The following is a 50,697-nucleotide window of genomic DNA, read 5'->3' as shown; positions in this document are numbered from 1 at the left end:
AGCCGACCAAGATCAGCTTGGTGGCCAAACAGAAGCGCTGTCTCATGAATCCCAGTTTCTTAGAAAAGGTTTTAGCCGCAGGCATACCGGCGATGGTTGAAAAATAAACACTCATGCGCTCGCCCTGTGTCATTCGTTAGTGTCACGGAGGACATATGAACGATTCGGAATTGTTAGAACAAGCCTTACATAGTGGGGCAATCATTCATCAACCTCATGCGTTGAAAGCATTTTTATCAGCAAATTTCCTTGCTAAACGTTTTGGTGAAAATGACAAACTTTTTTCTCATACGTCTATTTTAATGGCTAATGATTCAGTTTTGGTACAGCCTACATATGAGGAATCTGTTCAAGCACCAGCATTACAAGATTTTCGTATTCAAAGAATACTGAATCGTGGTATTTATCCCGCAGCTTATCAAGCTACTTTTCAGTGGTATCAAAACAAAGGTTTTGATGAGGTTTTTCGCCACTTTGCCACCAAAGCAGCATCTGATAATGAATACTTATCCCACCATGTGACGATATTGCTTGCAATGAATAGTGTCTATAGGCAATTGAATGAACATCAGATCCCAGCCTTTCTTAATCGTTTTACAGAGTTCGTTACGTCTACGTTTTCAAATATAGATAGCGTTAACTCGAAACCAGTGCCAGTAAAGGCCAGTCTCTCAGATGTATTATCATCTTGTATTGAGCAGTTTGGTTTCTTTGGACACAACTTGATCACTTTGGCTTGGCTATTACGTTGCAAAGATCAGTTATCAACATCACTGTATGAAGCAATGCTGTCAAACTTATATGTTCAGGCCAATAGTCCTTTGGAAGACCCCGAAGATGAAATCGATCAAGTCATATGGGGGCAATGCAAGGCTGAGCCGGGTATAGAATCGTTTGAATCACGTATAAATTGCTTAATCTTTGATTACACGTCAAATTTGCATCAAATAACATTTGCTGATGCTCTATGCTTGTTACAATCTGAGTTTCCGCAATATACGGAAGATTTAAATAAAATAGCGAAATATCAATGCCTTGTTCTTGAAAAATGAAACTAAAAAACGCTTAAATACGGATTCGCAACGCGTAGCATTTGTGGTTTGCGGCAGATTTAGTAATTTAGGTGGTATGCGGTAACATCGGTATTGCGTTGCACACCACGTAAGCGGGCATTTTCTATGTCAGGGAAGATCGAGAAATTAAATGAAAATTAAGCATTTGTCTGTTAATTCATGCCGACCGAAGCGTAGCTCGGAGATTTTAGCTGAGCTGACAAATGGTGAGGCTAAAGCATTTCCTTCAAAGACGATGACTGGTGCATGGATGTGTGTTTGGAGCGAGAGTGATAACGAACTAATAGAGCTCATTCCAGTGCAGTATAAATTGACGTTCGGCGACTTAGCTGCAATTTATGAAGATCAAGGTAAAAAGCAAAATTTTCATGCTTCTCACTTTATGCTCGAAGCAAACAAAACGGTAGATGAGTTAGTTGCGATAGCAGAGAAATATCAATTAACTCATCGATTTAGAAAACACTTTGGTGGTCCTTTGTATGAGGTTTGGCTAGAAGATGGCCTGCTAGTTGAATTTTGCTCTGCCGAAATTTCAAAACTTTAAGTGTCGCGTAGCCGGCACTTTTGACTAAGTATGGAGTATAAAGCGATGGATAGCATTGATAAATCTTGGCTTGCGCGTTTGGGCGTGAATCAGATTGAGAGCAATTATATTTTCACTGGTTGTGAATACTATAAACGAGGCGGCGAAGAGGATTTAGCGTTTCTGTATGCGTCTGATAACCTGACACTGGTCAGCTGCAATGAAGACGTTCGCACACATCTAGAAAAATCTAAGCTGCGATCGCTGTATGACTATATCGACGATGTGAACTCTCAAGCGTTTGAGGTCTATATCGATGATATTGACTATTATCTATCAGGTCATATTTGTGACGCTAAATCAAAGGTAGAGGTTGTTCAGCTCACGCTGGACGCCCATCGGGAGCACATCGAACAATTTATTACAGGGTTTGATGAGGAAGAATTATTTAAAGCGGATTTAAGTCTGGACTCAGACTATTTCTATATGGCATATCTGGAAGGTCAGCCTGTTGGGATCATTGCATCATATTGTGGTGTCGAGCCCTTTGAATCGCTGTCTATCTTAGTGACACCAAACTGTCGTCAGCGCGGTGTCGGCAAGGCACTGATTTCAAGGTGGGTCAAAGAGGTTGAAAAGAGGGGACGTGTCGCCCGATATCGTGCCAACCGGGAAAATATTGCCTCTCGACGCCTTTGCGAGTCGTTAGGCTTTGTTGCTCACAGCCATATTCAAATACTGGCAGAACTATGAGTAGCGGCAACGACCCAATACGCATTGGTGGAGTTATCGCAATATGATAAGTGGGAGAGTCGTTTGTACCTTATGTGCGGAAAATGCCGTCAGGCGAGGTAGGCACAAGAATGTGGCGAGAGCTATGGATTGTCGAAGGCTGTGATGACACCTATCCGATAAAACTTCGCTTTCAGGAGGCGGGAGCTGGCGCCGCGAATTGGATAATTGAATAAACAAGGACACTCATGAATACAGAACAACAGGCATTTTTAAACACCTACCTTGCCACTTTAACTGACGCAGAACGTCAGGCCGTGCCTGAAACGATTGCCGAGTACTTTTGCGCGGATGAATACAATGCTAACGAATGCGCCCGTTTGATTGATCAAGGCATAAAACGCGCATCGTGTAGCTTAAAAGCATGCTACGAGATAGAAAACGAACCTTACCCGCAAGTCGGGCGTTTAACCGTGGTGCTTAACTGGGCGCAGCAGCCGGTTTGTATTATTAAAGTGACTGAAGTGAGCGAGTGCCCGTTTGATCAAGTGACTGCTGAGTTCGCCGCAGCGGAAGGAGAGGGCGATAAGAGTTATGCGTGGTGGCGGCAGGCACATCTTGCGTTTTTTGAGGAAGAGGGGCAAGCACTTGGCGTGCCGTTTACAACCCAATCCCCTTTGGTGTTAGAGCGCTTTGAGAAAGTCTATCCGCTTGATCACCATGAAAATGAGCAGGTGAGCGCATGATAAAACAAGTCGGTCAAACGCCCATCCAACCCGAACACTTGGCTCGCTGTCATTGCGGGACAGTTGTGCTCAGCGAATAGCGACTAGACATGTTCTTTAAGTTGTACATGTCTAGTTTGTTGCTCTATACTTCGATGGTGTAAGAATAGGAGTGATCCGATGAAAATCATTTCGTTTACTGAAGCGAGAAATGGCCTCAAAACGGTATTAGATGGGGTGGTTGACGACGCTGATACCGCTATCATCACCCGACGTGATGCAGAGGATGCGGTGGTGATGTCGCTTGACTACTACAACAGCCTTATGGAAACCGTCCACCTGTTGCGCTCGCCCGCAAATGCTGAGCACCTAAATCGCTCTATTACTCAGTACAAGATGGGGAAAGCGATGGAGCACGCGTTAGTCGATGACGATGAGTAGTCGCTTACTTTGCTGGACGGATGATGCGTGGCGTGACTACGTATACTGGCAAAGTCAGGATAGAAAAACACTCAAGCGAATCAACAAGCTCATCATCGATGTAAAACGAACGCCATTCGAGGGGATAGGTAAGCCTGAGTCACTAAAAGAAAATCTGACAGGCTTCTGGTCGCGGCGTATTGATGACACCAATCGGCTGGTTTACGCCGTGGATGATACGTCTATTACGATCCTATCTTGCCGATATCACTATTAGTCACCTAGCGCCTGCGGTGCACAATGGCACAATGAAGGCGCGAGGCGTCATGCTCACCACCCTCAATAAAATCACTCCTTATAACGCCTCTGGATAGTGCGTTTTCAGTAATTCTTCGACCACCGCCAGGTTCTGTCCGAGCTTTCTCAGTGCCAGCAAGCGTGTTTTGCTAAATTTAGCGTCTTTTTGCACCAAGCGCATGATGTAGGCAGCGCGTTTGCCTTGGTAGACATCCTCTGATTTATGGAAAAAAGCGTTACAGAACAGCAGCGCATCACCTGCATCCAACGCAGGCGTCACCTTACCTTTCTCCATATAGTCATACTCTTGCTGAGTGATGTGAAACGGCGGGTGCTCGGGCACCGACGGGTCGGCAATGCGCACCAGTGAGTGCAATTGATTGGCTTCGCGGATCAGCGATAGGCGCACCGCTCCCTCTTCCATCACGATAGATAACTGCCCTGAGCCGGGTTCTTTCACTGGCGTCAGCGGGATCCATACCGTGAGCATATCTTCCGGCCGCTCCATAAAGCCAATCGAGTCAAAATCGGTATGGAAAGGAAAGCCTTGATCCTCGGGCGTTTTCTCCAAATATAAATCGGCCAAAATGCGATAGTCTGGTAGCAGTGCCTCAATGGTGTCGGCGATGTTGAGATCTGGGTCGCGGAATACCATGGGCCCATAGATCGCTTTTTTGTAAATGTCGGCATACCAAGTTTGCCCATTTGGCATGGCGTCGAGTTTGGCAGCGAGAGCCGTTTGTGTCTCTAGGCTCAGTACGCCAGGGACGACTTTGCCGTGATGAGGAGAGAGGTTGTCGAGAAAATCCGGGCGAGCTGGCATAGAAGCTCCTTGAGGGGGATATAAAATCGAGTGTGTTAGATGTAGTTTAGCAAATCACCGTCTTCACTGAATAACGGCGGTGGCGAGATAAATGTACTGACCGAGAATGCCCTACAAGTTTAAGCGTAACTGACGACCCGGTTGCGTCCAGAGAGTTTGGCGTTGTATAAAGCGTCATCGGCATGCTGGTAGAGGTGCTTAGCATCGAGCTGGGCCGCGTCGAGCTCTGCACAGCCAATTGACACGGACACACGGATAGCGGGGGAGTAGTCGAGGATCGAATGTTGGTCGTAAACGGCCTCGCAGAGCTGAGCGGCATAGTGCTGCGCCGCTTTTTGGTCGGTATTCGCCAACAGACAAGCGAACTCTTCCCCGCCAATGCGATAAATGTTGCTGTGCAGAGGAAGATGCGTTTCGAGTAATGACGCGAAGGCTTCGAGGACGTGATCGCCAACGATATGGCCGTAGTTATCGTTGATGCGTTTAAAATGGTCGATATCAATAATAAGCAGGGATAGAGGCTGATGTCGGTACCGGGCTTGTTCACCAAAGCGGGCAAGGTCACTGGCAAATTGACGGCGGTTGTATAGTTGTGTCAGCGGGTCAGTCGCAGCTTGGCGCATTAATGCTTGTTCTTCCGCCTTACGCTGACTGATATCCCACATCACCCCAGCGACCACACCTTGAGGCTTATTTTTCGGATCATTATTGGTGGTGATTTCTACCCACGTATATTCACCATTATCACGTTTAACCTGTAAGTCCATTTTTAGCTCGTTGCCAGCGGGCGATAAAAAATGGCGCACCCGCGAGAAAAACGCTCGACGATACTGAGGATGAATGCGGCGCAGCCAGTGTCGGCTGGTGTAGGTACGGGAGTCACGAATACTGCTGGCAGCACTGTCACCGATGATCTCTGACGAGCACCAACAGATACCGCGTTGAACATCCACTTGCCAGGTGCTGCAGTGGGTATTGTCTTTAATGATTTCGATTTGCCGTTGTTTAGAAAACAGCTCGTTTTTTAGCACTGTACTGGCGATGAGATGTCCCGTGGCGCGCAGCAAGGTCACATCACTTTCTGACCAGCGTTGTTCACGCTCGCAATCATCAAACCCTAGTGTTCCCCACCATTTATTATCGACAATGATGGGGATGGTTAACATCGATAAAATGCGCTGTTGTGTTAAATAGCGTTTGAGCCAGGATGAGGGTAATTGATCAGTAATGACAGATTGATACTCGCCACGTTGTCGGCTTTCTATCAGCTCGCGGTACTCGGGGTGAGCGAGGCTAGAGCTAAAATGATTGAAGTGGGGGAGACGAATTTGCGCATACTTCTTCTCGTTGGCCCATTCAAAAACATAATCTTGCAAAATATCGCTGTCGCTGAGTGCTAATACTTGAAACACCCACACGCGACTCACTTGCGTGACAGCTCCAATTTCAGCGAGCAAGTGATTAATATTGGCAAGCCTGTCGTCACCACTGACCAGCATGTCTGCGCCGCGTAGCACAGCCGACAGCAGGTCGACATTCAGCTCAGAGAGCTGGTGTCTATCAAGTTCAGGTTGGATCCCGGTTAGGATGGTCATGCGATAGTCCGTTATCTACAAAGTCACCACTTTGTTGAGCGTAGCAGGCGCGTGTATAAATAGTTAACACAGAACACATTAAATATTCAGTGTTGTGGGTCACGTTTGCGTTTAGTCGCACTCGCTCTGTTAGTAAAAATAGACATAATCATCGCCGCAGTGGAATGAGTGCTGCGACAGTGTGAGTGGCTAACACACCTTGATATGGAAATAAGTATGAGAAAGTCAGTGGTAATAAAGCAAACCCCAACCCGTTTATGTGTGAATGATGACTGTTACACGATGCACAATATTGTTGATGCCAGCGTTGAAGAACTCACGTGGAAAGATCACCTGCTGAGGATGTTGGGGTTAGGAATACTAAGCGCGAGCTTTTTGTTTTTTATGTTGGTCGGTGAGCTGCCTTACGCGGAGTATTTGCCTGCAGTGGGCTTTGCTGCAGGCGCGTTGTTAGCTTTGCTGACAAGCGCAAAATACGTGCTACGCATTGAATATAACCACCAGGATGACACGGGCGTGCAATGGCTGACCATCGCCAAAAGCGGAAAGAAAACAGATAAATTGCTTTTTGATCAGCACGTCGCGCAATTAAAGCGGTTGTTAATCTCATAGCCATGCCGGTGGCGATGTTTATCGAGCGGATACACGAAGGGCCTGCAATTTAACAGGCCCTTTTTACTTGTTGATCGCGTTATTTATTGATTGCGCGAGGGCGGCCGTTTTCATCAATCGCAACATAATTAAAGGTTGCATGACTAACCTTGTTGCGATCGCCAATCTCATCATGACTGACGGGCTTAACCCAGACCTCAAGCTCAATGGTAATCGAGGTATTGCCGATACGTTGGCACGTGCCGTAGCAGCAAACCACATCGCCGACACTGACGGGCGATTTAAATGTAATGTCGTTGACAGAGACAGTGACAACGCGTCCACCAGAAATCTCTTTGGCGAGAATTGCGCCGGCTAAATCGAGCTGGGACATGATCCAACCACCAAAAATGTCCCCATTGGCGTTGGTATCGGCGGGCATGGCTAATGTACGAAGCAGCAGTTGGCCACGTGGGCAGTTGTTTTTATTGTCAGGCATGGTTCTCTTCACATCTTATCGCAAAGGGGCATGCACCCCCTTTTTTATAGAACAGACAAGAATTGTGACCGCTAACACAGCATTTGGGCAAGTTTTTATTGGTCTGAGTTGCTCTCTTTGGGCATATGGCGATAGATATACACCCCAGTTGCAATCATAAACAGGAAGGTCAGGATTAAAGTGCCGAAGACCTTAAAGTTCACCCAGGTATCAAGCGGCATACTATAAGCAACATAAATGTTCACGCCGGCTAATAGGGAAAAGAACCCAATCCAGGCCCAGTTAATGGTGCGCCACACGCGTTCTGGCAGTGTAATCTCTTTGCTGAGCATATTCTTGATCAAAGGCTTACCCATCGCCTCGGACACCGCCAAGCCAATGGCGAATAAGACATACACAATGGTGACTTTCCACTTGATGAAGTTGTCATCGTGAAAAAATAGCGTCATGCCGCCAAATATGGCGACCAGAACGGCGGTGATGATTTGCATCTTTTCAACGCGTTTATACAACGCCCAAACCAGCACAACTTGCACTAGGGTGGCGATGATCAGTGCACCGGTTGCCATATAAATATCGTAAAATTTGTATAAGGCAAAAAAGATAATTAAAGGGATAAAATCAATCAGTTGTTTCATAACGCCGCCGCGTAACTAGGTGTATTTAAGCTAAGTATGTACGCAGTGTACCCAAATGCGCAGAGAGGGGAAACGACAAGGCGGAGAGAGAAAAGATAACAAGGTAGGCGCCTTGGCAGGGGGGGTTGCCAAGGCGCGTTGAAGATTAAATCCAATCCCAGCCGAACACCAGTAGCATCAGTATCGGGCAGATAACACGAACATAGCCTGGCCAGATTTTCCAAAACCAGGTTTCGCCAAGCTCAGGGCTACCTTGCACCAGCTCTTTCAAGATTTCGTTGCGGTGCCATAGCCAGCCTGCAACCAACGCAAACAGCAGGCCAAGGATAGGCTGTGCGTACTCGGTGGTGACGGTAACCACCAAGCCAAACAGATCGCCAAAGTTGTAAACAATCACCGCCGAGGCAATGGTGATAAGGCCGCCAATCCACCATACCGCTTTCTCTCGTGATTGACGGAATTCCTCAGTAGCACAGGCTACAGGTACTTCAAGCAATGAGATGGCTGAGGTGAGGGCGGCAATGACCATCAGCAAGAAGAAGGCAAAACCGACAAAGATGCCCGCTGTTCCCATGGTGTCGAACATGGCAGGGAGGACACTGAATACTAGTGTGTCACTGCTGAGGAGCGCGCCTGCATCGCTGTAGATAGCCACGCCATTGTGTTGGGCAACAAACATGGCAGGCATGATCAATAGCCCCGCAATAAAGGCGATGCCCGTATCCAGCAGTGCTACTTGTGCAGCAGTTTTAGGAATGTTGGCGGTTTTGGACAAATACGAGCCGTATACCATCATCACGCACACACCCAGAGAGAGTGAGAAAAACGCTTGCCCCATGGCACTCACGACCAGCCCCGGCGAGAGGTGCGACATATCTGGGATCAGGTACATCTTCAGCCCTTCCATCGCGCCAGGCTGAAATAAAATGTAAACCACCATGATCACGAACAGTAAAAAGAGGACGGGCATTAAACGTGACGACCAGCGTTCGATCCCGTTGGCAATACCATTACGGACCACCAAAATCGTCGGCACCATAAAGCACAGCATTAATGCGAGGTTACGGGTCTCGCTAAATGACTCTAACCATGCTGCCGCATCGGTAAAGCCTATTAATGCAAGTAAGGGGGAGACCATATAGCCCACCAACCAACCGGCCACGATGGTGTAAAAGCTTAAAATGCCAGTCGCGCCGAGTAAGCCGACTAATCCAAGTAACCGACCAATCCATTTTTGTCCACCGGATACGGCTGACAGTGAGCGAACGGGGTTTGCATTGCCATAGCGTCCAATAGTGAGTTCTGCTATCAAAAGGGGATACGCTAGGACAAAGACCATCAGCAAATAAATAAACAGAAAAACGGCGCCGCCGTTTGAGGCTGTTTGCGTGGGGAAACCCCAAATGTTGCCGAGCCCAATCGCAGAGCCGGCTGCCGCCAAGATAAACCCTAATCGGGATGAAAATTGTGCGCGTTGTGTGTTTGCCATACCTACTCGATATCGTATTCGATAATTAATTGATTTTTATGGGCGCATACTCAGTTGCTCCCGTCAGGTGCTCGCTCATGGTGTAAACTAATAATTACACTATGAGACGAGTGGTTCCCTCTACAAAGACTCGTAAGTAAACCAGTTTATGCGTAGAATTTGAAGATCACGCCGTACGTAATGCCATCATATCGCCACATTTCCCCATATTCTCTCTCCGTGTGATTACTTAGTGTGCATCGATAAGGTGAATCCGCTGCCTATAGTGAGTATCACAGTGGCTTTCTCTATCGCAATTATTGATTTAACACATTGTTAACATTGCTGCTTTGGGTCACGTTAAAATGCACCTTGAGGTGCACTTAACATTATACTGGTGTGGCATTTATCACGATTTTTACGCCACTTGTCTTTTTCTAAAGACAAATCATGGCTTGCACCGAGTGGCAAGCTAGGCAGAATAGAGAAAGCGAGAGAACACGCTTTCGTCAGTTATTATTAAGGTGTGCAATTAGGCATGGAAAAAGTCTACGAGATCGTAACCTTACTGTTGCTCCTGGTCTATTGGTTAACCATTGCTGGGGTGACAGTCCGAGTGGTATTCAAGCGCCGCGCGCTGGGTGTATCGATCGCTTGGTTAATGATCATTTATATCCTCCCGATCGTGGGGGTGATTGCCTACCTGCTATTTGGCGAGCTTAACCTTGGTAAGACGCGTGCAATGCGAGCAAAAGCGATGTTTGAGCCATATCGTCAATGGCTGCTCAGTTTGCAGGCGTGCCCTGCACATCGTCCTCAGCATATCAATGAACAATCTCACCATGTCAATCGACTCTGCCATGCCCGAATTGGTGTGCCGGAGCTCACCGGCAACCAGCTGGCGTTGCAAACAGAACCGGCCGATATTCTTAAGTCGATCGCGCTTGATATTCGCCAAGCGCAAAAAAGCGTCGATATGGTGTTTTATATTTGGCATCCCGGCGGCCATGCCGATGAAGTTGCGCAGGCGGCCTGCGATACGGCCAAACGTGGGATCCCCGTGCGTATTATGCTGGACTCTGCCGGCAGTAAAGTTTTTTTCCGCAGCAAATGGCCACATGCAATGCGTGAAGCCGGCGTTGAGCTGATTGAAGCTCTTGCCGTGAATCCATTTCGGATGTTCTTCCGTCGCCTTGATATTCGCCAGCACCGCAAGGTGGCGATCATTGATAACCATATTGCCTATACTGGCTCGATGAACATGGTGGATCCTCGCTTTTTCAAGCAGGACGCGGGGGTCGGGCAATGGGTGGATGTAATGGTGCGGGTCTCGGGCCCTACGGTACCCGTTCTAAGTAGCGTGTTTGCGTGGGATTGGGAGGTGGAAACTGGGCTACGCGACTTGCCGTCATCGCCAGAGTGTTTGCTGATTGAAGATCACCAACATGCCAATCACGCGGTGCAAGCTATCCCGTCTGGACCTGGCTTGCCAGAAGGGATGATTCAACAAGTGCTGACTCTGGCTATTCATCAAGCAGAGAAGAGCATTGTGATCACCACCCCGTACTTGGTGCCAAGTGAAGGTCTGATGGTGAGCTTACAAACGGCCGCGCAGCGTGGGGTGTCAGTCACTCTGATTATTCCCGAGAAAAATGACTCCTTGATGGTGGAGTGGGCGAGCCGCTCGTTTTTTGAGGATTTAATGTCAGCAGGGATAGAAATCTACCGCTTCGGTGGTGGGTTATTACATACCAAATCCGTGTTGGTCGATGAGCAGTACTGCCTCGTGGGTACGGTTAACCTTGATATGCGCAGTTTATGGCTGAATTTTGAGCTCACGCTGACCGTCGACGATCCCGAGTTTTGTGCGAATATTCATGCGCTACATCGACACTATTTGGCACAATCGACCCGCATTAGTGCGGACGCTTGGCAACAAAGACCGGTCTATCATAAGCCGATTGAGCAGTTCTTTTACATGTTTAGCCCGCTGTTGTAAGGGGGGCTGAGTCGCTGGGCGAATTCATTTACCGTATGCAGTATTATTGAATAAGTATTTGTTTTTGCATGGGGTGATGCAACAAGAATGTAACCATCTATGATCTTAAGCAATACAAAGCTGGATAGTCCTCCATCCCTTATGGCTAAGCACTATAATAGGGAGTGCCCCAAGTCGAGTGATAGGAGGCTAACATGTCTATCCATTCACGTAGTTATACTTTAAACACCACCCCCGCGCGTCAAGCGCATGTGCGGGTGATCCCCAATGGCAATGTGACGGTGCACATCGCCGACGAGGAAAGCCCTCATCTCGCTGAATTTGATGAAGTGACGTTTCAGCGCAAAGGAAAAATCACCCAGTTATTGGCTGAGCATATTGAGCCTGGCAAACACGATAATTGGGCGTTACCTTTGAACCATCGCGATGCCAACGAGCTCGCGACATTGATCGATCAAGCTCAAGAAGAGTTTGAGATATTAATGCGCGACCTGAGCTAACACCCTGACCCACCAGTGCGTTTACTGGTGGGTCTTTTTTATCTTCATGACGTGCGGTCTGACCGTATTGACTCCCCGTTGTCTCAATTGTGCGAATTATCAATAAACCCGCTTGTTAGCACTGTTCAATATGCATCCTTTTGAAGCACACTAATCGCAAGTCCGCCACACGCGTGGCGAGATGCTAACAGGTGGCTCATTCTGGGCACGCAATACGCTTGGTCAGGGTGTGTCTGGTACGCAACCTAAACCTGTTTTTGTTGAGTGGTAACGGTTGAGCGACAGTTGGTAAACACAACCGTAGAGACGTCAATGGTGAGCGATGAACATACAATCATGCCCAACCTATATAACGGTATTTTGCGCGTCGACGCGCGTACTCATTCCCTTCGTGGTGGTATTTGTCTCTGTGCTCGCATTAGACAGCGCACAAGCTTCACTTCGTCTTCCTGTGTCTCTGACCCTCACGGTGGGCGATGCGGAGCGTATCACGTTTGATCGCCAACAATTAGATAGATTTCCTCACATCGATATCAGTACACACACGCCTTTTACCGCCGGGTTGCAAACCTTTCGAGGAGTCAAACTATCAACATTGCTTGAAGCCGCCAATGTCTCGCACTATCAAGCATTGACGCTTAATGCGATGGACCGCTATCAGGCACGTTTACCGCGGGATGTGGTGACACGCTATCAGCCCATTATTGCGTTTGAGCGCAATGGTAAACCGATGACCATTCGAACATTAGGGCCACTTTGGTTGATTTACCCTTTGGATGATTACCCGCAACTGCAATCCGATCGCTACTACGAGACGATGGTTTGGCAGTTAACAGACATTGAGGTTGAGCCTTGAGGAGGCATGAATGATGAGAAGTAAGCAATTGAAGATCATGCCTGCTAAGCGCGTGATCTTGGTTGGCTGTATCGCCTTAATGGCAGTCGGCGTGGTGTTGACGACGCACAAGATAACCAGCTTATCGGATCGGTTAACCAGCAGCCAAAGCAAACTTGTATGGTACATGCTTAGCTTGTCCAAAGAGTACGATGCACTGATGACGTTGCTGGCACGCTATCAAGGCGGAAAGAGCAGCTTTGATAATGTGGCGGTGCAGCATGAGATCTTGTGGAGCCGCTTTCCTGTCGCGATCAATATGGCTCGCGAACACACCGCATCACAGCCCAACCCTAGGATGTTGCTTAACGCGATATATCGCGATCTTCAGGCGAGCGAAGCTAGCTTCTATGCCTTACGCTTTTCTACACACAATATTGGTGACGTGATGGCGCGCTATCGCCAACAGCGGCAACAGCTGGAAGACTACTTTGCGCAGACACTGTCATTGCCAGGCAACGGTTATCGAGAACACACACGGCTTCTTAATCAACTTGGGCAGCTGACCACCATGATGACATTGGGGATGATGGCGGTTGGTGCGACGGTTCTGCTGCTTATCGCGCATGACGCGAAACGATACTACAAACTCGCCCGAGAGGATCAACTGACTGGCCTGAATAATCGACATTGGCTGTTTGATTCCTTGAACCACCGCTTTGCGACCTCGACAGAAGGGGTGGCGATTTTAGTGATTGATTTGGATGGTTTTAAGGCGATAAACGATACGCATGGGCATGATGTGGGTGATGTGTTTTTGCGCACACTGGCAAAGCGCTTTGCTGATGAACTCCCTAGTCATGCCGTTATCGCGCGATTAGGTGGCGATGAATTTGCGGCGATAATTCCCTATCAAGAGGCAAATATGCCTGGTGAGATAGCGACGACACTGGTCAATATTGCGCAACGACAATCGGTATTGCTTGGCCACCGGTGCAAAGTGTCAGCCAGTATTGGCCTGGCATTCGGGCAAAATAACATCAGTGGTGAAAGGCTACTGAGGTATGCGGATACGGCGATGTATGCGGCAAAACATGGCGGTAAAAACCAATATCGTGTTTACCATGACGCGATGCAAGCATCTGACCACCGACTGCACAGTCGTGGCGCGCGTCGACCAGCGCTGGAGAGCGACGACAGCAATGAAACACAGACTGATCAGGGTGATGCATTTAAGGTTTCGCTCGCGACAATCCGCCAAATCAGTAAACCTAATGCGCGTGAATGACGCTATCGCGAGCGTTAATAGGTGGGTGACGTGAAATGGGCAGGCAATTCTGCCCATTGTGGTAACTGGCGCCGTTTTATTGTTGCGTCGCCGCTTTCATTTCATGGACAAACTGCGTGAGCGTATGGAGCATCTTAGGTACATCATGTTGATGGTGCTCGATGATCTTCACCACCGCCGAGCCAGAAATGGCGCCTGCCGCCCCGGCGCTAATTGCCGCTTTGACTTGCTCAGGGGTCGAGATGCCAAAGCCAAGCAGCGGACGCGGTGCTTCATGATGATGCAAGGTGCCGAGTAAGTGCTCAACAGGCGTTCCCGCCTTGGCCTCGGCCCCAGTTACCCCCGCGCGCGACACCAGATAGGTATAGCCACGACCGAGCTCCGCAACCTGAGCTAAGGTTGCATCGTCTGCGTTAGGCGGGGCAATAAAAATCGGATCAATGCCCTGCGCCAAGGCTTGTTCACGAAATGGCGCAGATTCAGCAATTGGCACATCTGCCACGAGCACCGAATCGACACCCACTTCCGCGCAGCGGGTATAAAAAGCGTCAACACCACGTGCGTAGACGAGGTTAGCGTACATCAGCAGCCCAATCGGCACGTTAGGGTGTTTTTCGCGTATCGCTGCCAACATTTCAAAGCAGGTATCGGGGGTGGTGCCAGCCGATCTTGCTCTAATGGTTGCATCCTGAATGGTCGGCCCATCGGCCAATGGGTCAGAAAACGGCATGCCGAGCTCAAGCGCGTCGGCACCGCCCTCAACCAAGGCATCGACCACGGCGAGTGATTGTTCTGGATTTGGATCCCCCAAGGTGACAAAAGGAACAAAGGCACCTTGCTGTTTGGCATCCAGATTTGCGAACATCGCTTGATATCGAGTTGATGATGCCATCATGACAGCTCTCCTTTGCCTTCTAAAATGTCATATACAGTAAAGATATCTTTATCACCACGTCCGGATAGATTCACCACTAAAAGCTGCTCTTTGTCCGGCTCCGCCGCCATCATCTTTTGTGCATGGGCAATGGCATGGGCCGACTCCAGCGCGGGAATAATGCCTTCGTTGCGCGCAAGTGATTGAAACGCTTCTAAGGCTTCATCGTCGGTGACCGCCGGATATTCGGCGCGACCAATGGCGTTAAGGTGCGCATGCTGAGGCCCCACCGACGGGAAGTCTAACCCTGCAGACACTGAATACGACTCTTCCACTTGACCATATTCATCTTGCATTAATGGGGACTTCATACCGAAGAAAATACCGGGTTTGCCGTGCTTTAAGGGCGCGCCGTGTTGATCGGTATCGAGTCCTTTGCCTGCCGGCTCAACACCAATTAAACGCACGTCTTTGTCATCGATAAAGTCAGCAAACATGCCAATCGCGTTTGAGCCGCCACCCACACAGGCGATCACTGCATCCGGTAAGCGACCTTCTACCTGCTGAATTTGCGTGCGGGTTTCCTCGCCAATAATGCGTTGAAACTCGCGCACAATGGTCGGGAAGGGGTGCGGGCCCGCCGCAGTGCCGAGCAAATAGTGTGCGGTATCATAGTTGGCTGACCAGTCGCGCATCGCTTCGTTACATGCATCTTTTAACGTCGCTGAGCCCGCATGTACTGGGATCACAGTGGCACCCATCAGCTTCATTCGAAACACATTAGGGCTTTGGCGCTCAACGTCTTTGGCCCCCATGTAGATGCGGCATTTCAGCCCCAAGAGCGCACATGCCAATGCGGTCGCCACACCGTGTTGACCGGCTCCGGTTTCGGCAATGATCTCTGATTTGCCCATACGCTGGGCAAGCATCGCTTGGCCCAGTACTTGGTTGGTTTTGTGCGCTCCGCCGTGTAGCAAGTCTTCACGCTTAAGATACAGCTTGGTGTTCGTCCCCTTGGTGAGGTTACGGCAAAGCGTCAACGCGGTGGGTCGTCCGGCATACTCTTGCAGCAGGCGGATAAAATCGTCTTTAAATTTCGGATCGTCTTGGGCATCAATAAACGCCTGTTCGAGCTGATCCAGCGCAGGCACCAGGATTTGGGGCACGTACTGACCACCAAATTCGCCAAAATACGGGTTAAGCTTGCTCATAATTATCCTTTTACGTCTTTAACTGGGGGCCGAGATACGTTGACTGTCTTGGCGACATCTATCCTCTCAGCCAAATCAATCATCTCGGCAAATCAACTATCTCGAAAAATCAATAGCGGCGAAGAGCGCGGAACGCCGCTTGTAACTTGTTGGCATCTTTCACGCCGGGCGCATGCTCGACGCCGGAGTTAAAATCCAGCCCGAGGCAGCCCTGTTCAGCCGCTTTGGCCGCATTCTCGGGGGTGAGCCCGCCGGCAATCATGACTTTGTCTTTGGCGGTTTTAGGAATCAGGTGCCAATCAAAGGTTTTACCCGTGCCGCCAGATTGTTGGCCGACTCGACTATCGATAAGGTGGCGGTCAGCATTCACGCCGTCTAAAGCCGGTGCGACATCAGAGACACCGTGCGCTTTCCAAATTTCACAGTGCACAGGGAGCTTTTCGCGCAATGCTTGTAGATACGCTGCGTCTTCATCACCATGCAGTTGCACCGCGTGAAGGCTTAGCTGTTGGGCATAGTCTGCTACGGTGTCCAGCGCATGATTTTGGAACACGCCCACATAGCGCAGCGGCGCGCCTTGCTGTACGCGCTCGGCCACGGCGGGTGTCACCGCGCGCGGGGAGTGCTCAACAAAAATAAGTCCGCCGTAGACAGCGCCAGCGTTATAGGCGGCGAGGGCATCGTCGGCGGTGGTGAGCCCACAGACTTTATTTTCCCCCAAGATCACTTTACGTAGCGCGAGGGTCAGATCAGGTTCTGCCATTAATGCACTGCCAATTAAAAAGCCATCCGCGTGGTGGGCAAGATCGCGCACATGACGATGGCTATGAATACCACTTTCTGAAATCACGATCGCTTTTTCGCCCACTTGTGGTGCTAAACGTTTGGTCCGCTCGCGATCGATGCTTAAATCACGTAAATTCCGGTTGTTAATGCCAATCACCACTGCCCCTAAGGCATTGGCACGCGCGAGCTCGTCTTCGGTGCTCACTTCAGTAAGCACGCCCAGCTTTAGCGACTCGGCTAAATCGGCCAGCTCGCGGTATTCGGCGTCGTCGAGTACTGACAGCATCAATAAGATCGCATCGGCTTGATAATGACGCGCGAGGTAAACCTGATAAGGGTCGATAATAAAATCTTTGCAAAGCACAGGCGCATCGACTTGTGCGCGCACGATCGGCAAGAAGTCAAAACTGCCCTGAAAGTGGTCCTCGTCCGTCAGGACTGAAATGGCCGCGGCAAAGGGTTGGTAGGCACGGGCGATACTGGCTGGATCGAAGTCTTCTCGAATCAACCCTTTTGAAGGCGAGGCTCTTTTGCACTCCAAGATAAACTGTGAGCCCTGTGCAGACAGCGCAGCACGAAAATCGCGATCACTGAGCGTTAGTTGGTCGATAAAGCTATCCAGCGGCTGAGTGCGCTTGCGCGCAGCCACCCAGCGTTTTTTGTCATCGACAATGCGGCCTAAAATGGTGTCGTTGAGGGCTGAGGTGGTCATACTGCGCTCCTTTGTGCTAACGCTTGCATGATGGTGTAAGGCTTGCCCGACGCCATCACGTCCAAGGCCTGTTGTGTGTTTGCTTTCAAATCTTCTTGTCCGAATAAGCGTAGCAATAGTGCCACATTGACGGCCACCGCGGCTTGCTGGGCGTCTGTGCCTTTACCTTGCAAAATCGCGCTAATTACCGCGCGGTTTTGCTCCGGTGTGCCCCCGGCAATGCTGTCCAGCGGGTGTTGGGATACACCAAAGTCGCTGGGTGTCAGGGTGTAATGTTCAATTTGGGTCGGGGTGATTTCTGCCACCGTTGTGGGGCCGTGGATAGCCACTTCATCCAGACCGTCACCATGAACCACGGCCGCACGGGTCATATTGAGGTTTTGCATGGTTTGTGCAATCGGCGCAACTAAGGCTTGGTTATACACGCCCATCAGCTCGATGCTAGGTTTCGCTGGGTTAATTAACGGCCCAAGCAGATTGAAGATGGTGCGGGTTTTCATCGCTTGGCGCACGGGCATCGCGTGTCGTACGCCGGTGTGGTATTGCGGGGCGAATAAAAAGCAAACGCCCAGATTATCCAAGGCCTCGCGGGCGTGGTCGGCAGGCATCGCCAAATCAATGCCAAAGGCGGCGAGTAAATCCGATGAGCCCGATTTGCTCGACACCCCGCGGTTACCGTGTTTGGCCACTTTAACGCCACAGGCGGCGGCGACAAAGGCGGCCGTGGTTGAAATATTAATGGTGTTCGCGCCATCGCCTCCGGTGCCAACGATATCGGCAAACGGATAACTAGGGCGGGGGAAAGGTTCGGCGTTGTCAGTCAGTGCTTTTGCCGCGCCCGCGATTTCTTCAGGCGTTTCCCCTTTAATCTTCAATGCGGTTAACGCAGCCGCTAATCGTGCTGGCTCGAGCTCGCCCTGAATGATCGCACTAAACAGCTGCTCGCTTTGCGCTTGGCTGAGTGACTGTTGTTGGTAAAGCGTCTCTAGTAGTTGATCCATCACTGTACTTAACCTCGGTATTTGTCTGTTCGAGCTCCGTGCTTATCTGGCACGTGTTGTTGTTAGCGCTGATGTTGTTGTTAGCACTGATAGTAGCCACTCGCCCAATCGATGGTGTGGGTGAGCAGGGCGGCGCCTTGTGCGGTCAAAATGGACTCTGGATGGAATTGATAACCGACCACGTAGTCGGTATTGCTCACCACCGCCATTACTTTCTGATCGTCGCCATCAAACACGGTGGCGATGACATCCAAGCTGGCAGGTACCTCAGTCGCCACCAGTGAGTGGTAACGGGCCACGGTGAGTGGGGATGCCAATGGGCCAAATACCGCATGCTGTTGGTGATGCATGGCCGAAGCCTTGCCGTGCATGATGGTGCCAGCACCGGCGACTGTGCCGCCGTAGGCTTCGACGATCGCTTGCTGACCCAGGCAAATCCCCAGCATCGGCACTTGGCCGCGTAGCCTCTCAATCAACGCGGGCATACAGCCGGCATCGGAAGGCGCACCTGGGCCGGGCGAGAGCACCAGTAGCGGCTGGGGCAGGGAGCGAATATGACGAACAATCGCCTCGGCCTCTAAATGATTGCGAAACACCGTGACTGGGTAACCCAGTGCGCGAAATTGATCCACCAAGTTGTAGGTAAAGGAGTCCATGTTATCGAGCAGGACGATGTCCATTAGCGGGGTACTCATGATTGGCCTCCTTGGTGGGCGGTTTGAATCGCGTGGATCACCGCTTGTGCTTTGCCGCGGGTTTCGTCCGCTTCGGCTTGAGGGTCAGAATCAAACACTACACCCGCGCCGGCTTGCACGGTGGCAACGCCGTTTTCAACGTAGGCAGAGCGGATCACAATACAGGTATCCATCTCACCCGAACCGGTAAAATAGCCCACGGCCCCGCCATAACTGCCGCGACGGCACTGTTCGGTGTCACGGATAAGTTGCATCGCGCGAAGCTTGGGCGCACCGGTGAGCGTGCCCATATTCATACAGGCTTGGTACGCATGCAGCGCGTCTAGATCGGGTTTCAGCTGACCCACCACCCGAGAAACTAAATGCATGACGTGGCTGTAGCGGTCGACTTTGAGCAAGTCGGCGACATGGCGGCTGCCGGGCGTGCTAATTCGCGCCACATCGTTGCGGGCCAAATCGACCAGCATCATGTGCTCGGCATTTTCTTTCTCATCATTGCGCAGCTCAAGCTCAATGCGGCTATCCAAGTCGTGATCAATGTCGCCTTGGGCGGTTTTCCCGCGTCGGCGCGTACCCGCGATGGGATAAATCTCAACCTGATTAGTCGCTTGAGTATATTTGAGGGCGCTTTCCGGCGAGGCGCCAAACAAGCTAAATTGGCTATCACGCAGATAAAACATATACGGGCTAGGGTTGCCGCGCTTCAGCGCCCGATAAGCATTGAGCGGCGAGGGACAGGCGAGGGTAAAGCGGCGCGATGGCACCACTTGAAACACATCTCCGGCAATGACGTGCTTTTTCAGCGCGTCAACTTGCTGACAAAAATCTGAATCGGAGACCGAAACCGCAACGCTGTGATCGGTCACTACGGGCGCTTCTGGAAGCGGCGCAGGCGATAAGCAGGCTTCTTTGATGCTTTGTAAACGACGCGATAAATCCACATAGTGAGCGCGGGCGTTATCACCACCAAATAAGGTGCCTTGTAAGCGCGCTTGGCGGTGCTGGTGGTCAATCACCAGTAAGCTTTCCGCGACATAAAACAGGTAGTCGGGGCAGTGCTCTGTGCCGTCCACCGCCGGTAGCGTTTCAGTGCTGGCCACCAAATCATAGGCAAAAAGGCCACCGACAAAGAGCGCATCGTCAGGTTGGTTATCCAACGCGATACTTTGTTTGATAACACGCAGGGCATCAAACACCGACGCTTGGCGCAGACGGGCGTCTTCATCCAACAGCGCGCCATTGTCGTTGGGATGGCGGAACGTCAACGTCAGGGCGGGAAAGTCTCCATCGTCGGCCTGCGCTACCTCACAGGCAAGGGCTTTCAGCGCTGCGCTCTGGGCGATGCTCTCCAGCAAATGACTGCCATTATGGGTGAGCGCTTGTAAGGTCACGCGCTGTCCGCGGCACTCAACGCGCACGGCGGCATCGACCAGCATCAGGCTTTTAAGGTTGCGTTTGGAGTCAATCTCTGCCGACTCCAACAGCATGCTATAAGGCTTATCTTGGCACACGGCGGCATATAACTCAGTCGGGTCGGCGACATAAGGCACCGAGAGTTGGAGCGTATCGAGCTCGCCATGTTGGGGATCATGAGTGTTCACAGCTTTCTCCCTGCCGCTTGCACAAAGGGGGTGAGTTCTTGCATCAGCTGCGCGAACATATCGCCGGTTAATGCTTGGTGGCCGTCTGACAATGCTTCGCTTGGGTTTAAGTGGCTTTCCACAATGATGCCATTCGCGCCCACGGCCGCCGCGGCGCGTGATAGTGGCGTCACCAGCTCTCGCACGCCGGTCCCGTGGCTTGGGTCGACCAACACAGGCAAATGGCTGCGCTGCTTCATCAAGGCCACGGCATTCAAATCCAAGGTGTTACGTGTGGCGGTTTCGTAAGTGCGAATGCCGCGTTCACATAAAATCACATTGGGGTTACCTGCATCGACAATATATTCCGCCGCCAGCAAACATTCTTCGATAGTGGCGGAAAGCCCACGTTTTAACAAGACAGGTTTGCCCGTTTCGCCTACCGCTTTGAGTAAGCCATAGTTTTGCATGTTACGTGCGCCAATTTGCAAACAATCAATGTACTCGCACACGGCGTCGACTTGACTAATTTCCATCACTTCTGACACGGTTGGCATGCCAGTCAGGTCACTGGCTTGTTTGAGCAGTTTTAATCCTTCAACCCCCATGCCTTGGAAATCATAAGGGCTGGTGCGAGGTTTAAAGGCGCCGCCCCGTAACACACGTGCGCCGTGCGTTTTAACGCGCTCCGCCACGGACAATAGTTGTTGTTCGGATTCCACCGAGCAGGGACCTGCCATAACCACGAAGTGTTGACCGCCCACGGGTACATTGCCGATATGCACCACGCTGTCATGCGGCTGTACATCACGGCTCACACGTTTGTACTTGGTTAAAATCGGTTTGACTTCCTCAACCAGCGGATTAGCCTCAAAATGGCATTGTTGCAGCACACGTTCATCACCCAGCGCGCCCAATACAATGCGTTCCACTCCCGGCATATAAAGCGGTTTTAAACCGCATTGCTCGATTTTATTGAGGAGGGCTTTGGCATCCTGCTCGGTGGCTTGGGGCTTAAGTACAATAATCATCAAATATCCTTTTAAACTATGGTTGCCGGTTACCGTGGCTGAATGCGTGGTGGCACGATAACGCGTGATGGCAAAACTGAGAGACAAAAACGCCCGCATCAGTGGCGGGCGTTGTGAATAAGGTAGCTGTTTATACAGCGCGTCACACCGCCCGTGAGGAGCCGTGCCACCAAATAAGCGCAACAGAGGTCATGGATGTCGCCAATACACTCACGGCCTGTTCGGCAGCTGGTGCAGTGTGAATCGAATGTGATCTAGACGCGGCGTTGAAATACATGCTGCGAGACTCCGTTGTGACTGTTACCCTTAGCGCCATATCGCTCCCCGAGACTGAGAAGTGGTGCGCGTTAACTTGTGTACTAGTAAACTGATATTTTGCTTCTGTGTCAACGGGGAAATCGAAAAGAATGCAGAAAAAGTGCGGACTAAACACACGATAAAAAAGAGCAAAGATATTCACCGTGCTCGCGAGCGCTGGTCAACTTGGCGCATTCACATCGACTGAGCCCGCATGGCGCGTACTCAGCCTCAGGCTGATATGGCGCAAACCGACAGTGCCAAGGCGCGAGCACATTAAGGAAACCCGGTACACCATGATCATTGATTTACATAGCCATACCACTGCCTCCGACGGCCGCTTATCGCCAAAAGACTTGGTGCAGCGCGCGGTCGAGCGTCGCGTGGGCGTGTTGGCGATTACCGACCACGACACCACCGCCGGGCTGGTAGAGGCGCAAGCAGAAATCGACCATCAAAACTTGCCCCTTACACTGGTCAATGGCATTGAAATTTCGACCTTGTGGCAGAACTTTGATATCCACATTGTAGGGTTAAATGTCGACCCCCAGCACCCGGCACTAACGGCATTGATTGCCGAACAAGCTGAGCGACGCCAACAACGGGCTGAGCTGATTGCTGAGCGGTTAGAGCGCTCGCACTACACAGGGGCGCTCGCAGGTGCGCGCGAACTGGCTGGCGATGCGCCGCTGACCCGTGCGCATTTTGCGCGCTGGTTGGTCGAGCACGGTCACGCGAAAACCATGCAGGCTTGTTTTAAGCGCTTTTTAACCCGAGGGAACACCGGCTATGCACCACCGAACTGGTGTTCGATTGCAGATGCGGTTGCGGCGATCCATGAGGCCGGTGGGCAGGCGGTGCTTGCTCATCCTGGCCGATACAAGCTCAAAGCCAAGTGGCTGAAACGATTACTGGCTGCGTTTTCTGACGCTAATGGCGATGCTATCGAAGTCGCTCTTCCTCAGCAGTCGCAACAAGAGCGTCGTTTGCTGGCCGATTACGCGCGAGATTATGGATTGTTGGCCTCGCTGGGATCGGATTTTCATTATCCTTCGCCGTGGACAGAGCTGGGCCGTAATTTATGGCTACCCAAAGATAGTCAGCCGGTTTGGCATGACTGGACGTGTTTAGAGGCGGCTGAACAAAACTGGCAATCAGTAAATCAACTAGATAGCGACAAGCCAGACGCGTTACAATAACGAAATACGTTATATTGATAGCGATAAGGATTATCCGGTGCGCAGACCATTCACGCTGGATTTGCGGTGCGCATCCCCATGGGGTCAAGCTACAGCAGGAGGAACCATGAGTCAGTTTTTTTATGTCCACCCAGAGAACCCGCAAGCGCGGCTGATCAAACAAGCGGTGGAAATTGTCCGAAACGGTGGAGTGATCATTTATCCGACCGATTCGGGCTATGCGCTTGGCTGTCAGCTTGAGAACAAACAAGCGTTAGAGCGTATTTGCCGTATTCGCGACCTCGATAAAGATCATAACTTCACCTTGTTGTGTCGCGATCTGTCTGAGTTATCACTGTACGCACGGGTCGATAACGTTGCATTTCGCTTGATTCGTAACAATACACCTGGTGCGTATACGTTTATTTTCAAAGCGACTAAAGAAGTGCCAAAACGTTTGATGAATCCAAAACGGAAAACCATTGGCATTCGTGTTCCAGATAACCAAATCGCTCTGGATTTGCTCGAGGCGCTGGGTGAGCCGCTAATGTCGACCTCACTGATTTTACCGGGTAACGACTTTACCGAATCCGATCCCGAAGCAATTCGCGATCATTTAGAGCACAGTGTGGATTTAATTATGCACGGTGGCGTATTAGGTGAGCACCCCACCACAGTGGTCGATTTCAGTGAAGGCATGCCTGAGGTTCGCCGTCACGGGAGTGGTGATCCCGCCCCGTTTGATTAATGCCTGACTGCGGGTGAACCAACGCATAGTGTCGCGCGTAATTACCCATGCAATGTTCTTGTTCTGATGTTGCGTCAACCTGTGGTTGACCTTCCATTCCCGCCCAGCCACCTTGCTGGGCGTTTTTTTGTCCAGGTGTTTTGCGATTGACTCAGCCACAACAGCTGATATGCCGTGAACGCGTGAAACTGTTTCTCTATCTCTACGCTTATTGGTATCATTAACGGCTGGCTAACTCATTATCGTTAGCTCTTATGCCAATCGTGACAGTGATGACGCCTGTGAAGGCGACAGTAAGGTAAAAAACATGAGCGAAAAATTACAGAAGGTGCTAGCGCGTGCTGGCGTAGGTTCACGCCGCGAAATGGAAGGATACATTCAAGCCGGCCGGGTGAGTGTTAATGGTGCCGTCGCCAAACTGGGTGACCGCCTTGATGATCCCAGTGCATTGGTGCGTGTTGATGGTCATGCGGTGCAGCTTAATGCGCCTTCTGAGTCTGTGTGTCGCGTTCTTGCATACAACAAGCCAGAGGGTGAACTGTGTACGCGAAGCGACCCAGAGGGGCGTCGTACGGTATTCGATCGCTTGCCCAAATTGAAAGATGCGCGCTGGGTAGCGGTTGGCCGTTTGGATGCCAATACCTCAGGCTTAATGCTGTTCACTACCGACGGTGAACTAGCGAATCGTTTGATGCACCCAAGCCGCCAAGTGCAACGTGAGTACATGGTGCGTGTGTTTGGTGACGTGAACGAAGATATGGTGAAAAACCTTGTTCACGGCGTAGAACTAGACGATGGCGTGGCGCGCTTTGAAGATGTCGTTTATGCGGGCGGCGAGGGGATGAATCACACTTTCTATGTGGTGATTACCGAAGGGCGCAACCGTGAAGTGCGTCGTTTGTGGGAAACCCAAGGTGTGACCGTAAGCCGTTTGAAGCGTGTGCGTTACGGCGATATCTATCTTGAAAAAGATCTGCCGCGTGGTGGTTGGCGTGAGATGGATCTGAAAGAAGTGAATTATCTGCGCGAAATGGTAGAGATGAAGCCAGAGTCGCAAACGGTTATCACGCCAGATGATCAAAAGCGTAAAAAGTCGCGCCAGAAGATCCGTCGTGCAGTACGCCGTTACGAAGAGCGTATCGATAGCAATGATAAGCCGAAGAAAACACGTCAGGCTCGTCGGGGTAACGCACCTGCGGCAGGACCGAAAGGCGGAAGCCCGAAAAAGGGCAATCAGCGCTCGGGCGCGCCGCGTGGTAAAGGCAAACCAAGAACGCGTAAGTAAGTCTGCGTGATGTTCGCTAAAGCCCGGCCATGTGCCGGGCTTTCTATTTCTGTGTGACGCTCTAACTCGTCGCGCTCACTATAAAGTTGCAGCCTTATTATCCGTCGTATCGGTTGGCCTCTTTCACTTCAGTTATGATAATGATTATTGTTTGTGTTATCTTGGAGTTTATTTACAATTTTGTCGATAAAGGATGTGATGACAACGGCATTAGCACCAGAGCAAACCGCACGCTTTGATCGTATCGAGCGGGTTCTAGACTTTATCCACGCAAACCTTGACCAACCGCTTTCTGTCAGTGAGTTGGCCGCTCACAGCTGCTGGTCTCGCTGGCAATTGCAGCGCGTGTTCTCGGAACAAACGGGCGTGAGTGTGGCGCATTATGTGCGTGAACTAAGACTTAGCTATGCCGCCAAACAGTTGCTCTCTCGGCCCGATAGAGTGATTGATATCGCGCTGTCGTTTGGGTTTACCTCAGAGGCGAATTTTTCCCGCGCATTTCGTCAGCAGTTCGGGGTGAGTCCTCGTACGTATCGCCAGCGGGGGGTGATGGATGGTATTCGAACACCACTGCATATTACGACACTGGCGACTCCCAATCCGTCTTGGCTGTCGGTGCACATTCAAACGCGATCATCGATCACCCTGGTGGGGCAGACGTCGCCTATATTAGGCTTGTTTGCACCTGAGCCCGATTTTACTGACGTGGTGCCTAAGCTGTGGCGTGATGCGCACGAGGCTGGGTTGGTTGATGTTGGTCAGCCAAGCATTGGTGCGATTGATGTGGCCAGTGCTGATACACTTCAAACCCCGTTACCCTACCTCGCCGGTCAGCAGCGAGATGGGCTGCCAAGCCCATCTTTAGCCACGTGGACGGTGCCAGAGGCGACCTATGCGGTGATTACGCATTTGGGGCCCGTGAGTGAACTGCCTAAGACCTTGCATACCTTTATCTATCATTGGTTGCCTGCCTCAGGGTACCGATGCACGGATGGTATCGAGCTTGAAGTCTATCCGCCTGGATATCAACCAGAAGCCGATGACGCGGTAATGACGTACTGGATCCCGCTGGATTGTCACCATCATGCACCAAAATGAACAGTATTCACCATGCACACCTTTAAAATGCGAATGATTCCGTTTTACGTTTAATTTGTATTGAGAGGAAAATCATCATGGATATGGGTTGTGCACGCGTGCAGCAGGTTGCCAGATGGCGACTGTCCCCGTTAGCGATGGCGGTTATGGGGAGCTTGATGCTGCCATCAGCTTATGCCGAGTCGCAACACGCCGAGATGGAAACCATACAAGTCTTAGGCGACACCTACCGCAATACGGCCACGAAAACAGCACTGGCACCAGAAGAAACGCCTCAAGCGGTCACTGTCATCGACCGAGAGGCCATCGAACAGCGCCAAACCAGTTCACTAAGCGAAGTGGTGCGCTATACACCGGGTGTAAATACTGAGCTGCGGGGTGGGGCCGTCACGCGACTCGATCTCTTTAATATTCGTGGTTTTATCAACTATCAGAACTTTTTTGATGGTCTCGCGGTACCTTACAACACCTGGAATTTACAGCCACAAATCGATCCGATTGCGATTGAACAAGTGGAAGTGTTCAAAGGGCCGACGTCGGTGTTATACGGGAATATTCCACCGGGTGGGATGGTGAATATGATCGCCAAGACACCGCAACAAGAGGCGGCGCACCGTGTGACGATGAGCACCGACTCTGATGCACTGCGTGAAGTGTCTGTTGACAGTACTGGTGCGATTTCTGACACCCCATTGGCGTACCGGATGGTGGCGCTGGCACGACAAAAAGATGGCCAAGCGGGCGATTCGGAAGAAGAGCGTTATGTCGTCGCCCCATCGCTAGATTGGCGGGTGTCGCCAGATACGTTGGTGAACGTTAATCTTTATTACCAAGCGGATCCGGCGGCGGGCATTTATACCTCATTACCGGCCAACGGCTCGGTATTGCATAGTGACCAAGGCAGCCTTTCTAGCGATAGCTTTTCCGGTGACAACAACTGGAATACTTATGATCGTGAGTTTCTGATGCTGGGTTACAAGGTGCAGCACCAGCTCTCATCAAACTGGTCGTTACTGCACTCGGCACGCTACACAGATGCTGATTTGCTGCAAAAAAATATGTACATCAATACACGGTTAGTGAATAACGACAACTATCGTCAAAATACGTTTGATGGCCGCCACTACCCGCGTAACGCGTACCTGACAGATGAAACGATCGAATCCTGGGTGGTGGATACTCAGCTTTCTGGCGATGTGCGCTGGGGGGCGGCAGACCATTACACCTTGCTAGGGGTTGATTATCAGACTATGTCCTCGGACGTGGGTTACGATGACACTTACGCTCCCGGTTCAGTGCCGGATATTGATATTTTCGATCCCGATAATAACCAGGTTAACCCCGACTCACTCAGTTTTGCTTACCAAGAAGACCATGATATTGAAGTGACACAGACTGGCCTCTATGCCCAAGATCAGATCTTGTGGAACCAATGGGTGTTACTGGCTGGCGCGCGTTACGATGAATATGAGTTAAAAGATGACCAGCAGACACTTTATGCGGGGTCACCGAGTTCCTCTGAGAAAAACATTCGTCACTATAATCTGGCATTCCGTGCCGGTGCGATGTACCAGTTTGACAACGGCATTTCCCCTTATCTGAGTTACTCAGAAAGCTTTGAACCAACCGATATGGATAATCGGGGTAATGTGTTTGACCCTTCCACGGGTAAACAATGGGAAACCGGCCTCAAGTACTTGTCACTAGACGGTAGCACTGGCGTCAACGTGGCGTTGTTCGAGCTTAAAAAGCAAGACGCGCTGGTGAATGATCCCAACGACTCATACGCGAAAATTCAAACCGGTGAAATCCGCTCTCGTGGAATAGAGGTTGAGTTTAATCATGCACTTAGTGTAGAGACGGATGTGGCCTTAACTTATGGCTATATTGATATGGAGATCACGGATGACCCTAACCTAGAGGGCAAGACCCCAGTTTGGGTGCCAGAGCAGACTGCCAGTGCGTGGCTGAATCACCAGGTCAGTGCGGGGACACGCGTGAGTTTAGGCGCACGGTATGTGGGTGAGTCACAGGGTAACGCCACCAATACCTTTACGGTGCCCGACTATACGGTGTTTGATACCGCGATTAGTTACGATCTTTCGCAAGCATCACCGTCGCTATCAGGCGCAAAATTGTCCCTATCTGCGACAAACTTGTTCGATAAAACCACTTACAGCTGTTTTGATGAATTGAACTGTTGGTATGGGGACGAACGCAACATCAAAGCCAAACTCAGCATCGATTTTTAAATCGGTTTGCTAAAACGAGCGCCCCCAGCCATGGGGGCGCTATGCTTAGCGCTTAGGTTGTGCATCAATACACTGTCCGTGCTCGCCAATACCTTCTGGGGCCATCAAATACAGGTAAAGTGGCATAATATCGAGAGGCGTTTTGAGCGTGTCAGGGTCTTCTCCTGGGAAAGCGCTCGCGCGCATACTGGTGCGGGTACCGCCTGGGTTGATGGCGTTGACACGGACCTTGGTATCAGACATTTCATCCGCCAGCACTTGCATCATGCCTTCGGTCGCGAACTTAGAAATCGCATAGCTGCCCCAATAAGCACGCCCTTGGTGGCCGACCGTAGATGTAGTAAACACCACGCGAGCATCGTCAGACTTTTTCAATAATGGCAGCAGGGCTTGCGTCATAAGCATGGTGGCTTTGACATTCACCTGCATTACATCGTCATGAGATTTTTCATCAATCTGATCGAACGGGCTCAGCACACCGAGCAAGCCAGCATTATGCAGTACGCCGTCTAAGCGCCCGAACTGTTGTTCAATGGTGTCTGCCATATCCAAATAATGCTGACGCGTGGCACCCAGCATATCCAGTGGGATAATCGCTGGTTGTGGCGCGTCCAAAGCATCAATTTCATCGTATACTGCTTCAAGTTTTTTCACGGTGCGGCCGAGAAGGATGACGGTAGCGCCTTTCTCTGCATAGCTAAGTGCGGCTTGGCGGCCAATGCCAGCGCCCGCACCGGTCACCAAAATCACACGCCCTTCAAGCGCGTTTGAGCTTACTTGGTAGTCCACGATATAAATCCTTATTTATTGTTAAACGTAGATTATTGTAAGGTTGCGGGTAAGGTGTGACAACCAAGTGCGTGATGTACGGTTAACGGCATTGCCAACATAGCGACAAAAAAGAGGATACAACATTGGATTTCATTGCGGATTATGGGCTTTTTCTGGCAAAAGTCGTCACTTTCTTATTAGCGGCATTTGTATTGGTCGCTTTAGTGCGCGCCGCGAGCGACAAAGGGGGGCAAAAAGGTAGCCTAAAGCTCACTGACTTAACTGAGCGGTTTAAGCATTATCGTCAATCGCTAGAGCAGCACTTGTACAATGAATCGTCGTTAAAAGCGCGAGAGAAAGACGAGAAAAAAGCCAAGAAGAAAGAAGAAAAGGCGCAAAAAGCCGCAGCCAAAAAGCAAAACGAGCCATCGGCTCAACGGGATCCACAATTGTTTGTGATCCACTTTAAAGGCAGCATCGATGCCCGCGAAGTAGAGGCGTTACGAGAAGAAGTCACGGCGATTTTGTCGGTAGCAACCGAACAGGACGAAGTCTTGGTCAACGTCGAGAGTGGCGGCGGTATGGTGCATGGCTACGGCCTAGCGGCGTCTCAGCTGGCACGCTTCCGTCAAGCAGGCGTGCCCTTAACCGTGGCGGTTGATAAAGTGGCCGCAAGCGGCGGGTATATGATGGCATGCGTCGCGGATAAGTTGATTGCAGCGCCGTTTGCGATCATTGGCTCGATTGGGGTGATTGCCCAGCTGCCCAACTTTAACAAGTTGCTTAAGAAGAACGATATTGAATTTGAGCAGCTGACCGCCGGTGAATTTAAGCGCACGCTAACCATGTTTGGTGAAAACACTGACAAAGCGCGCGAGAAGTTCAAAACGGAACTGGAAGAAACCCATGGCCTGTTCAAGGCGTTTATCAGCGAATACCGCCCGTCTCTTAATGTCGATAAGGTTGCCACCGGTGAACACTGGTTTGGTAACCAAGCATTGGATCTGGGATTGATTGATGAGGTCTGTACCAGCGACGAGTATTTGTTCCAGGCGGCGAATAACGAGCGAAAAGTGCTGTCGGTGTCTTACCATCAGCGTAAAAACATTGCTGAAAAGCTTGCTGGCGCATCCGCGGAGGTGGCAGATCGTGTGCTGCTAAAATGGATTAGTCGTGGTCAGCGTCCGTTGGTTTAACTCACTCCCCGAGTGCTGCCTGTTAGCGTTGGGCGATAAACAACGGAAGAAAATAGCGGTAACAGGCGCACGATAATGAGCGAAATAGCCATAATAATGTGAGCCAAGCCAAAGATTACCGCATCCATTTAGCTATTTTGCGTGCGGCAATGGTAATGATTAGCGCGTTTTTGCCGGAAACCGGCATGAAGAACAATCGGGATATTACCATCACAATTGCTTAACAATTGTGGAAGGGACGAGCAATCAGCGTGTTTTGCTGCGAATTTAGTTGATATTCGGCTAGACTCGCTCAATATTGTAAACAGATAGCGGCACTCCGGCATGGAAGTGCAACGCAACGAATTTTCGACAGTTTTAGCGCAAAGGGCGTCAATTAGGTCATTATGGGCAAATCTCTCGTCATCGTGGAGTCCCCAGCAAAGGCGAAAACGATCAATAAATATCTCGGCAAAGACTTCGTGGTGAAGTCGAGTGTCGGACATGTTCGTGACTTGCCAACTGGAGCGACGCAAGGCGGTAAAAAGGCCGCACCTGTGTCCACGAAAGGGCTCAGCGCCGAAGAAAAAGCGCGAATTAAAAAAGAAAAAGAACAGAAGGCGCTCATCAACAAGATGGGCGTTGATCCTTACAATGGCTGGCAAGCGAAATACCAAGTGTTGCCCGGTAAGGAAAAAGTCGTCGCCGAGCTTAAGTCACTGGCTGAGAAAGCCGACAACGTTTATCTCGCAACGGATTTGGACCGCGAAGGGGAGGCCATTGCTTGGCACCTGCGCGAACTCATCGGTGGTGATAACGACCGCTTCAAACGCGTGGTCTTTAATGAGATCACCAAAAATGCGATCACACAGGCGTTTGACGCACCGGGTGACGTCAATATCGACGGTGTCAACGCACAGCAAGCGCGGCGTTTCCTCGACCGTGTGGTGGGCTTTATGGTCTCGCCGTTGCTATGGAAAAAAGTGGCGCGAGGCTTGTCGGCCGGTCGTGTGCAGTCGGTCGCGGTAAAGCTGCTTGTTGAACGTGAGCATCAGATAAAAGCTTTTATCCCCGAAGAGTTTTGGGATGTGCACGCCGACACGCTCACACCGAAAGAGCAGGCGCTGCGACTGCTCGTGGCGCAACAAAATGGCAAAGCCTTTAAGCCGAAAAATAAAGATGAGGCGATGGCGGCGGTGTCAGCTCTCGAGCACGCCAGCTTTGTGGTGCGTGATCGCGAAGATCGCCCCTCAACGAGTAAGCCCTCGGCGCCTTATATCACCTCAACATTGCAGCAGGCGGCAAGCACGCGTCTCGGCTTTGGGGTGAAGAAAACCATGATGTTGGCGCAACGCTTGTATGAAGCCGGCTATATCACTTACATGCGTACCGACTCGACCAACCTCAGCAAAGAAGCGGTCGAAGCGGCTCGTGGCCATATTGCTAGCGAATACGGTGAGAAGTACTTACCAGCGTCGGCGAACGTGTATGGTGCCAAAGCCAATGCCCAAGAAGCGCACGAGGCCATCCGGCCTTCTGATGTGGGTGTCAATGCCAGTGATTTGCAGGGGATGGACTCTGATGCGCATCGTCTGTACGACTTGATTTGGCGCCAGTTTGTGGCCTGTCAAATGGTACCGGCAAAATATGACTCGACGACCTTGACGGTCGATGCGAGCGATTACACCTTGAAAGCAAAAGGACGCACACTGCGCTTTGACGGTTGGACTCGGGTACAGCGTCCTTCTGGTAAAAACGAAGATCAAACCTTGCCAGCGGTTGAGGTGGGTGAATCACTGACACTCGACAAGCTTGATCCGAAACAACACTTTACTAAGCCACCCGCCCGTTATACCGAAGCGGCCTTGGTCAAAGAGTTAGAAAAAGCGGGCATTGGTCGTCCATCGACGTACGCGTCTATTATTTCCACGATACAAGACCGCGGTTATGTGCGAGTTGAAAACCGTCGCTTCTATGCTGAGAAAATGGGCGAGATTGTCACAGACCGCCTCAACCAAAGCTTTGCCGATTTGATGGACTATGACTTTACCGCTCGCATGGAAGCATCACTGGATAAAATCGCGGAAGGTCAAGCTGACTGGAAAGGGGTACTTGATGATTTCTTTGCGGATTTCACCGCAGAGCTTGAACAAGCCGAGCAGGATGAAGACGAGGGTGGAATGAAGCCCAACAACATGGTGATGACAGATATCGACTGTCCAACCTGTGGGCGTAAAATGGGGATTCGTACCGCTTCGACTGGCGTGTTCCTCGGTTGTTCGGGCTACGCGTTACCCCCGAAAGAGCGTTGTAAAACCACCATCAACTTGATGGATGAAGATGGTATTGTCAATGTGCTCGAAGAGGACGTTGAAACCGCTGATCTTCGGGCGATGAAGCGTTGTCCGATTTGTGAAACAGCAATGGACTCTTACCTCATTGATCAGCATCGTAAGTTGCACGTGTGTGGTAATAATCCGAGCTGCGAAGGCTATGTGGTTGAAAAAGGGGAGTTCAAACCCAAAGGCTACGATGGGCCTGTGGTAGAGTGCGACAAATGTGGTAGCGACATGGTGCTGAAAAATGGCCGTTTCGGTAAATACATGGGTTGCACCAACGAGGAATGTAAGAACACGCGTAAGATCCTCAAAAATGGTGACGTGGCGCCACCGAAAGAAGATCCGGTGCACTTCCCAGAGTTGCCATGTGAAAACTCGGATGCCTATTTCGTGTTACGTGATGGTGCCTCTGGCCTATTTATGGCCGCGAGTAATTTCCCCAAATCCCGCGAGACACGTGCGCCGCTGGTGGAGGAGCTTCATCGCTTCAAAGACCGCATTTCGGACAAGTTCAAATACCTTGCCGATGCGCCGCAGGAAGATCCCGATGGACGTCCTACTGTGGTTCGTTTTGCACGTAAAACCAAAGAGAATTACGTGCGTAGCGAGGAAGATGGCAAGCCAACGGGCTGGTCAGCCTTCTTTGTTGACGGTCAGTGGGAAGTCACTGATAAACGCAAGAAGAAAGCCAAAGCCTAATGGGCGTATCACGCCAATGATTTAAACCCGCCGGCAAGGCGGGTTTTTTGTTTTAGGGCAAGCACGCCTTTGCTTGATCCGCCCCAATATCTCTTCGATAACAGTTGTTAAAATCTCGCCTTTGTCTTTTTCCGCTGAGGCGTTATGGAGCTGCATCAACTCGTTAATACACTAGGCCAAGATTTAAAACACCGTTATGGCGAACGTGTCCATAAGCTGACGCTACATGGTGGTTTTAGTTGCCCCAATCGTGATGGCACGCTCGGGCGGGGCGGTTGCACCTTTTGCAATGTCGCATCCTTTTCTGATGAAACCGCGCAGCACCAATCCGTTAGCCACCAGTTGCACCAACGTGCGAAAGAGGTAGACCGAGCACGTCGTTATCTGGCGTATTTTCAAGCTTATACCAGTACTTATGACGAGGTTGCGCGGTTAAAGGCCTTGTACGAGCAAGCATTAGCGCGTGAAAACATGGTCGGGCTGTGTGTCGGTACACGGCCAGATTGTGTGCCCAGCCAGGTTTTGACGCTGTTGGCGGGTTATCGTCAACAAGGATTTGAAGTGTGGTTAGAGCTTGGTTTACAAACGGGTCATGATAAGACGTTGAAACGCATTAACCGTGGCCATGATGTGGCGGTTTACGAGCGAATCACTCAACAAGCCCGTGCAATGGGTATTAAAGTATGCACGCATTTGATTGTTGGTCTGCCCGGAGAGGGCATCACCGATCATCAAACAACGATTGACCGGGTCGTGAGCACAGGCACCGATGGGATTAAACTGCACCCGCTACATATTGTCGAGGGTAGCACCATGGCGAAAGCGTGGCGTGCAGGGCGTCAAAGCGAAATCACATTAGAAGACTACGTCGACAGCGCCAGCATGATGATCCAGCGAACGCCTCCTGAGGTGGTGTATCATCGCGTGTCTGCGAGTGCACGTCCACCGACGTTACTGGCCCCTTCATGGTGCGAGAATCGCTGGCTAGCGATGACCGCCATCGCTAACCAGCTGGACAAACACGGTGCACAAGGGGCTGCGCTCGGCACCTCTTTTATCGCGCGTTAGGCTCTGATTGTGACGAGGAAAGGCCGGGAGTGAGCCGGCGCAGAAGCTGTCCAATATCTTGCAGCATCAGATATAAACAGGGCACCAGAAACAGCGTTAGCAAGGTGGCAAACATCACCGCAAAGCCAAGTGCGACGGCCATTGGGATCACAAATCTTGCTTGCAGGCTGGTTTCAAACATGATGGGCAACACCCCCGCAAAGGTGGTGATAGACGTCAGTGTGATGGCCCGAAAGCGGGCACAGCCTGCGTCGATCACTGCTTTTTTGATCGCAACCCCCGCGTGACGCGCTCGATTAATATAGTCAGTCATCACCAGCGCATCGTTGACCACCACGCCTGCGGCGGCAATCAAACCAAAGGTCGACATCATACTTAAATCAATATCAAACCAATAATGTCCCCAAATAGCACCCGTTAAGCTAAAAGGGATCACCGACATGATAATCAGTGGTTGCGTATAGCTTTTTAAGGGCACGGCCAATAACGCATAGACCACAATCATCCCGGCAACAAAGAAAAGCTTTTGTTCATCTTGCTGTGCTTGTTGTTCTTCAATCGAACCACTGAGTTCACTAGTGACATCCGGATAATCGGCCAATACCTCTGGTATGACGGATTGTTGAATGGTTTCGACTACTTCATTGGGTTCGACTAACTCTTCATCAATCGCGCCATAGACATAAACCGTTCTAAATCCTGCTTCGCGGCGCAGGCTACTCACACCGGGTTGTTGCTCCAGTTTCACCACATCGCCCAACATGACTTGTTGACCGGCTGGGGTGGTGATCACGGCATAACGCAGTGATGAAAATGCCTCCCGCGTTAATTTGGGGTAACGCACCATGACTTTTATTTCTTCACCGTCACGGATTAGACGTTGGGCTTCCCCGCCATAGAAACTCCCTCCTACCTGTTGAGCAATGGTGGTGAGATCCAGCCCCAGATCATGAGCGACGGGCGTGAGGGAAATGAGCACTTCCTGACTGCCTGAATCGATGGATGAGGACACATCGAAAAGACCCGCTTGCTGGTTAAGGCGCGACATTAAAGCACGTCCGGCCGCATTGAGTGTGTCGATGTTGGGCCCAAAGAGGAGAAAGCCAAACTCATCACCTTGTTCTCCACCATTCACGTCATCTTGAATGGTGAGTTTTTTAACTCCTGGGATCTCCGGCATCGCCTCACGCCAGCGCCGCGATAATTCGAAGGTGGTAAAGGGGCGCAATGTATCATCGACTAAAGGGATCACCAGTTGTCCTGAGGTTCGCCCTTCATTAAATACGAGCGTGTCTTGAACCATGGCTTGGCCCGTCTCGGCTTCTGTGGCGTTATCGACGCGGTAGACCATGCCTTCAATGGCTTTGAGTGCGGCAATGGTTTGCTCACTCGAGGCGTTATTGTTCATCTCAAGGCGAATATTGGGAAAATCATGCGGGACTTTGGGCGTCGGCACCATACGCACGTGGCTGGCAACCACCAACGAAATACTGATAGCTAATAAGGCAACAAACAATGCGAAAGCCGACCAGCGCCAACGTACCGCGAAGGTGACGGCGCGGCGGTATGGTCCATTGACGAAGCGATGGAATTGCCGATTAAAACGCTGGCGGAAGCTATTTGATTTGGGCGTGGAAAAGTGGGTGTGCGCCAAGTGAGCGGGCAAAATAAGCTTCGACTCTACCAAGCTAAAGATGAGACACAAGATGACGATTGACGCGATGCCAAAGAAAAAGGCGCGTTCAGGGCCGCTCGACATGATAAAAGGTGCAAAAACGGCAATGGTGGTGAGCACGCCAAACGTGGCAGGGGTGGCAACACGCTGCGCCCCGGCGACAACGTTATTGACGCCGCCACCTTTGTGCTCCACTTCGGTATAAACACTTTCGCCGATAACGATCGCGTCATCGACGACAATCCCCAACACCATAATGAACGCAAACAGTGAAACGATGTTAATGCTGACCCCAATCACTGGCATTAGCATGACCGCGCCAAGAAAGCATACGGGCAAACCGATAAGCACCCAGAGGGCAAGTTTAAAGCGCAAAAACAATGTCAGCAGTAGCGCAACCAATACCGCTCCTTGTAATAAGTTTTTCAGCATCATATCAAGGCGGGCATTAAGGTAGTGTGTCATGTCGACCACCGATTTGAGTGCCAGCCCGGCGGGCAATGCTGCGTTTTTGTCTTGTATGTAGTCTTTGACGGCGTCGGCAACGGTCACCATATTTTCGCTAGCGGTTGCATTCACCGAGAGAAAAATTGCGTTCTGCCCCGAGTACTTAAAGTAACGCTCGCCTTCGGTAAACCCGTCTTTGATGGTGGCAATATCCTGCAGCAATAATCGACTGCCATTGGGGCCGATTTTAATTGGGATCTGGCGAAACTCATCACCGCGATAACGCTGGTTCTCGACGCGAATTGCAATCATACCGCTGTCGGTACGTACTTCACCGGCAGAGAAGTTGGCGGAATAGCGGGCAATGGCGTCACTCACCTGATTAAGCGTGAGGTTATACTTGCGCAGAATACGGGGGGCTACCTCGATGGCAATCTCGTAGGTAGGGGCACTGAGCTCCACCAAGGTGACGTCCTTGAGTTGGAGGAGTTCGTCTTCAATGTCCTGTGCCGCGCGTTTTAGCTCAGTGAGCGGCTTATTGCCTACCACTGCCATTTGAATGACGGTTTGGCGAAACTCCACTTGCGCGACATTAAGCGGTTCCATCGACGCGGGGAGATTAGAGAGGGCATCGACCTCTTGCTTTACGCGGTCCAGGACGAGATTGAGATCTTCCCCAACATCCACTTCGATTTCTACTTGACCAAATCCGCGCCGCGCGGTTGAAACCACCGATTCGATCCCGGTGACATCTTTAATGGCTTCCTCCACTTTAACTAAGATGCTCTCCTCTACCTCTTGGGGGGAGGCGCCGGGATAGTCAGCGGTAATATGAATGTAGTTAATCTCGATGTTAGGGAACATCTGTCGCTGAATGAAAAAGTAACTGGCAACCCCCATGATGAGTACAAACACCATGATCAGGTTTGCAGCAACCGGGTTGTGGGCAAAATAGGCAATGAGCCCACGCGTTGGCGTGTCAGCATTACTCATTTTCACCCTCCGGCGATACCTGCGATGCCACGCGAACCGTCATGCCAGGCTCGGGGAATTCAGGCAGCGTGGTAACCACTTGGTCATCATCGCTTAAGCCTTGGTCAGCGTAGATATACTGGCCTTCCGTTCTCACCACGCGCAGTGTACGCGGGGTGAGTTTTCCTGCTTGATCGACGACCCAAACTTGGCGATTGTTCATCAAGGATTGCGGAAGCTTAAAGACGTTCTCCAACGTTGCCCCTTTGAAAGTCGCCTCGATATAACTGCCAAAGGGTAGGGCAGGTTTAGCCGATTGGGTGCCGTAAGGATCATCAAGGCGCACTACAACTCGCATCATGCGGGTGCTTTGCTCCACGATGCCTAGATCGCGCACGAGTCGTGCTTGGCGTTGAGTCGGTTTGCTGCCGTTGCGGGTAAGCTGAACCTCGATCCCCGCTAATGGTGTGGGGAGAAAGAGTGTGTCGAAGCCAGCAATAGGCAAATGCACTTCCGCAGCCTCGATGCTATTAAGTACCCCCACCGGGCTTCCTGCGTTAATGTACTGCCCAACCCCGACGTCTCGCGACACGACGAGCGCATCGTAAGGGGCGGTCACTTGGCAGTTTTCTAAGTCGCGTTGTGCGCGCTTTAATGCCGCTTGTGCCGATTTTACGCGGGCTTTTGCACTGAGTACTTGTGGCTTGCGTAAGTAGAGATCGGTGACTTGTGAGGATGGAAGGCTTTTGGCCTGACGTTTTGCCACCGCCGCCTGGGCTTGTTCTTCTATCAAGGACGCTTTTGCACTGGCAAGGTCGGCTTCGGCGCTCAGTACCGCGGCTTGATAGTTATCAGGCTCAATTGAAAACAGCACATCACCACGTTTAACAATGCCGCCAGCAACGAAATTTGGATGCCATGCGACCACTTCACCGGACACTTGGGCAGAAAGCTGTGTGGTCTCTACAGGGGTGACTTCACCGTGCGCCCGTAAAACTACTTGATGTTGAGTTGGGTGAACAACGCGTGTCTCAACAATCGGTGGGAGCGGGGACGCAGCATTTTCTTGAGTAGCTGTCTCTGTTGCCGCGATGGCGGTATAGCCAAGATAGCCAAGACCGAGAATAACAAGAGGTAAAAACCAACGTAGTCCTTTCATTGATGCCGGGATCCTTTTTCGCCATGGCGTGGTGGTGTGTTGCGCTATGGGGGGCGCTTAACGCTTCATTGACTAATTTATCACGCGAATCTGTTGATTGAATGACAGGTCAACCTAACTTTTGATGCGCATCAGTTTTTCTATAACGGCGAGTACGGCTCAATATGCAACAGCGATCGTTGTGCGGCGATGCAAAAAGCTCTCAATTGCGAGACAAGGCTTTGTCGCGGGGGAATACCGATGACGTAAACACAGTTGTACTCGTGGTTATTTTTCATAATAAAATTACATAAATCCTAAATTTCATGCATTTTTTTGCCGTTTTTGACGATAATAAAATTTATTTTACGTAAAAAAATACCCTCCTCTATCCATTTTCTTCTCGTTAATTTTGTAAGAAAAATAAGATTGGCGACTTTTGCCGTTTTTGACGTGATTTTCTATCCATGTTTTATGATATTTATTTCATATTATTTGCATGAAAGTACTTGCCTGCGGGTGCTGTGACTTTTGGGTTTTTATTTAAGGTGTTGTTTTTAAGGGTTTTAGTTTTTTTGTGGATAAGATCTATGTCATAAAACGGTCAAAAACATGCTCTAGTTCATATTATTCGCATTAAAAATTAAGTCGTGATTGATATTTTTCTTTGCGTAATTAGTCTGAAGGTGTGGTTACACGAAATGTGTAAGCAGCGGGGGAAAGCTGAAATACGTTTCTCAGCTTTCAAATCGGTTTTGCACTCGATAAAACTTAATAAATCAACGAGGCAAAGCCCGTATCTTGCAGATAGCAGGAGTCTTTCATGAATAAAATGTTTAGCGTATCGACATTAGCTGCAGCTGTTTTTAGTGCGGTGGTGGCGGCGCCAGCAATGTCACAAACATTATCCTCAGAGACATCACCTTTTTTTACTGAATCTACCTTAAGTGGGAATCTCAATTTTTGGATGCGATCCCGTGATCGCGCAGGTACAGATGCCAACGGCAACGATACGGCCAAAGAAACCAACCTTGACCATGGCTCTATCTACGCAAATCTTGCCTTTAACTCAGGCTATGCTGCGGAAGTGGTTGGACTTGATTTGATGGCCTTTAGTACCTTTGATATGTGGCAAAACGGTAGCCCGGATCACGAAATGAACTTTTGGGGCGTGAATAACCCCTTTGATAAAGAGCCAGATGATAGCGAATGCACGGGCGCATGGGACGAAGAATGTACGGACAATGGTGTCTCTCTGGCTACTGCGGCGGCTAAGTTTAAATTTGGTGAAAACGTAACGGCGAAGCTTGGTTATTTTCAGCCTTCCGTACCAAGCACGATTGGTATTAACTGGTCGTTTGCGCCGGGCACTCATGTAGGTGGGGAGTTAGGCCTGAGTGTCGATAATCTTGCTCTGGGCCTTGTGGTCTCCGAGCGCTATAAAGCGCCTTGGTTTAAAGAAACCTATGAATTTCAAACGACCGATGGTGAAGATGCTGGTACCGCCTACTCGTTAGGGGCGCGGTATACATTGGATAATGATGTTTCTATCGATGCGGCTTATGGGGCTTTAAGTGACGGTGACCGTTGGAATGCCCATCTCAAAGTCAAAGGCACCACTGAGGGTGGCGTGTATTGGTCGCCGCAACTTTATGTGGTCGATGATGATGAGCAATATGATAGCACGGCATTCCAGCTAGCGATGCTTACCAGTATGTCATCAGGTCAATACTCTTATCGTGCAGAGGCCACCTATACCGAAGCCGACTCCGGCGATCCTGCCAAGGTGCAAAATTTAGCGTATCGCTTGACGAGTCAATATGGTGGCTCGAACGGTACCTATGACATTTGGTGGAATAACCGCTCGGACTTTAACCACGATGAAGAACTGGCGGTATTTGGGTCGTTATCGCGTGATTTCTCGGATATTGGTGCAAAAGGCTTTAGTGCAGGCTTTAACGGCGCTTATGGCTTTGGCTCATCCGCCAAGGGATACGATGATCTAAAAGAATACTCTTATAGCCTGTTTGCGAATTACGCCATTCAAACGGGTGCACTTAAAGATGCGAAAGTAAGCTTCTACTTCACGCAGTACTTTAACGATACCGATGCGCCGAGCTGGAAAGGTTATACCAATCTATTCCAAGACGAAGATGACTTTAAGTTAACCTTAGCGATTCCTTTTTCCATTAAATAAGGTCTTTTTTGATACTGTCTTTTAGCTGAGCCTAGCGCTCAGCTTTTTTTTATCTGCTTTGCAATCAAATCACATAAGGTGGCCAGCGCATTTGGGTGAATATCACTGGCTTTAGTTAATCGTGATCTCAAGTCAAAATGCGGCTAATCACTGGCAATGCCCACACAATATTCAGCCCTTTATCTTTCCACCAAAAATCACTATGACAAAACAAGTAAAAAGTCGCACTAAGTCGCTTAACAGCATAGTATGTCGCTAGCATATTGATAGATTGGTCAGCCTTGGTAAAGTGACCCTATAATCACTAACAAATAAAACGTTGAATTAATGAGAGAGGGTATGATGAGTAAGAAGCGCCGGTATTCATCGGAAGTGGTTGATGGGGTGTCTAAAGCACCGGCTCGTGCCATGTTGCGCGCGACTGGCTTTGAAAAGCAGGATTTCTCAAAACCGCAAGTGGGCATTGCTTCGACTTGGAGCATGGTGACACCGTGCAATATGCATATCAACGAACTGGCCGATCATGCCTGCAGTGGTGTGGACGCTGATGGTGGCAAGGGCGTTATCTTTAATACCATTACCATTTCTGATGGCATTGCCAATGGCACGGAAGGTATGAAGTATTCTTTGGTCTCTCGTGAAGTGATCACGGACTCCATTGAAACGGTTGCGGCATGCCAAGGTTTTGATGGCTTGGTGACCATTGGTGGTTGCGATAAAAACATGCCCGCTTGCGTTATTGCCATGGCCCGACTTAACCGGCCTTCTATTTTTGTCTATGGCGGAACGATCAAACCGGGTGCAAATCATACCGATATCGTGTCTGTATTCGAGGCAGTGGGTCAGCATGCTAAAGGCGATATTGAATTAATAGATGTTGAAAAGATAGAGAAAACGGCCATTCCTGGCGCAGGTTCTTGTGGTGGTATGTACACCGCGAATACGATGGCATCCGCTATTGAAGCCTTGGGATTAAGTTTGCCGGGCAGTTCAGCTCAAGAAGCGATCTCACAAGATAAGCGTGCGGATTGCGAAGCGGCGGGTAAAGCGGTGGTACGTTTAATCGAAGAGGGCATTCGCCCCTCAGACATTATGACGCGGGAAGCATTTGAAAATGCCATCACTGTGACCATTGCGCTTGGCGGTTCAACCAATGCGGTGCTGCATTTGTTGGCTATGGCGAATACGGTCAATGTAGATTTAAGCTTGGATGACTTTACACGCCTAGGGCAAAAAGTCCCTGTGCTTGCGGATTTGCGTCCAAGTGGTCAGTACATGATGTCAGAGCTTGTGGCCATTGGTGGTATTCAACCATTGATGAAGCGACTATTGGACGCGGGTCTATTGCATGGTGATTGCTTAACGGTGACAGGAAAAACCTTGGCGGAGAACTTAGAGGAGGTTGAAGACTATCCTGATCACCAAGATATTATTCGTCCGTTTGATAATCCTATTAAGCAAACCAGTCACTTGGTGGTATTGAAAGGCAATGTCTCTCCGACGGGGGCCGTGGCAAAAATCTCGGGCAAAGAGGGTACGCAGTTTACTGGTCGTGCTCGCGTATTCCACTCTGAAGAAGAAGCCTTGCAAGCGATTTTAGATGGCAAGATCGTAAAAGGGGATGTGATTGTTATTCGCTACGAAGGACCCAAAGGGGGCCCAGGCATGCGCGAAATGTTGAGTCCAACTTCTGCCGTGATGGGGCGTGGCTTGGGTAACGACGTTGCACTGATCACGGATGGTCGCTTCTCTGGGGGGAGTCATGGTTTTGTCGTAGGCCATGTGACACCGGAAGCCATGGATGGTGGCCCCATCGCCATTATTGAAGATGGTGACACCATTTCTATTAATGCTGATGATATGTCGATTGATGTAGATTTAACGCAAGCCGAAATGAATCAGCGTTTTAGTCAGTGGCAACAGCCAGAGCCACGATACAAACGCGGCGTATTGGCCAAATATGCCAATACTGTGATTTCCGCAGCGGAAGGGGCGGTGACTGACCAAGATCTAAAACTATAAATCGTTGTTGGGTTTTACGGTTTCTCACTTGGTTGCTCAGCCTGCCCTAGCGCATTACCACGCTTTGAATGTGCTTTGCAATCAAATCACATAAGGTGACCAGCGCATTTTGGTGAGTAACATTGGCTTTGGTAAATCGCGCTCTCGAGTAAAAATGCTGTCAATCAGTGATAAGGCTCTCAAGCTAATGATAAAGCGGTCGGATGTCTTGTCGTTGAAATAGTACTGGCTGGAGCCTCGTTCTATGATACGTGCGAACACTTCTTTCAACTAAAAATAGGGTTACGTATGGAATGGTATTTAAAAGTGCTGCGCAATTATGTCACTTTTTCAGGGCGCGCCCATCGTCGAGAGTATTGGATGTTCTTTCTGGTTAACTTTTGCATCTCCTTGGCGCTAAACATTGTCGCTGAAGCGACGGGGCTGGTGTTGCTGAGCATTGTGTACTCATTGGCGGTACTACTGCCAACCTTAGCCGTTACATCAAGGCGTTTGCATGACACGGGACGTTCTGCATGGTGGCTGCTGATTTCATTCATTCCTATTATCGGGATGATTGCGCTGCTGGTGCTTTGTGCATTGGAAGGGGATCAAAATAGCAATCAATACGGTTCTAACCCTAAGCTTGCGGAAGGCGTCTAGTAAGGTGGTGTGATTTGTTTGCACGGGAACTGCTGGTACGATAATCAACTAACTTGAGTCAATGTGTCGCTCATGCCGACTCACTCGTGTTTACCAGCATTCTTTTTTACCTTAGGTGCCACATGATCACACTCGAGCCCTACCAATTAGTTGACGCCAGTTTCTCTCCTTGGCGTCCTATTTACTTAGACGTTGCCCAAGCCTTGTCTGACCATATCTCGACACCTCGTATTGAGGTACTGCATTTCGGTTCAACATCAGCCAAAGTCGGTGGCAAAGGGATCATTGATTTATCTATTCTTTATTTCCCAGGAGAGCGAGAAAACGCGATTACCCATCTTTACGCGCTAGGCTTTCAAGATCAGCACAGTAAGCAGCCGTTTCCCGAACACCGCCCTCGTAAAGACGCCTCTGTAACCTATCAAGGTGAGCGGTTTTTGATTCATGCTCACGTGATTGAAAAAGACAGTGATGAGCATCATCGCCAAATGGCGTACAAACAGTATTTGCTCGATAACCCTAGTGTACGCATTGAATATGAAAACAAAAAGCGCGCCATACTCGCTCAAGGTGTGCGTGATCAAGATGCCTATGTCAAGCAAAAAGCTCCTTTTGTAAAGGGGGTTTTGGCGGAACTTTAAAGGCGCATGTGCAGCATGATTCACCTCTATCGTTCTGCCTGCTTTTCAACCACTTGAGTCAAAAAGAATAAAAGGGCTATTGACCTCGGGTTAAATTTCATTAAAGTACACCTTCGTTCGCAGCGCAGTCTGCGGACCATGGTGCTACCACGCATATCTGCGTTGCCCTGGTGGTGGAATTGGTAGACACAAGGGATTTAAAATCCCTCGGCGTTCGCGCTGTGCCGGTTCAAGTCCGGCCCGGGGCACCATAGCACTCTCGTTATCCCTATCTATCTTCTATCACAAATAAACGATTCTTATTCTGTCTAGCCTCAAGCACAGAGAGCTTAGCGTCTTCTGATATGCAATAAGTCGCTACGAATAATTGCATAATCGCCGATAGTTTAAGGATGCTGACAAGCGGTAATAGCGCTTTGTGTCTTTGCTGCGCTCCGGTAGGATAGCGTGAGGAGGGCGGCATGAATCTAACCCAAATTGATGCGTTTTGTGCAGTCGCAGAGACTGGCTCAGTGTCTGAAGCTGCACGTCAGCTGGATGTGAATCGTTCACGATTGAGTATGGCGATTAAAGCGCTCGAGCAATCACTTAACGCTGAATTGTTCTATCGCACCGGTAACCGTTTGACACTGTCGGAAATCGGCAAAGCCGTTTACAAAGATTTCGAGAGTATATCGGTCACCGCGGCCCGCATTCGTCGTACGTGCGAGCAAGCGAACGCGGGCTTTAATGCCGAAGTGTGGATCGCGCGTGATGATGCGATCCCCGATCAGCTTTGGCAGGACTGGGCGCATCAGCTCAATAAGCGCTTTACGGCGACGTCCTTCAACCTAGTCTTGGCCTCGAGCGGTGATTTGGCCAATTTGGTTGAAACCCAACAAGTCGACTTTGCGTTTGGCGTGGACTACGAGCGCATTGACGATCCGCGCATCAACTATCAGCCGTTGGGTAAAATTCGCATGATGTCGGTGTGCAACAGCGAGCACCCGTTGAGTCGACTGCGTCGGGTCAGTGATGATCAACTGCGTAATGCCATGCAAGCGGTAATGGTCTATCTCAATGAAAAAGACAATCCCGAGCTACAGCCTTTCTCACGCCGTTATATTGGCTTTTCGAGCTTTGAATATATGCTCAATACCATCTTACAAGAAGAAGCGTGGGGCGTGTTGCCTGAGCCGCTGATCCGGCAATACTTACGAGAACAGCGCTTAGCGGTGATCAAACACACCTATGGCTTAACCCAAGAAGACTACTGCCTATTCACCGCCTCAGGGATGGCCGAGCATCCTGGGATCCAATGGCTGAGTGATAGCATTACCAATTACTTGTTTGATTTCTAAATGTGCGCCTCGATGATTGTTTTTCAATGCCTTGCAATACATGTTAAGCAAAACTTAACCCAGGTTAAAAAGTTTAAGATTTTCTGAACAATCACTGAGCGCTACAATGCCGTCACTGATTTTTACTGAGCATCATTATGACCGCATACACGCGTTATCTTCCTTTTTCATGGGCTGTGTTAGCCTGTTTAACCCCTTGGGTGAGCTCGCCGATTGCATTGGTATTGGGTTTTTTGTTGACCTCCCTAGGCTGGGTGCCAAGTGCAATTCCGCTCACGAAAATCACCAAAAAGTTACTGGCTTATTCGATTGTGGGTCTGGGGTTTGGTATCCCGCTGCAAGAGGCGCTCGCCGTGACAGGCGATGGGATAGGGCTGATTATTGCCACCATTGCAGGCACGCTGATTTTTGGCACATTACTGGGCAAACTTATGGGGCTGGATAAAAAGACCGGTCACCTGATTGCCTCAGGCACTGCGATTTGTGGCGGCAGTGCAATCGCAGCCGTCTCGCCCGCTATCAACGCGGATGATAAACAAATTGGTCTCGCGTTAGGCACGGTGTTTGTGTTGAATTCATTGGCGCTGTTTGTGTTTCCTATGGTTGGGCATGCGCTGGGCTTAGATCAGCACACGTTTGGAACCTGGGCGGCGATCGCGATTCATGATACATCATCGGTGGTGGGCGCGGCGTCCGCTTATGGTGAGCAAGCACTAACCACTGCGACCACCCTCAAACTTGCGCGCGCATTATGGATTGTGCCTGTGGCGTTTGTCAGCGCACTCATGTTTCGCAGCCACGCTAAAAAAATCACGATCCCTTACTTTATCGTTTTTTATTGTCTAGCGATTGGTATCAGTGATGTCTTTGTCCAAGCGCAACCCATCTATGAGGTGATTTTCGCCATCTCAAAGCAAGTATTAGTGGTGTGTTTATTCTTAATCGGCTGCAGTATTTCTGTCACCCAGCTACGCACGGCAGGCCCCAAACCCTTATTGTTTGGTGTCGCGCTGTGGGTGATTATCTCCTGTACATCGCTTGCTTGGCTGCTGCTAGCGGCCTAGCCTCCGTCGTTGCCTCAGGTTCACTCATGCGGCGTGTCCTGAGGCAAACGTAATACCGCGACCAACAGAAACGCACTGAGTGCCGCACCAAACTGCCACCATCCTGTGCTGGTTATCGCGAGGAAAAGCTGCAAGCTAATTGCCGCGAGTAACACGCCTTTTCTCATCTTCTTAGTCCATAAAGAATCTAAATTTAGATTTAGTATGCGTAAAAGTTATATGCAAGCAAAATGCGATTTAGCGCTATCTCATAACTAAAATTTGTTTAGAACACTCACTGTCAGAAATATTGACAGTTATTTTTATGCATAAACTATTGAAATAAAACGCCTTTAATTTTTCCCGCAGCAGGGTGGTGAAAATGTCAGCAAGTTCGTGTTTGTAAAGCGGCGCAGTAGCACCAAGAATATGTGCGTGTTTTCTACTTTTGGTGTTTTATGTCTTCTCAAAACGTGATCAATGAAAAGTCAGTATTAGTGTTTTCGGCCCTTCTCGCATTGGGGTTTGCCATCGCCGGCCTTGCCGTTGGATGGATTGCTGGCTCTTTAGTGATTATGTTCGACGGTATCTACTCGTTGATTAGTCTAGTGTTAACTTTGTTGTCACTGGGCGCGTCGTGGTATATCCACTCGCGTTACGCAAGGCCGATCACACGTGCGCTGCTGACACCGCTTGTTGTCGCCATTAAAGGCGCCGTGATTATGCTATTGGTGAGTTATTCTCTGTATGAAGCGGTCTCCTCCTTGGTCGAAGGCGGACGTGCGGTTAACCCGTCATTGGCGGTGCTGTTTGGTATTGTCAACGTGGTGGGTTGTGGTTACGGATGGTGGATGATTGCACGCAAAAACCAAGCAGGGCAAAGCCAGTTGGTGGAGGCGGAATCGCGCCAGTGGCAAATGGATACCTTGTTAAGTCTGGCGGTCACCTTAGGCTTTTTAGGTGCTTGGTTAGTGGCGCATTCACCTTGGTCGGATTATGCGGTTTATGCAGATCCTATGATGATGGTATTGATGTCGTTCTACTTCATCAAAGTACCATTTATCATGGTGCGTAACGCGTTAAAAGAGCTCGCGCCTGTTACAGTAAAGTGGTATCGCACCCGCTCAATAGCGTAATAAGAACACGACACAATACGGACTTAGCCAAACGATCCTATATCCGTGCAGGGATCGGCATATACTGAGGCGGCGTTTAGCCGCCTTATTTATATTACCTTATGCACTATAACTTTTTATGTTGGTGTTTATATCAACACAAATACTGTAGGCGATTTCAACGTAGTGTGAAGAAATATATTTTGCTCTCTATGCTCGTCTGTTGAGGTGTTGGCAGCAGAACGTCGTGATGGCGCTTACACTGAAAAGTAACCATAGCGCTGCGGTAGAGAAAGAATGTTGCATATAGCGAAAGCGGAGTTAAATGATCTAGACGCCCTCACCGTGTTATTCGGCCAATACCAGCGCTGGCTCGCGATTCGTCCGCCGCTCAGTCAAACAAGGGCGTTTACCGAGCAACGGTTGTGTGAGCAAGACACGTGCATACTGACCGCTTCTCGCCAATCCTCCATGGTGGGATTTGTCCACCTAACGCCTTTGTATTCGCTCGCGAGGGCGCGCCGTGGCTTAATTATTAACGATTTGTACGTGCAGCCAGACTCACGGCGACAAGGTATCGCACGGGCATTAGTCTCGCACGCTCTCAAGGAGGCTCGTGCCCGCCAAGCCGCTTGCTTACTGCTACAAACCCATCAGAGCAACCATGCCGCTCATCATCTTTTTGAATCTTTTGGTTTTATTTGCGACGTTAGCCAGTACTATTTTCTGGACGTAACCGATTAACGGGTTACGAAAGGCGTAGCGAATGGCGTACGATGTTGATACCCAGACGGTCTCACTCACGCAACCTTGGTTGGCGGGTGAGCACGCTGGGCAATGAGCTTGGATTAGTAAGCCACGCCAATCCGTTGGCGATGGTGTGTGCCTTATCGAATAACTAAGCCTCTACAACGCGAGTTTAGTGAGGTAGTGATGGCTTAACGTCAGTGAGCGTGCCAGTGGTTTGGGTAGGGTATCGATTTCGAGGCTATCAAGCAGGTTTTTCACATGCAGCCCAAGTTCGGTATCACCACTTATACTGAGTTGGCGCTGGAAAAACAGCGTATCCGGATCGCAATAGTGAGTCGCCATTTTCAAAAACGCTAACCAATCTCCCTCGATACTGGCGTCTTCCTCCCCAGACAAGCGCACCAATAATTGGTTGTCTTCGTTCAGCGACACGAACCAATTGGCGTTGAGATCGCGCAAGCCAATGCGAATGGTACGGCCAGCAAGAAAGTCGAACTCGTCCTCTGCCAGCGGCACCGCAAAAGCGGTATTCATGACTTTGGTCAGCACCTGAGCTTGCAGCCCATGTGGTAACTGAGTGATGGCTTTTAGCCCTGGTGTAATCAGAGCTGGCTGAGGCAGTGGCAGGGCAAGGGGTTGTTGGGTGATTGGGTTTACGAGCATTTGGCTTTCCTTTGGTGCCAATGGTTGAATGCCACTAGAGTAGCGAGGTTGAATGCTCCGCCATTGGATCCGAGTCAAAAATGAGAGGAGTTTTTGTGCCAACAGCGTCATTTATCGCGATTTTTATCATCATGGAGAAGTGAGCTTGATACACATCAACCCCCCACATTGGCAACGCCCTTATCTTAGCCGGACAATCATAAAATGGAATGCAATGTTATGGAGCTCCTTTGTCCGGCGGGCAATATTCCGGCGGTTAAAAAAGCGATCGAACATGGCGCCGATGCGGTGTATGTCGGCTTAAAAGATGACACCAATGCGCGCCATTTTGCGGGGCTGAACTTTACCGACAGCAAATTGCAGCGTGCCAGTCAGTATGTACATGACCACGGCAAAGACTTGCACGTTGCCATTAATACCTTTGCCCATCCTGATGGTTGGCGTCGCTGGCAATATGCGATTGATAGCGCCGCCGGTAATGGTGCCGATGCGCTGATCCTTGCCGATATGGCCTGTTTAGATTACGCCGCCAGCACCTACCCCGATTTGGATATACACCTTTCTGTTCAAGCATCCGCCACTAACGCTGGAGCGATCCGTTTCTATCAGCAGCAATATGGCGTTAAGCGAGTGGTATTGCCGCGGGTGCTGTCTATTCATCAAGTTAAACAACTAGCACGCGATACCGATGTCGATTTAGAGGTATTTGCCTTTGGCAGCTTGTGCATTATGGCCGAAGGGCGCTGCTATTTATCGTCTTATCTTACCGGCCAATCGCCCAATACCGTGGGCGCTTGCTCACCGGCGGCATTCGTGCGTTGGCAAGATACTGAGCAAGGGTTGGAGTCGCGCTTAAACGGGGTCTTGATTGATCGGTACCAAGCCGATGAAAAAGCGGGGTATCCCACCCTCTGCAAAGGTCGTTTTTGTGTCGACGGTAACCGCTATCACGCACTGGAAGAACCCACCAGTTTGAACACCTTAAGTGTCCTGCCTGAGCTTTATCGCGCCGGGATCAAATCGGTCAAAATCGAAGGTCGTCAGCGCAGCCCGGCGTATGTGGAGCAAGTTGCACGGGTATGGCGTCAAGCGATTGATCGCTGTATCGCAAACCCCGAGGCGTTTGATATTGCGCCGGATTGGGCGCACTCGCTCGATAGTCTTTCTGAAGGGGTGCAAACCAGTTTGGGTGCTTACCATCGCAAGTGGCAATAAGGAATTATGATGCAATTTTCTCTCGGGCCGA

45 protein-coding genes, 1 tRNA gene, 1 pseudogene and 1 other annotated feature (1 of these 48 cut by a window edge) are annotated in these 50,697 nt (G+C 50.2%); of the genes and pseudogenes, 30 read left to right on the top strand and 17 right to left on the bottom strand.

Annotation, left to right across the window (positions count from 1 at the left end):
• Nucleotides 1-155: 155 nt before the first annotated feature.
• From EHW58_RS12385 to EHW58_RS12355, 6 genes are all read left to right on the top strand, one after another.
• Nucleotides 156-1,052: a hypothetical protein gene (locus tag EHW58_RS12385; protein WP_152796782.1), complete on the top strand. Its 897-nt coding sequence runs from the start codon at nucleotides 156-158 to the stop codon at nucleotides 1,050-1,052.
• A 151-nt stretch (nucleotides 1,053-1,203) separates the two neighbouring features.
• The gene (locus EHW58_RS12380; RefSeq protein WP_152796780.1) at nucleotides 1,204-1,617 is read left to right on the top strand and encodes a hypothetical protein; all 414 of its coding nucleotides are present in this window, start codon (nucleotides 1,204-1,206) and stop codon (nucleotides 1,615-1,617) included.
• A gap of 45 nt (nucleotides 1,618-1,662) precedes the next feature.
• The gene (locus EHW58_RS12375; RefSeq protein WP_172970040.1) at nucleotides 1,663-2,349 is read left to right on the top strand and encodes a GNAT family N-acetyltransferase; all 687 of its coding nucleotides are present in this window, start codon (nucleotides 1,663-1,665) and stop codon (nucleotides 2,347-2,349) included.
• Between the two features lie 227 nt (nucleotides 2,350-2,576).
• The gene (locus tag EHW58_RS12370) at nucleotides 2,577-3,074 is read left to right on the top strand and encodes an ASCH domain-containing protein (protein ID WP_152796776.1); all 498 of its coding nucleotides are present in this window, start codon (nucleotides 2,577-2,579) and stop codon (nucleotides 3,072-3,074) included.
• 159 nt (nucleotides 3,075-3,233) lie between these two features.
• Nucleotides 3,234-3,494: a type II toxin-antitoxin system Phd/YefM family antitoxin gene (locus tag EHW58_RS12360; protein WP_069590095.1), complete on the top strand. Its 261-nt coding sequence runs from the start codon at nucleotides 3,234-3,236 to the stop codon at nucleotides 3,492-3,494.
• Nucleotides 3,481-3,750, top strand: a complete 270-nt coding sequence (locus tag EHW58_RS12355) for a Txe/YoeB family addiction module toxin (protein ID WP_216644429.1) — start codon at nucleotides 3,481-3,483, stop codon at nucleotides 3,748-3,750. Before EHW58_RS12360 ends, EHW58_RS12355 begins: the two co-directional genes overlap by 14 nt.
• 78 nt (nucleotides 3,751-3,828) lie before the next feature.
• On the opposite strand, the gene EHW58_RS12350 is transcribed toward EHW58_RS12355, so the two are convergent.
• Together EHW58_RS12350 and EHW58_RS12345 are read right to left on the bottom strand one after the other, a co-directional pair.
• Entirely contained in the window at nucleotides 3,829-4,593 is a 765-nt protein-coding gene (locus EHW58_RS12350; protein WP_152796775.1) for a hypothetical protein, read from the bottom strand.
• Nucleotides 4,594-4,712: 119 nt separating this feature from the next.
• Complete coding sequence (locus tag EHW58_RS12345; RefSeq protein WP_052708002.1) at nucleotides 4,713-6,188, bottom strand: sensor domain-containing diguanylate cyclase; 1,476 nt, start codon at nucleotides 6,186-6,188, stop codon at nucleotides 4,713-4,715.
• Between the two features lie 216 nt (nucleotides 6,189-6,404).
• Here EHW58_RS12345 and EHW58_RS12340 point away from each other — a divergent pair, with 216 nt between their 5' ends.
• Nucleotides 6,405-6,800: a hypothetical protein gene (locus tag EHW58_RS12340; protein ID WP_152796773.1), complete on the top strand. Its 396-nt coding sequence runs from the start codon at nucleotides 6,405-6,407 to the stop codon at nucleotides 6,798-6,800.
• A 79-nt stretch (nucleotides 6,801-6,879) separates the two neighbouring features.
• Here EHW58_RS12340 and yciA read toward each other — a convergent pair whose 3' ends face one another.
• The 3 genes from yciA to EHW58_RS12325 form a co-directional block, all read right to left on the bottom strand.
• Nucleotides 6,880-7,278 carry an acyl-CoA thioester hydrolase YciA gene (yciA, locus tag EHW58_RS12335; RefSeq protein ID WP_152796771.1) on the bottom strand — a complete coding sequence of 133 codons (399 nt, stop codon included), beginning with the start codon at nucleotides 7,276-7,278 and terminating at the stop codon, nucleotides 6,880-6,882.
• A 95-nt stretch (nucleotides 7,279-7,373) separates the two neighbouring features.
• Nucleotides 7,374-7,916 carry a septation protein A gene (locus EHW58_RS12330; RefSeq protein ID WP_077605981.1) on the bottom strand — a complete coding sequence of 181 codons (543 nt, stop codon included), beginning with the start codon at nucleotides 7,914-7,916 and terminating at the stop codon, nucleotides 7,374-7,376.
• A 145-nt stretch (nucleotides 7,917-8,061) separates the two neighbouring features.
• Nucleotides 8,062-9,405: a sodium-dependent transporter gene (locus EHW58_RS12325; RefSeq protein WP_046073441.1), complete on the bottom strand. Its 1,344-nt coding sequence runs from the start codon at nucleotides 9,403-9,405 to the stop codon at nucleotides 8,062-8,064.
• Nucleotides 9,406-9,922: 517 nt separating this feature from the next.
• Between EHW58_RS12325 and cls the strand changes: the two genes are divergently transcribed.
• From cls to EHW58_RS12305, 4 genes are all read left to right on the top strand, one after another.
• A complete protein-coding gene (cls, locus tag EHW58_RS12320) occupies nucleotides 9,923-11,383 on the top strand; it encodes a cardiolipin synthase (RefSeq protein WP_152796768.1) in 1,461 nt (486 codons plus the stop codon).
• A 194-nt stretch (nucleotides 11,384-11,577) separates the two neighbouring features.
• Nucleotides 11,578-11,883, top strand: coding sequence for a hypothetical protein (locus EHW58_RS12315; RefSeq protein WP_046073439.1), 306 nt, complete (start codon nucleotides 11,578-11,580; stop codon nucleotides 11,881-11,883).
• Between the two features lie 322 nt (nucleotides 11,884-12,205).
• On the top strand, nucleotides 12,206-12,739 hold the full coding sequence (locus tag EHW58_RS12310; RefSeq protein WP_152796766.1) for a molybdopterin-dependent oxidoreductase: 534 nt from the start codon (nucleotides 12,206-12,208) through the stop codon (nucleotides 12,737-12,739).
• 10 nt (nucleotides 12,740-12,749) lie between these two features.
• The gene (locus tag EHW58_RS12305) at nucleotides 12,750-14,006 is read left to right on the top strand and encodes a GGDEF domain-containing protein (RefSeq protein WP_152796764.1); all 1,257 of its coding nucleotides are present in this window, start codon (nucleotides 12,750-12,752) and stop codon (nucleotides 14,004-14,006) included.
• 76 nt (nucleotides 14,007-14,082) lie between these two features.
• Here EHW58_RS12305 and trpA read toward each other — a convergent pair whose 3' ends face one another.
• The 7 genes from trpA to aroF form a co-directional block, all read right to left on the bottom strand.
• On the bottom strand, nucleotides 14,083-14,898 hold the full coding sequence (trpA, locus tag EHW58_RS12300) for a tryptophan synthase subunit alpha (RefSeq protein ID WP_370517162.1): 816 nt from the start codon (nucleotides 14,896-14,898) through the stop codon (nucleotides 14,083-14,085).
• Nucleotides 14,898-16,091, bottom strand: coding sequence for a tryptophan synthase subunit beta (trpB, locus tag EHW58_RS12295; protein WP_152796760.1), 1,194 nt, complete (start codon nucleotides 16,089-16,091; stop codon nucleotides 14,898-14,900). The genes trpA and trpB overlap by 1 nt, the downstream gene beginning before the upstream one ends.
• Nucleotides 16,092-16,200: 109 nt before the next feature.
• A complete protein-coding gene (trpCF, locus tag EHW58_RS12290; RefSeq protein WP_152796758.1) occupies nucleotides 16,201-17,589 on the bottom strand; it encodes a bifunctional indole-3-glycerol-phosphate synthase TrpC/phosphoribosylanthranilate isomerase TrpF in 1,389 nt (462 codons plus the stop codon).
• Nucleotides 17,586-18,590: an anthranilate phosphoribosyltransferase gene (trpD, locus tag EHW58_RS12285; protein ID WP_152796794.1), complete on the bottom strand. Its 1,005-nt coding sequence runs from the start codon at nucleotides 18,588-18,590 to the stop codon at nucleotides 17,586-17,588. Before trpD ends, trpCF begins: the two co-directional genes overlap by 4 nt.
• Nucleotides 18,591-18,670: 80 nt before the next feature.
• Nucleotides 18,671-19,285 (bottom strand): aminodeoxychorismate/anthranilate synthase component II, encoded by a 615-nt coding sequence (locus EHW58_RS12280; RefSeq protein ID WP_152796756.1) that lies wholly within the window; start codon nucleotides 19,283-19,285, stop codon nucleotides 18,671-18,673.
• A complete protein-coding gene (locus tag EHW58_RS12275; protein ID WP_172970041.1) occupies nucleotides 19,282-20,886 on the bottom strand; it encodes an anthranilate synthase component 1 in 1,605 nt (534 codons plus the stop codon). Before EHW58_RS12275 ends, EHW58_RS12280 begins: the two co-directional genes overlap by 4 nt.
• A complete protein-coding gene (gene aroF / locus EHW58_RS12270; RefSeq protein ID WP_152796754.1) occupies nucleotides 20,883-21,896 on the bottom strand; it encodes a 3-deoxy-7-phosphoheptulonate synthase in 1,014 nt (337 codons plus the stop codon). Before aroF ends, EHW58_RS12275 begins: the two co-directional genes overlap by 4 nt.
• An 83-nt stretch (nucleotides 21,897-21,979) precedes the next feature.
• Nucleotides 21,980-22,074, bottom strand: a sequence feature (Trp leader region).
• Nucleotides 22,075-22,489: 415 nt separating this feature from the next.
• Here aroF and EHW58_RS12265 point away from each other — a divergent pair.
• The 5 genes from EHW58_RS12265 (at nucleotide 22,490) to EHW58_RS12245 (ending at nucleotide 28,754) form a co-directional block, all read left to right on the top strand.
• The gene (locus tag EHW58_RS12265) at nucleotides 22,490-23,392 is read left to right on the top strand and encodes a PHP domain-containing protein (protein WP_152796752.1); all 903 of its coding nucleotides are present in this window, start codon (nucleotides 22,490-22,492) and stop codon (nucleotides 23,390-23,392) included.
• Between the two features lie 106 nt (nucleotides 23,393-23,498).
• Complete coding sequence (locus EHW58_RS12260) at nucleotides 23,499-24,119, top strand: L-threonylcarbamoyladenylate synthase (RefSeq protein ID WP_152796750.1); 621 nt, start codon at nucleotides 23,499-23,501, stop codon at nucleotides 24,117-24,119.
• Between the two features lie 307 nt (nucleotides 24,120-24,426).
• Nucleotides 24,427-25,404, top strand: a complete 978-nt coding sequence (rluB, locus tag EHW58_RS12255) for a 23S rRNA pseudouridine(2605) synthase RluB (RefSeq protein WP_046073429.1) — start codon at nucleotides 24,427-24,429, stop codon at nucleotides 25,402-25,404.
• Nucleotides 25,405-25,602: 198 nt separating this feature from the next.
• Nucleotides 25,603-26,502, top strand: coding sequence for an AraC family transcriptional regulator (locus tag EHW58_RS12250; protein ID WP_152796748.1), 900 nt, complete (start codon nucleotides 25,603-25,605; stop codon nucleotides 26,500-26,502).
• A gap of 77 nt (nucleotides 26,503-26,579) precedes the next feature.
• Complete coding sequence (locus EHW58_RS12245; RefSeq protein ID WP_227986317.1) at nucleotides 26,580-28,754, top strand: TonB-dependent siderophore receptor; 2,175 nt, start codon at nucleotides 26,580-26,582, stop codon at nucleotides 28,752-28,754.
• Nucleotides 28,755-28,799: 45 nt separating this feature from the next.
• Here the strand turns inward: EHW58_RS12245 and EHW58_RS12240 are convergent, their stop codons facing one another.
• Entirely contained in the window at nucleotides 28,800-29,543 is a 744-nt protein-coding gene (locus EHW58_RS12240) for a YciK family oxidoreductase (RefSeq protein ID WP_370517860.1), read from the bottom strand.
• A gap of 125 nt (nucleotides 29,544-29,668) precedes the next feature.
• Between EHW58_RS12240 and sohB the strand changes: the two genes are divergently transcribed.
• The 3 genes from sohB to EHW58_RS12225 all read left to right on the top strand — a co-directional run bounded on the left by sohB (nucleotide 29,669) and on the right by EHW58_RS12225 (nucleotide 34,806).
• Nucleotides 29,669-30,721 carry a protease SohB gene (gene sohB / locus EHW58_RS12235; protein ID WP_077577952.1) on the top strand — a complete coding sequence of 351 codons (1,053 nt, stop codon included), beginning with the start codon at nucleotides 29,669-29,671 and terminating at the stop codon, nucleotides 30,719-30,721.
• A gap of 386 nt (nucleotides 30,722-31,107) precedes the next feature.
• Nucleotides 31,108-33,738: a type I DNA topoisomerase gene (topA, locus tag EHW58_RS12230; protein WP_152796746.1), complete on the top strand. Its 2,631-nt coding sequence runs from the start codon at nucleotides 31,108-31,110 to the stop codon at nucleotides 33,736-33,738.
• A gap of 144 nt (nucleotides 33,739-33,882) precedes the next feature.
• A complete protein-coding gene (locus EHW58_RS12225; protein ID WP_152796744.1) occupies nucleotides 33,883-34,806 on the top strand; it encodes a TIGR01212 family radical SAM protein in 924 nt (307 codons plus the stop codon).
• On the opposite strand, the gene EHW58_RS12220 is transcribed toward EHW58_RS12225, so the two are convergent.
• On the bottom strand, nucleotides 34,793-37,921 hold the full coding sequence (locus EHW58_RS12220) for an efflux RND transporter permease subunit (RefSeq protein WP_152796741.1): 3,129 nt from the start codon (nucleotides 37,919-37,921) through the stop codon (nucleotides 34,793-34,795). The two genes, EHW58_RS12225 and EHW58_RS12220, sit on opposite strands and share 14 nt — an antisense overlap.
• Nucleotides 37,914-39,059, bottom strand: coding sequence for an efflux RND transporter periplasmic adaptor subunit (locus tag EHW58_RS12215; protein WP_152796739.1), 1,146 nt, complete (start codon nucleotides 39,057-39,059; stop codon nucleotides 37,914-37,916). Before EHW58_RS12215 ends, EHW58_RS12220 begins: the two co-directional genes overlap by 8 nt.
• Nucleotides 39,060-39,861: 802 nt before the next feature.
• On the opposite strand from EHW58_RS12215, the gene EHW58_RS12210 reads away from it, so the two are divergent.
• From EHW58_RS12210 to EHW58_RS12180, 7 genes are all read left to right on the top strand, one after another.
• Complete coding sequence (locus EHW58_RS12210) at nucleotides 39,862-41,235, top strand: multidrug transporter (RefSeq protein WP_152796737.1); 1,374 nt, start codon at nucleotides 39,862-39,864, stop codon at nucleotides 41,233-41,235.
• Between the two features lie 339 nt (nucleotides 41,236-41,574).
• Nucleotides 41,575-43,257 (top strand): dihydroxy-acid dehydratase, encoded by a 1,683-nt coding sequence (gene ilvD, locus EHW58_RS12205; protein WP_216647104.1) that lies wholly within the window; start codon nucleotides 41,575-41,577, stop codon nucleotides 43,255-43,257.
• Between the two features lie 288 nt (nucleotides 43,258-43,545).
• The gene (locus tag EHW58_RS12200) at nucleotides 43,546-43,899 is read left to right on the top strand and encodes a DUF805 domain-containing protein (RefSeq protein ID WP_077577942.1); all 354 of its coding nucleotides are present in this window, start codon (nucleotides 43,546-43,548) and stop codon (nucleotides 43,897-43,899) included.
• Nucleotides 43,900-44,021: 122 nt separating this feature from the next.
• Complete coding sequence (locus EHW58_RS12195) at nucleotides 44,022-44,540, top strand: GrpB family protein (RefSeq protein ID WP_152796735.1); 519 nt, start codon at nucleotides 44,022-44,024, stop codon at nucleotides 44,538-44,540.
• 164 nt (nucleotides 44,541-44,704) lie between these two features.
• A tRNA-Leu gene (locus EHW58_RS12190) sits at nucleotides 44,705-44,791 on the top strand.
• Nucleotides 44,792-45,001: 210 nt separating this feature from the next.
• Nucleotides 45,002-45,880, top strand: a complete 879-nt coding sequence (locus EHW58_RS12185; protein WP_069590163.1) for a LysR family transcriptional regulator — start codon at nucleotides 45,002-45,004, stop codon at nucleotides 45,878-45,880.
• Nucleotides 45,881-46,017: 137 nt separating this feature from the next.
• Nucleotides 46,018-46,944 (top strand): YeiH family protein, encoded by a 927-nt coding sequence (locus EHW58_RS12180; RefSeq protein WP_152796733.1) that lies wholly within the window; start codon nucleotides 46,018-46,020, stop codon nucleotides 46,942-46,944.
• Nucleotides 46,945-46,964: 20 nt separating this feature from the next.
• Here the strand turns inward: EHW58_RS12180 and EHW58_RS15710 are convergent, their stop codons facing one another.
• Nucleotides 46,965-47,111, bottom strand: a complete 147-nt coding sequence (locus EHW58_RS15710; protein ID WP_155522538.1) for a hypothetical protein — start codon at nucleotides 47,109-47,111, stop codon at nucleotides 46,965-46,967.
• Nucleotides 47,112-47,381: 270 nt separating this feature from the next.
• Between EHW58_RS15710 and EHW58_RS12175 the strand changes: the two are divergent.
• Nucleotides 47,382-48,014 (top strand): annotated as a pseudogene (locus EHW58_RS12175) (cation transporter); the annotation flags it as partial.
• A gap of 321 nt (nucleotides 48,015-48,335) precedes the next feature.
• A complete protein-coding gene (locus EHW58_RS12170) occupies nucleotides 48,336-48,782 on the top strand; it encodes a GNAT family N-acetyltransferase (RefSeq protein ID WP_152796729.1) in 447 nt (148 codons plus the stop codon).
• A 162-nt stretch (nucleotides 48,783-48,944) separates the two neighbouring features.
• Here the strand turns inward: EHW58_RS12170 and EHW58_RS12165 are convergent, their stop codons facing one another.
• Nucleotides 48,945-49,451 (bottom strand): SCP2 domain-containing protein, encoded by a 507-nt coding sequence (locus EHW58_RS12165; protein WP_172970042.1) that lies wholly within the window; start codon nucleotides 49,449-49,451, stop codon nucleotides 48,945-48,947.
• 219 nt (nucleotides 49,452-49,670) lie between these two features.
• Between EHW58_RS12165 and EHW58_RS12160 the strand changes: the two genes are divergently transcribed.
• On the top strand, nucleotides 49,671-50,666 hold the full coding sequence (locus tag EHW58_RS12160; RefSeq protein WP_046073407.1) for a peptidase U32 family protein: 996 nt from the start codon (nucleotides 49,671-49,673) through the stop codon (nucleotides 50,664-50,666).
• A gap of 9 nt (nucleotides 50,667-50,675) precedes the next feature.
• Nucleotides 50,676-50,697 carry the beginning of a U32 family peptidase gene (locus EHW58_RS12155; RefSeq protein WP_152796786.1) on the top strand. It continues 854 nt past the right edge of the window, so only the first 22 of its 876 coding nucleotides appear in the window; the start codon lies at nucleotides 50,676-50,678; the stop codon falls past the right edge of the window.

This window comes from Salinivibrio sp. VYel1, from assembly GCF_009377945.1.
Classification (GTDB): Bacteria; Pseudomonadota; Gammaproteobacteria; order Enterobacterales; family Vibrionaceae; genus Salinivibrio; species Salinivibrio siamensis.
Note: the sequence above shows the minus strand (reverse complement) of the source record. Positions and strands in the feature narration are given on the sequence as shown.

Coding starts and splice junctions, on each gene's coding strand:
- topA (WP_152796746.1), top strand. CDS start 31,108: ATGGGCAAATCTCTCGTCATCGTGGAGTCCCCAGCAAAGGCGAAAACG.
- EHW58_RS12260 (WP_152796750.1), top strand. CDS start 23,499: ATGAGTCAGTTTTTTTATGTCCACCCAGAGAACCCGCAAGCGCGGCTG.
- EHW58_RS12305 (WP_152796764.1), top strand. CDS start 12,750: ATGATGAGAAGTAAGCAATTGAAGATCATGCCTGCTAAGCGCGTGATC.
- EHW58_RS12165 (WP_172970042.1), bottom strand. CDS start 49,451: ATGCTCGTAAACCCAATCACCCAACAACCCCTTGCCCTGCCACTGCCT.
- EHW58_RS12225 (WP_152796744.1), top strand. CDS start 33,883: ATGGAGCTGCATCAACTCGTTAATACACTAGGCCAAGATTTAAAACAC.
- EHW58_RS12370 (WP_152796776.1), top strand. CDS start 2,577: ATGAATACAGAACAACAGGCATTTTTAAACACCTACCTTGCCACTTTA.
- EHW58_RS12310 (WP_152796766.1), top strand. CDS start 12,206: ATGAACATACAATCATGCCCAACCTATATAACGGTATTTTGCGCGTCG.
- EHW58_RS12385 (WP_152796782.1), top strand. CDS start 156: ATGAACGATTCGGAATTGTTAGAACAAGCCTTACATAGTGGGGCAATC.
- EHW58_RS12160 (WP_046073407.1), top strand. CDS start 49,671: ATGGAGCTCCTTTGTCCGGCGGGCAATATTCCGGCGGTTAAAAAAGCG.
- EHW58_RS12330 (WP_077605981.1), bottom strand. CDS start 7,916: ATGAAACAACTGATTGATTTTATCCCTTTAATTATCTTTTTTGCCTTA.
- cls (WP_152796768.1), top strand. CDS start 9,923: ATGGAAAAAGTCTACGAGATCGTAACCTTACTGTTGCTCCTGGTCTAT.
- EHW58_RS12180 (WP_152796733.1), top strand. CDS start 46,018: ATGACCGCATACACGCGTTATCTTCCTTTTTCATGGGCTGTGTTAGCC.
- EHW58_RS12350 (WP_152796775.1), bottom strand. CDS start 4,593: ATGCCAGCTCGCCCGGATTTTCTCGACAACCTCTCTCCTCATCACGGC.
- trpD (WP_152796794.1), bottom strand. CDS start 18,590: ATGGATCAACTACTAGAGACGCTTTACCAACAACAGTCACTCAGCCAA.
- rluB (WP_046073429.1), top strand. CDS start 24,427: ATGAGCGAAAAATTACAGAAGGTGCTAGCGCGTGCTGGCGTAGGTTCA.
- EHW58_RS12355 (WP_216644429.1), top strand. CDS start 3,481: ATGACGATGAGTAGTCGCTTACTTTGCTGGACGGATGATGCGTGGCGT.
- EHW58_RS12340 (WP_152796773.1), top strand. CDS start 6,405: ATGAGAAAGTCAGTGGTAATAAAGCAAACCCCAACCCGTTTATGTGTG.
- EHW58_RS12245 (WP_227986317.1), top strand. CDS start 26,580: ATGGATATGGGTTGTGCACGCGTGCAGCAGGTTGCCAGATGGCGACTG.
- trpA (WP_370517162.1), bottom strand. CDS start 14,898: ATGGCATCATCAACTCGATATCAAGCGATGTTCGCAAATCTGGATGCC.
- EHW58_RS12215 (WP_152796739.1), bottom strand. CDS start 39,059: ATGAAAGGACTACGTTGGTTTTTACCTCTTGTTATTCTCGGTCTTGGC.
- trpB (WP_152796760.1), bottom strand. CDS start 16,091: ATGAGCAAGCTTAACCCGTATTTTGGCGAATTTGGTGGTCAGTACGTG.
- EHW58_RS12185 (WP_069590163.1), top strand. CDS start 45,002: ATGAATCTAACCCAAATTGATGCGTTTTGTGCAGTCGCAGAGACTGGC.
- EHW58_RS12380 (WP_152796780.1), top strand. CDS start 1,204: ATGAAAATTAAGCATTTGTCTGTTAATTCATGCCGACCGAAGCGTAGC.
- aroF (WP_152796754.1), bottom strand. CDS start 21,896: ATGATTATTGTACTTAAGCCCCAAGCCACCGAGCAGGATGCCAAAGCC.
- ilvD (WP_216647104.1), top strand. CDS start 41,575: ATGATGAGTAAGAAGCGCCGGTATTCATCGGAAGTGGTTGATGGGGTG.
- EHW58_RS12325 (WP_046073441.1), bottom strand. CDS start 9,405: ATGGCAAACACACAACGCGCACAATTTTCATCCCGATTAGGGTTTATC.
- EHW58_RS12265 (WP_152796752.1), top strand. CDS start 22,490: ATGATCATTGATTTACATAGCCATACCACTGCCTCCGACGGCCGCTTA.
- EHW58_RS12360 (WP_069590095.1), top strand. CDS start 3,234: ATGAAAATCATTTCGTTTACTGAAGCGAGAAATGGCCTCAAAACGGTA.
- EHW58_RS15710 (WP_155522538.1), bottom strand. CDS start 47,111: ATGAGAAAAGGCGTGTTACTCGCGGCAATTAGCTTGCAGCTTTTCCTC.
- EHW58_RS12210 (WP_152796737.1), top strand. CDS start 39,862: ATGAATAAAATGTTTAGCGTATCGACATTAGCTGCAGCTGTTTTTAGT.
- EHW58_RS12220 (WP_152796741.1), bottom strand. CDS start 37,921: ATGAGTAATGCTGACACGCCAACGCGTGGGCTCATTGCCTATTTTGCC.
- EHW58_RS12280 (WP_152796756.1), bottom strand. CDS start 19,285: ATGAGTACCCCGCTAATGGACATCGTCCTGCTCGATAACATGGACTCC.
- EHW58_RS12315 (WP_046073439.1), top strand. CDS start 11,578: ATGTCTATCCATTCACGTAGTTATACTTTAAACACCACCCCCGCGCGT.
- EHW58_RS12170 (WP_152796729.1), top strand. CDS start 48,336: ATGTTGCATATAGCGAAAGCGGAGTTAAATGATCTAGACGCCCTCACC.
- EHW58_RS12195 (WP_152796735.1), top strand. CDS start 44,022: ATGATCACACTCGAGCCCTACCAATTAGTTGACGCCAGTTTCTCTCCT.
- yciA (WP_152796771.1), bottom strand. CDS start 7,278: ATGCCTGACAATAAAAACAACTGCCCACGTGGCCAACTGCTGCTTCGT.
- EHW58_RS12250 (WP_152796748.1), top strand. CDS start 25,603: ATGACAACGGCATTAGCACCAGAGCAAACCGCACGCTTTGATCGTATC.
- EHW58_RS12375 (WP_172970040.1), top strand. CDS start 1,663: ATGGATAGCATTGATAAATCTTGGCTTGCGCGTTTGGGCGTGAATCAG.
- EHW58_RS12200 (WP_077577942.1), top strand. CDS start 43,546: ATGGAATGGTATTTAAAAGTGCTGCGCAATTATGTCACTTTTTCAGGG.
- trpCF (WP_152796758.1), bottom strand. CDS start 17,589: ATGACCACCTCAGCCCTCAACGACACCATTTTAGGCCGCATTGTCGAT.
- EHW58_RS12345 (WP_052708002.1), bottom strand. CDS start 6,188: ATGACCATCCTAACCGGGATCCAACCTGAACTTGATAGACACCAGCTC.